The organism is Staphylococcus sp. AS1337, assembly GCF_051408735.1.
Classification (GTDB): Bacteria; Bacillota; Bacilli; order Staphylococcales; family Staphylococcaceae; genus Staphylococcus; species Staphylococcus xylosus_B.
The window spans coordinates 115,344-169,196 of record NZ_JBOIHZ010000006.1 but is presented as its reverse complement, the minus strand read 5'-3'; the positions used below and the strand labels follow the sequence as shown (position 1 = coordinate 169,196).

49 protein-coding genes and 1 pseudogene (1 of these 50 cut by a window edge) are annotated in these 53,853 nt (G+C 33.2%); 4 read left to right on the top strand and 46 right to left on the bottom strand.

All coding sequences use genetic code 11. The features are described from left to right. Window positions 1-161: 161 nt before the first annotated feature. The 12 genes from pknB to gmk form a co-directional block, all read right to left on the bottom strand. Window positions 162-2,210, bottom strand: coding sequence for a Stk1 family PASTA domain-containing Ser/Thr kinase (gene pknB, locus ACSUE0_RS10905; protein WP_436957354.1), 2,049 nt, complete (start codon window positions 2,208-2,210; stop codon window positions 162-164). Beyond that, window positions 2,207-2,950 carry a Stp1/IreP family PP2C-type Ser/Thr phosphatase gene (locus ACSUE0_RS10900; protein WP_107531383.1) on the bottom strand — a complete coding sequence of 248 codons (744 nt, stop codon included), beginning with the start codon at window positions 2,948-2,950 and terminating at the stop codon, window positions 2,207-2,209. The genes pknB and ACSUE0_RS10900 overlap by 4 nt, the downstream gene beginning before the upstream one ends. 4 nt (window positions 2,951-2,954) lie before the next feature. After that, window positions 2,955-4,049, bottom strand: coding sequence for a 23S rRNA (adenine(2503)-C(2))-methyltransferase RlmN (rlmN, locus tag ACSUE0_RS10895; protein ID WP_119613618.1), 1,095 nt, complete (start codon window positions 4,047-4,049; stop codon window positions 2,955-2,957). Window positions 4,050-4,052: 3 nt separating this feature from the next. Next, the gene (gene rsmB, locus ACSUE0_RS10890) at window positions 4,053-5,360 is read right to left on the bottom strand and encodes a 16S rRNA (cytosine(967)-C(5))-methyltransferase RsmB (protein ID WP_436957363.1); all 1,308 of its coding nucleotides are present in this window, start codon (window positions 5,358-5,360) and stop codon (window positions 4,053-4,055) included. 2 nt (window positions 5,361-5,362) lie between these two features. Continuing rightward, window positions 5,363-6,295: a methionyl-tRNA formyltransferase gene (fmt, locus tag ACSUE0_RS10885; protein ID WP_119613616.1), complete on the bottom strand. Its 933-nt coding sequence runs from the start codon at window positions 6,293-6,295 to the stop codon at window positions 5,363-5,365. Continuing rightward, window positions 6,288-6,776, bottom strand: coding sequence for a peptide deformylase (locus tag ACSUE0_RS10880; RefSeq protein ID WP_119613615.1), 489 nt, complete (start codon window positions 6,774-6,776; stop codon window positions 6,288-6,290). Before ACSUE0_RS10880 ends, fmt begins: the two co-directional genes overlap by 8 nt. Window positions 6,777-7,032: 256 nt before the next feature. Further along, the gene (locus tag ACSUE0_RS10875; RefSeq protein ID WP_119613614.1) at window positions 7,033-7,722 is read right to left on the bottom strand and encodes a GNAT family N-acetyltransferase; all 690 of its coding nucleotides are present in this window, start codon (window positions 7,720-7,722) and stop codon (window positions 7,033-7,035) included. An 82-nt stretch (window positions 7,723-7,804) separates the two neighbouring features. Continuing rightward, complete coding sequence (locus tag ACSUE0_RS10870; RefSeq protein ID WP_119613613.1) at window positions 7,805-7,999, bottom strand: hypothetical protein; 195 nt, start codon at window positions 7,997-7,999, stop codon at window positions 7,805-7,807. Window positions 8,000-8,316: 317 nt separating this feature from the next. Continuing rightward, window positions 8,317-10,725 carry a primosomal protein N' gene (priA, locus tag ACSUE0_RS10865; protein WP_119613612.1) on the bottom strand — a complete coding sequence of 803 codons (2,409 nt, stop codon included), beginning with the start codon at window positions 10,723-10,725 and terminating at the stop codon, window positions 8,317-8,319. Window position 10,726: 1 nt separating this feature from the next. Beyond that, window positions 10,727-11,935 (bottom strand): bifunctional phosphopantothenoylcysteine decarboxylase/phosphopantothenate--cysteine ligase CoaBC, encoded by a 1,209-nt coding sequence (gene coaBC / locus ACSUE0_RS10860; RefSeq protein WP_119613611.1) that lies wholly within the window; start codon window positions 11,933-11,935, stop codon window positions 10,727-10,729. A gap of 453 nt (window positions 11,936-12,388) precedes the next feature. Further along, entirely contained in the window at window positions 12,389-12,601 is a 213-nt protein-coding gene (gene rpoZ / locus ACSUE0_RS10855) for a DNA-directed RNA polymerase subunit omega (protein WP_029377521.1), read from the bottom strand. After that, entirely contained in the window at window positions 12,601-13,224 is a 624-nt protein-coding gene (gene gmk, locus ACSUE0_RS10850; protein WP_017724241.1) for a guanylate kinase, read from the bottom strand. The genes rpoZ and gmk overlap by 1 nt, the downstream gene beginning before the upstream one ends. 159 nt (window positions 13,225-13,383) lie before the next feature. Here gmk and ACSUE0_RS10845 point away from each other — a divergent pair, with 159 nt between their 5' ends. Then, window positions 13,384-15,081 carry an Rqc2 family fibronectin-binding protein gene (locus ACSUE0_RS10845; protein WP_436957349.1) on the top strand — a complete coding sequence of 566 codons (1,698 nt, stop codon included), beginning with the start codon at window positions 13,384-13,386 and terminating at the stop codon, window positions 15,079-15,081. Window positions 15,082-15,352: 271 nt separating this feature from the next. Next, a pseudogene (locus ACSUE0_RS10840) lies at window positions 15,353-15,763 on the top strand (transposase); the annotation flags it as partial. 27 nt (window positions 15,764-15,790) lie between these two features. On the opposite strand, the gene ACSUE0_RS10835 reads toward ACSUE0_RS10840, so the two are convergent. After that, on the bottom strand, window positions 15,791-16,198 hold the full coding sequence (locus ACSUE0_RS10835) for a VOC family protein (protein ID WP_436957347.1): 408 nt from the start codon (window positions 16,196-16,198) through the stop codon (window positions 15,791-15,793). 150 nt (window positions 16,199-16,348) lie between these two features. Next, window positions 16,349-17,203 carry a YitT family protein gene (locus ACSUE0_RS10830; RefSeq protein WP_119613608.1) on the bottom strand — a complete coding sequence of 285 codons (855 nt, stop codon included), beginning with the start codon at window positions 17,201-17,203 and terminating at the stop codon, window positions 16,349-16,351. An 835-nt stretch (window positions 17,204-18,038) separates the two neighbouring features. On the opposite strand from ACSUE0_RS10830, the gene ACSUE0_RS10825 reads away from it, so the two are divergent. Then, window positions 18,039-18,947: an Mph(C) family macrolide 2'-phosphotransferase gene (locus ACSUE0_RS10825; RefSeq protein WP_119613789.1), complete on the top strand. Its 909-nt coding sequence runs from the start codon at window positions 18,039-18,041 to the stop codon at window positions 18,945-18,947. 397 nt (window positions 18,948-19,344) lie between these two features. On the opposite strand, the gene ACSUE0_RS10820 is transcribed toward ACSUE0_RS10825, so the two are convergent. The 29 genes from ACSUE0_RS10820 to bshC form a co-directional block, all read right to left on the bottom strand. Beyond that, window positions 19,345-19,527, bottom strand: a complete 183-nt coding sequence (locus tag ACSUE0_RS10820; RefSeq protein ID WP_119613790.1) for a hypothetical protein — start codon at window positions 19,525-19,527, stop codon at window positions 19,345-19,347. Between the two features lie 22 nt (window positions 19,528-19,549). Then, window positions 19,550-20,161, bottom strand: a complete 612-nt coding sequence (gene pyrE, locus ACSUE0_RS10815) for an orotate phosphoribosyltransferase (RefSeq protein ID WP_119613791.1) — start codon at window positions 20,159-20,161, stop codon at window positions 19,550-19,552. 1 nt (window position 20,162) lies between these two features. Next, on the bottom strand, window positions 20,163-20,855 hold the full coding sequence (gene pyrF, locus ACSUE0_RS10810; protein WP_436957344.1) for an orotidine-5'-phosphate decarboxylase: 693 nt from the start codon (window positions 20,853-20,855) through the stop codon (window positions 20,163-20,165). Window positions 20,856-20,959: 104 nt separating this feature from the next. Continuing rightward, the gene (carB, locus tag ACSUE0_RS10805) at window positions 20,960-24,133 is read right to left on the bottom strand and encodes a carbamoyl-phosphate synthase large subunit (RefSeq protein WP_436957342.1); all 3,174 of its coding nucleotides are present in this window, start codon (window positions 24,131-24,133) and stop codon (window positions 20,960-20,962) included. Next, window positions 24,126-25,226, bottom strand: coding sequence for a carbamoyl phosphate synthase small subunit (locus ACSUE0_RS10800; RefSeq protein ID WP_436957340.1), 1,101 nt, complete (start codon window positions 25,224-25,226; stop codon window positions 24,126-24,128). Before ACSUE0_RS10800 ends, carB begins: the two co-directional genes overlap by 8 nt. Further along, window positions 25,226-26,500: a dihydroorotase gene (locus tag ACSUE0_RS10795; RefSeq protein WP_436957338.1), complete on the bottom strand. Its 1,275-nt coding sequence runs from the start codon at window positions 26,498-26,500 to the stop codon at window positions 25,226-25,228. The genes ACSUE0_RS10800 and ACSUE0_RS10795 overlap by 1 nt, the downstream gene beginning before the upstream one ends. After that, window positions 26,497-27,399, bottom strand: a complete 903-nt coding sequence (locus ACSUE0_RS10790) for an aspartate carbamoyltransferase catalytic subunit (RefSeq protein WP_119613796.1) — start codon at window positions 27,397-27,399, stop codon at window positions 26,497-26,499. The genes ACSUE0_RS10795 and ACSUE0_RS10790 overlap by 4 nt, the downstream gene beginning before the upstream one ends. A 31-nt stretch (window positions 27,400-27,430) precedes the next feature. After that, entirely contained in the window at window positions 27,431-28,735 is a 1,305-nt protein-coding gene (locus tag ACSUE0_RS10785; RefSeq protein ID WP_017724228.1) for a uracil-xanthine permease family protein, read from the bottom strand. A 277-nt stretch (window positions 28,736-29,012) separates the two neighbouring features. Further along, the gene (pyrR, locus tag ACSUE0_RS10780) at window positions 29,013-29,540 is read right to left on the bottom strand and encodes a bifunctional pyr operon transcriptional regulator/uracil phosphoribosyltransferase PyrR (protein WP_119613797.1); all 528 of its coding nucleotides are present in this window, start codon (window positions 29,538-29,540) and stop codon (window positions 29,013-29,015) included. A gap of 590 nt (window positions 29,541-30,130) precedes the next feature. Beyond that, the gene (locus tag ACSUE0_RS10775) at window positions 30,131-31,048 is read right to left on the bottom strand and encodes an RluA family pseudouridine synthase (RefSeq protein WP_017724226.1); all 918 of its coding nucleotides are present in this window, start codon (window positions 31,046-31,048) and stop codon (window positions 30,131-30,133) included. A gap of 12 nt (window positions 31,049-31,060) precedes the next feature. Next, window positions 31,061-31,537, bottom strand: coding sequence for a signal peptidase II (gene lspA, locus ACSUE0_RS10770; protein ID WP_017724225.1), 477 nt, complete (start codon window positions 31,535-31,537; stop codon window positions 31,061-31,063). 212 nt (window positions 31,538-31,749) lie between these two features. Then, complete coding sequence (locus tag ACSUE0_RS10765) at window positions 31,750-32,544, bottom strand: VOC family protein (protein ID WP_119613798.1); 795 nt, start codon at window positions 32,542-32,544, stop codon at window positions 31,750-31,752. Window positions 32,545-32,791: 247 nt separating this feature from the next. After that, on the bottom strand, window positions 32,792-35,542 hold the full coding sequence (gene ileS, locus ACSUE0_RS10760) for an isoleucine--tRNA ligase (protein ID WP_436957334.1): 2,751 nt from the start codon (window positions 35,540-35,542) through the stop codon (window positions 32,792-32,794). A 250-nt stretch (window positions 35,543-35,792) separates the two neighbouring features. Continuing rightward, on the bottom strand, window positions 35,793-36,410 hold the full coding sequence (locus tag ACSUE0_RS10755) for a DivIVA domain-containing protein (protein WP_119613800.1): 618 nt from the start codon (window positions 36,408-36,410) through the stop codon (window positions 35,793-35,795). 153 nt (window positions 36,411-36,563) lie between these two features. Next, window positions 36,564-37,343: an RNA-binding protein gene (locus ACSUE0_RS10750; RefSeq protein WP_436957360.1), complete on the bottom strand. Its 780-nt coding sequence runs from the start codon at window positions 37,341-37,343 to the stop codon at window positions 36,564-36,566. Window positions 37,344-37,432: 89 nt separating this feature from the next. Next, window positions 37,433-37,723 carry a YggT family protein gene (locus tag ACSUE0_RS10745; RefSeq protein WP_119613802.1) on the bottom strand — a complete coding sequence of 97 codons (291 nt, stop codon included), beginning with the start codon at window positions 37,721-37,723 and terminating at the stop codon, window positions 37,433-37,435. 12 nt (window positions 37,724-37,735) lie between these two features. Continuing rightward, a complete protein-coding gene (locus ACSUE0_RS10740; RefSeq protein WP_017724219.1) occupies window positions 37,736-38,335 on the bottom strand; it encodes a cell division protein SepF in 600 nt (199 codons plus the stop codon). 5 nt (window positions 38,336-38,340) lie between these two features. Further along, window positions 38,341-39,015 carry a YggS family pyridoxal phosphate-dependent enzyme gene (locus ACSUE0_RS10735; RefSeq protein ID WP_017724218.1) on the bottom strand — a complete coding sequence of 225 codons (675 nt, stop codon included), beginning with the start codon at window positions 39,013-39,015 and terminating at the stop codon, window positions 38,341-38,343. A 17-nt stretch (window positions 39,016-39,032) separates the two neighbouring features. Continuing rightward, window positions 39,033-39,821 (bottom strand): peptidoglycan editing factor PgeF, encoded by a 789-nt coding sequence (gene pgeF, locus ACSUE0_RS10730; protein ID WP_436957331.1) that lies wholly within the window; start codon window positions 39,819-39,821, stop codon window positions 39,033-39,035. A gap of 125 nt (window positions 39,822-39,946) precedes the next feature. Beyond that, window positions 39,947-41,122: a cell division protein FtsZ gene (ftsZ, locus tag ACSUE0_RS10725; protein ID WP_119613804.1), complete on the bottom strand. Its 1,176-nt coding sequence runs from the start codon at window positions 41,120-41,122 to the stop codon at window positions 39,947-39,949. A gap of 29 nt (window positions 41,123-41,151) precedes the next feature. Next, window positions 41,152-42,579, bottom strand: coding sequence for a cell division protein FtsA (gene ftsA / locus ACSUE0_RS10720; RefSeq protein WP_017724215.1), 1,428 nt, complete (start codon window positions 42,577-42,579; stop codon window positions 41,152-41,154). 105 nt (window positions 42,580-42,684) lie between these two features. Then, window positions 42,685-43,572 (bottom strand): cell division protein FtsQ/DivIB, encoded by an 888-nt coding sequence (locus ACSUE0_RS10715; RefSeq protein WP_119613805.1) that lies wholly within the window; start codon window positions 43,570-43,572, stop codon window positions 42,685-42,687. A 15-nt stretch (window positions 43,573-43,587) separates the two neighbouring features. Continuing rightward, window positions 43,588-44,937 carry a UDP-N-acetylmuramoyl-L-alanine--D-glutamate ligase gene (gene murD / locus ACSUE0_RS10710; protein ID WP_119613806.1) on the bottom strand — a complete coding sequence of 450 codons (1,350 nt, stop codon included), beginning with the start codon at window positions 44,935-44,937 and terminating at the stop codon, window positions 43,588-43,590. Between the two features lies 1 nt (window position 44,938). Next, the gene (gene mraY, locus ACSUE0_RS10705; protein WP_119613807.1) at window positions 44,939-45,904 is read right to left on the bottom strand and encodes a phospho-N-acetylmuramoyl-pentapeptide-transferase; all 966 of its coding nucleotides are present in this window, start codon (window positions 45,902-45,904) and stop codon (window positions 44,939-44,941) included. Between the two features lie 218 nt (window positions 45,905-46,122). Next, window positions 46,123-48,438 carry a penicillin-binding protein gene (locus ACSUE0_RS10700; RefSeq protein ID WP_436957327.1) on the bottom strand — a complete coding sequence of 772 codons (2,316 nt, stop codon included), beginning with the start codon at window positions 48,436-48,438 and terminating at the stop codon, window positions 46,123-46,125. Further along, window positions 48,419-48,811 (bottom strand): cell division protein FtsL, encoded by a 393-nt coding sequence (ftsL, locus tag ACSUE0_RS10695; RefSeq protein WP_017724210.1) that lies wholly within the window; start codon window positions 48,809-48,811, stop codon window positions 48,419-48,421. The genes ACSUE0_RS10700 and ftsL overlap by 20 nt, the downstream gene beginning before the upstream one ends. 14 nt (window positions 48,812-48,825) lie before the next feature. Further along, window positions 48,826-49,761, bottom strand: coding sequence for a 16S rRNA (cytosine(1402)-N(4))-methyltransferase RsmH (gene rsmH / locus ACSUE0_RS10690; RefSeq protein WP_107531865.1), 936 nt, complete (start codon window positions 49,759-49,761; stop codon window positions 48,826-48,828). Window positions 49,762-49,776: 15 nt separating this feature from the next. Continuing rightward, window positions 49,777-50,208: a division/cell wall cluster transcriptional repressor MraZ gene (gene mraZ, locus ACSUE0_RS10685; protein WP_017724208.1), complete on the bottom strand. Its 432-nt coding sequence runs from the start codon at window positions 50,206-50,208 to the stop codon at window positions 49,777-49,779. Window positions 50,209-50,356: 148 nt separating this feature from the next. Further along, a complete protein-coding gene (gene bshC, locus ACSUE0_RS10680) occupies window positions 50,357-51,970 on the bottom strand; it encodes a bacillithiol biosynthesis cysteine-adding enzyme BshC (protein WP_119613809.1) in 1,614 nt (537 codons plus the stop codon). Between the two features lie 270 nt (window positions 51,971-52,240). Between bshC and ACSUE0_RS10675 the strand changes: the two genes are divergently transcribed. Then, window positions 52,241-52,687: an N-acetyltransferase gene (locus ACSUE0_RS10675; protein WP_436957325.1), complete on the top strand. Its 447-nt coding sequence runs from the start codon at window positions 52,241-52,243 to the stop codon at window positions 52,685-52,687. Window positions 52,688-52,820: 133 nt separating this feature from the next. Here ACSUE0_RS10675 and ACSUE0_RS10670 read toward each other — a convergent pair whose 3' ends face one another. The 3 genes from ACSUE0_RS10670 to ACSUE0_RS10660 all read right to left on the bottom strand — a co-directional run. Beyond that, window positions 52,821-53,507: a YjjG family noncanonical pyrimidine nucleotidase gene (locus tag ACSUE0_RS10670; protein ID WP_436957323.1), complete on the bottom strand. Its 687-nt coding sequence runs from the start codon at window positions 53,505-53,507 to the stop codon at window positions 52,821-52,823. Window positions 53,508-53,623: 116 nt separating this feature from the next. Further along, window positions 53,624-53,758: a beta-class phenol-soluble modulin gene (locus ACSUE0_RS10665; RefSeq protein WP_119613812.1), complete on the bottom strand. Its 135-nt coding sequence runs from the start codon at window positions 53,756-53,758 to the stop codon at window positions 53,624-53,626. 44 nt (window positions 53,759-53,802) lie between these two features. Continuing rightward, window positions 53,803-53,853, bottom strand: the 3' end of a protein-coding gene (locus ACSUE0_RS10660; RefSeq protein ID WP_017724203.1) for a beta-class phenol-soluble modulin. The gene runs 84 nt beyond the window's last position; 51 of the gene's 135 nt are visible here — the last part of the coding sequence; the start codon falls outside the window, past its right edge — the gene reads right to left on this strand; it ends in the stop codon at window positions 53,803-53,805.

Genomic DNA, 53,853 nt, shown 5'->3' with positions numbered 1-53,853 from the left:
TCTTGCATAAGCGACACTATACTCGTTTACTCATCACGTTTAGTTCGCAAGACCTTTGCTCTTGCATAAGCGACACTATACTCGTTTACTCATCACGTTTAGTTCGCAAGACCTTTGCTCTTGCATAAGCGACACTATACTCGTTTACTCGTTAAGTGTCGCTAAAAGTCATAAGGTATGTCTTTATCAGCAACAACCTTATCATCAACACGAACAGTAAAACCAGCCGTCTTACCTTTTTCAATTGTCATTGGTATCTTAATAGTCTTGTTTTCTTTAATCTTATATGTCTGTGCTGCTGATGACCCTTGGTCATCTTTATCTCTAATATATACTTTCACTTCTTGACTTTCATCATCATCACCAGTATATTGCACTTGGTGTGTTTCAGTATACTCTTTCGTTGCAGCTTCACCATCTTTAGAATCGTCTTTATCTTTGTCATCTTTGTCCTTAGCGTCATCCTTAGATTCGTCTTTAGACTCTTCCTTACCTTTAGACACGACAAATGATATCGTAGAACCTTCATCTACTTCCTCACCTTTTGGTGACTGGCTAATAACATCATCTTTTTTAACTTTATCATCATTTTTTTCTTCTGAAACTTCTACCTTAAAGCCTTTAGATTCTAGCTCTTCTTTAGCAGTTTTAAAAGATTTATTTTCATAATCATCAACATAAACTTGTTTGATGCCTAGTGACTCAATTAGTTCAATATTGCTATTATTCACTTTTACTTTATCACCAGGTGAAATGTTTTGTGATTCAATTAAACCTTTAGCTACATTTTGTTTGCTATAAGACTGTTTAACTTTGGTACCTTTTATACCTAAATCTTCTAGTTTGTTGATTGCTTCAGATTTTGACATACCATATAAACTTGGCATTTCAGCTAATTGTGGTCCTTTAGACATCACAATATCAACTTTACTGTTTTGTTCTAGTCGTTCACCTTTTTCAGGCTTCGTTTTTATTATTTTATTTTCAGGATATTTATCACTATACTCTCGAGTAGTTTTACCCATTTGTAATTTATTTTCTTTTAAAATATGTTCAGCTTCTTTTTCAGTTTTTCCAGTTAAGTCTGGTGCTTCTAAATATTTATTACCAAACATCCCCATAGCCATAAAGCCAAATAGACCAAATAATAATAAAACAATAATTAAAGTATATAAAAATTTCTTTTTCTTAGAACGTTTCTTTCTAGGAACTGCATAGATATGTTCTTCGCTGGATTGAAATTGTTGTTGATTGACAATAGGAATTTGCATTGTCTCACTAATACTTTTACCTTTGTCTTCCTCGCGTGTCTGGTTTGCAATTTCTGATTTATTTATCGGTACTGTTTTAGTATTAGTGATAGAAGATTGATATCGGTCTTCTGATGCACGTTCATCTGACATAACAGTTTCTAAATCATTTTGCATTTCTCTTACTGATTGGTAACGCTCCATCTTGTCTTTTTCAGTTGCTTTTAGTACAACATTGCTCAAAGCTTGACGTATATCTGAACGTTCATCAGTTACATTTGGCATAGGATCTTGAATATGCTTTATTGCAATACTGACAGCTGTTTCTCCAGAAAATGGCGGTTTACCAATAAGCATTTCATATAATACAACACCCATTGAATAGATATCTGTGCCATTATCTGTAATATCTCCACGTGCTTGTTCTGGAGACAGATATTGGACAGTACCCAATACATGATTTGTTTCTGTCATTGTTGTTTCACTTAATGCTTTAGCTATACCAAAATCCAATATTTTTAATGTTTGATTTTTATCCACCAAAATATTTTGTGGTTTAATATCTCTATGCACAATTTTTGTATCATGAGCGTGTTTAATACCGTTGATGATTTGATTTATAAAATTTAATATTGTATCCACAACTAGCGGATGATTCTTTTGAATGTATTCAGATAATGTTAAACCTTCAATATATTCCATAACTAAATAGAAATTTTCATCATCTTCTGTAACATCAAAAACGTTAACAATATTATCATGGGATAATTGCGTTAAATTATGTACTTCTCGCTCAAATCTTTTGATTGCTTCTTCTTTTTCGCCTGCTGGAATTCTAATAGCTTTAATTGCAACACTTCGTTTGAGAATCGAGTCTTCAGCAAGATAGACTCTACTCATTCCACCGCCACCAAGCTTTTTAGTAACTTTGTAACGTTCATTAATTATTTTGCCTATCATACCTTATCACCTTCAACCTCAGCCAACACTAAACTTACATTATCATTCGTACCTTCTGTTAATGCAAGTTCAATCAAATATTGACCTTGTGTTTCTAATTCGTTGTCTTGGAGCAATGCTTCTTGAATTTTATGATTACGCACAAAATCTGTTAAACCATCAGAGTTCAACATGAGATAGTCATAAAACTTTGTCTTTTTTACAAAAATATCTGGTGTCACCAATCTATCTGTACCCATTACTTTTGTAATGATATTACGTTGTGGATGCGTATAAGCTTCTTCAGCGCTGATTTGTCCAATCATAACAAGGTGATTCACGAAAGAATGATCATTTGTAATTTGCTCGATCTCCCTACTATTTACTAAATAGGCACGTGAATCCCCAATATTGGCAACGACCACATAGTTATCAAATACTAAAGCACAAACACAAGTTGTACCCATACCTTGATATTCTGGGTTTTCTACTGATTTGTCATAAAGTTCACGGTTAATAGCTTTTAAGGTTGTCTTCAACCAAGCTTCAGCTTGATCTGCCTCGATTAAATTTTCTTCTTCAAATCTTTGTTGTAACTCTTTTGTTACGAACTGGCTAGCTACTTCACCTGCTAAATGACCACCCATGCCATCACAAAGCACTAATAATTGTTGTTCTGTACGATTGTAAAAAACGCCACCAGCATCTTCGTTTTTATCCCGATATTGTCCTGTGTCAGTAAAAAATTGTGCATTTAGCATGTCTCTACCTCGTTTCTACTTTTCGTTCCTTAGCTCTTAGTTGTCCACATGCAGCATCGATATCTGCACCTTGTTCACGTCTAATTGTTGCATTGATACCTAATCGTTTTAACTCTTTTTCAAACTTAAAGATATCTTCTTTTGGAGTCTTAACATAATTTCTTTCCGGTACGTGGTTTACTGGAATTAGGTTAACATGGCAATTTAATTTCTGTATTAAATGCGCAAGTTCTCTAGCATGTTCTACTTGGTCATTTACACCACCAAATAAACCATACTCAAAAGTAATACGTCTATTCGTTTTTTCTTGATAATAATTAATTGCTTCCATTAATTTTTCAACATTATATGCTCTATTAATTGGCATCAATCGTGAACGAACTTCATCGTTTGCACCATGCAAACTAACTGCAAAGTTAATTTGAATATCTTCATCAGCAAAATCATAAATTCGTGGAATAATACCTGATGTAGAAACTGTAATATGACGTGCACCAATATTTAAACCATTATCGTCATTAACAATTTTCAAGAAATCCATCATTTCATCATAATTTTCAAATGGTTCACCGATACCCATAATTACAATTTGAGATACACGTTCTTCTGTTTCGTCTAATGCCTTTTGTACTGTCAAAACTTGTGAAACGATTTCACCCGCTTCTAAGTTACGCTTTAAGCCACCTAATGTAGAGGCACAGAACGTACAACCAATACGACACCCAACTTGCGTCGTTACGCATACTGAATTACCATATTCATGTCTCATCAATACCGTTTCAATCGTGTAACCATCTTGTAGTTCGAAAAGGAATTTGATCGTACCATCTTTACTTTCTTGTTTAACTACTGTAGTCATTGTAGTCATAGTAAAACTGTTCTTTAAAACTTCACGTAATTCTTTTGATAAATTTGACATTTCATCAATACTATTTACACGTTTTTCGTATAACCATTCAAAAATTTGTTTTGCTCTGAATTTTTGTTGGCCATTACTAACTAACCATTCTTGCATCTCATCGTATCTCAGTGAATAAATTGATTGCTTTTCAAAATCGGGAAGAAACTTATTCTTTTTTTTCTTTTCTGTAGTTATCATTTATTACGTTTCCTTTCTTTTTATCCTAGTAATGAAAAAGCCATCAGAGTTGAAATCTTGAGGTAAAACTTGCATTGTCTTCACTTTTTCTCCAGTTATTGGGTGTTCAAAAGCATCGAATTCAAAATCATTATTTGCTTTTAAGAACGTATATATTACGTTTTCATTCTCCATTTGTTCAATCGTACATGTTGAATAAATAATCGTGCCACCTGGTTTCACACTATCTTTCACATTATTCAAAATTTCTAATTGAATTTCAACTAATGATTGAATGGAATGTTGTGATTGCTCGTATTTAATTTCAGGTTTATGTCTTAACACACCTAATCCGCTACATGGTGCATCGACTAAAATCTTATCATACACTTTATCATATTTTTCAGTTGCATCGTGTTCAAAAGCAGAAATGTTAGATAATCGTAATTTTTTGATATTGAAATCAATTAAATCAATTTTATGTTCATGGATATCTGTCGCATCAACTTGACCTGTACCATTTAATATTTCAGCCATATGACAAGCTTTACCACCTGGCGCACTACATGCGTCAAGCACTTTATCGCCCTCTTTTAATGACATAACCTCACCAACGAACATCGAACTTTTATCCTGAATTGACACGAGTCCATCTTTAAATAATCTTGATTCAATAATTGGCTTACCACTAATATGTAGGCAAGTATCAATTTCTTTATCTAGTTCTACTATATAATCATCATCTGTTAATCTTCTAATTGCTTCATCAACAGTAATTCTTGTTAGATTTACACGCACAGTTGTTGACACTTTATCTAAGAAAGATTGCGCAATCTCTTCTGTCTTTTCTAAGCCAAAATGTGTAACCCAATGATCCACTAACCATTTAGGTAAGCTATATTCAATAGCAATTCTCTTTTTATTATCTGTAATTTCCGTGAAGTCTGGTAACTCACTGCGCATCATATTTCTTAAAATACCATTAACTACGTTTCCATTATGTGGTCCGCCTTTGTATTTAGCGATTTCCACCGCTTCGTGGATGATAGCATGTTCAGGTATTTTATCTAAGTACGCATATTGGTAAATACTCATCCAAAGTAATTGTCTTACCCAGCCTTTAAGTTTTGTCTGTACAAATGGTTTTAACAAATAATCTAATGTATATTTTCTTTTCAACGTGCCATATACAAGTTCTGTAAACAAACTTTTATCTGCTCTGTTTAATTCATTATTTGATAATACTTCGTTAATAATAATATTACTGTAAGCTTTATCATTTATAATATCTTGGATTGTTTCAAAGGCTAATAACCTTACATTTGTATCTATTGTCATGATAGTACCTTCCCAACAAGCGCAGTTTGTACTCCGCTTAAATAGTTTGCAGTTAACATACGTTTTTTACCTGCAACTTGTATATCTGTTAATGCGATAGCATCGCCAGAACCTGTAGCAACAATAATTGCTTTTTTTGTTGTTTCTATAATTGTTCCAGGTTCACCTGTCTTTCCTTGTTCAATACGACTAGCATATACTTTTAAGTTACCATCATCCATTTTTGTATATGCGACTGGCCAAGGTGAAAGACCTCTTATATGGTTGTATATTGCTTCTGCTGACTGAGACCAATCTATTTTTTCTTGATCACGGCTAATGTTTGATGCGAATGTTGCCTCGTCTTCATTTTGTTCTATACGCTGATTCGTACCATTTATAATTGAAGGTAATGTCTCTTTTAATAAATCTGCACCTAAGAAACTTAATTTATCATGCATTGACCCAACATCATCTTGGTCTTCTATTGCAATTGCACGTTGAGAGATAATATCTCCTGCATCTAATTTTTTAACCATATACATAATAGAAATGCCCGTTTCTTTTTGACCATCTATAATAGCTTGATGTATCGGTGCTCCACCTCTGTATTTTGGTAATAATGACGCATGTACATTGATTGCACCTAACTTAGGAGCATTTAATAATGATTCTGGTAAAATTTGTCCGAAAGCTGCTGTGACAATTAAATCTGCATCTAAAGCAATAAGTTTCTCTAAATCTTCAGATTGAGCTAATTTTTCTGGTTGATATACTGGTAATCCATGTTTTACTGCCACTTCTTTAACTGGCGGTGGTGTTAATGTTCTCTTTCTACCTACTGGTCTGTCTGGTTGTGTTACTACAGCAATCACATTATGTTCAGCAATTAACATTTCTAATACTTTTGTTGAAAAATCAGGTGTTCCCATAAAGATAATTTTACTCATTGTCAAAATACGCCTCCATCTCAGCTTCGTCTAAAATACGCTCTGCACGCTCTGTAAATAATATGCCATCAAAATGATCAATCATATGTAAAATCATTCTAGCAATATCATCGTGTGCTGTCATTTCTACTTCATTACCATGCTTGTCGTTACTTTTAACCACAATCATTTTACTTCTAGTTACTTCAGCAAATACATTAGGCATACTAATAGAACCTTCTAAATCTGTCACTTTTTCTTCAGATTCACTTACTAATTGAGGATTAATCAGTTGTAACAAACCATCTATTTCCATATCTATAATAGCTACTTTTTGTTCAATACCTATTTGAGGTGCACAAATGGCAGATGCTTCAACATCATACATCGTGTCTTCTAAATCTAACAACAATTGCTCTAATCGTTTATCAAATTGAGTCACGCTTGATATCGTCTTTTTAAGTATTGGGTGTTTGCTTGTTACAAGCTGCTTAATTGTCATAGTTATATCTCCTCATAAAAATTCATCACATCATTATAACTTATTTTAATTGAAATTGCATCATACATTCAAATTTAGGATTTTAATATACCGCATACATTTGTATTGTTGTATCCCTTTTCAATGCGAGCATTAAGTTATTTTGTTACTATTATTTTCAATATAAAAAAAGAATGATTTTATCACAATTTGATAAAATCATCCCTTAAAAATTGATTCATTTTCATATTATCTATTTATATATTAAAGATTAATATTAGATAGACAAACGATAAATTTGATTACCAAATTCATCAAAATTCTTTTCATCTAACCATTTTTCATATTGTTGTTTAAACTTTGGCCATTCGCTATCAATGATGGACAACCAACAAGTGTCCCGATTGCGTCCTTTATAAACTTTATGATTTCGAAAGATACCTTCATATTTAAAACCTAAACGTTTTGCAGCTTTGATAGAAGGTTCGTTATGTACATCACATTTCCATTCATATCTTCTATAGCCTAACGTTTCGAAGATATAATTAGCCAATAAAAATTGAACCTCAGTCGCAATACGTGTTCGTTTTAAAATATTGGCATAATGAATATGCCCAACTTCAATAGAACCATTTGACTGATCAATTCTAAGCAAAGCAACAATACCCACTGCTTGCCCTGTTTGTCTATCAACAATCGCAAAAAAATATGGATCTTTGGTTTCAAATTTTTTATTTAAGTATACTTTAAACGCTTCTATATCTTGAGGTTGCTCATCAGGCAAATAAGTCCAATTAGGTAAATCCTCAACCGTTCCAAAATGGGTATATAAGCCTTCACTATGTTTTGGTTTCAACTTTTCTAAGCGACAATATCGACCTTCTATCGATAAGGCATTCGGCACAATAGGTACTTGAAAATCATCTAGTTGCTCGCCAATAGGTTGATTGAATTCATTATATTTCACAAGCTTTCCCCCCCTTGATTCTACATATCCTCTAATAGTTATGTATACTATATCCTATTTAGAACTATCTCATATTGTTTATCTAAAATACATCTTCTGAAGTTGTATTAAAAAATTCTGCTAATATTTGCGCATCTTGATGATTTAATTTCTCTTTTTTCTCCTCTATCAATTCAATCATTTCAGGACTAAGTGACGTATTATATAATGATGTAATACGATTTGATAACTCCACTACGCTTAAGCCAACCGCTTCTCTATTTCTAAGCAAACTCATATGCACAACTCCTTAAACATCCATTTTAAAAACCAACTTCAACACCGAATAGTAAACTTTACTTCTTTTTACTAAAAGCTTATTTCAACTTGTTAGCAATTTAAGTAGGACTCCTCACTCTTTAATATAACTTCATTTATCATTAAATGCAAAGTTAAAATTGATTATTTTTTGTAAATATTATTAAATTATATATTTCTTATGATTTTTATAAAAATTTTAATGTTAAGGAGCGAATTATTCAAAAAAACAAGTAGCATATGGATATTTTTACCCAAATTAGCTACTTGTCTAATTGATTATTCGATTCAAAAAAATCACATCATCATCTGCGGGTTTATATCTATCTTTAAGGATAATTTCTCTTTTAAGTATTGATCATGATAATAATCGTCTAAATATTTTAGCGCCTCATGTAATGCGGGTTCACTTTTATATTTTACTAAAATTTGAAAACGGTATTCATTGTTGATACGAGATAAAGCTGCCGGCGATGGACCAAGTACCAATGCTTTATCCGTTAAATGTTGTAACAAAATTTTATGAATATGTCTCGATGCTTCCATAACTTTTTTCATCTCTTTATGCGCAATCGTAAAGTTGATTAAAAAGAAATAAGGAGGATATTTACCCATTTTACGATAATTCATTTCCTTATTAAAAAAAGCCATATAATCGTTAGCTTGAACATCTTTAATAGCATAATGTTCTGGATTATATGTCTGGATGATAACTTCCCCTTCTTTTTCATGTCTACCAGCTCGACCAGAAACTTGAGTTAATAACTGATACGTTCTTTCACTAGCTCTAAAATCCGGAAGATTTAACATAGTATCAGCATTTAAAACGCCTACTAATGTAATATTGGGGAAATCTAAGCCCTTAGCAATCATTTGTGTACCAAGCAAGATATCTCCTTTACCTGCTCCAAAATCATCTAAAAGTTTTTCATGTGCGCCTTTTTTTGAAGTTGTATCCACATCCATACGTATAATACGTGCTTCCTGGAACGCTTCTTGTAATAACTCTTCAACTCGTTGTGTGCCTGTACCTACTTGTCTAATGTGCTCACTTTCACAGTTCGGGCATTTATTGGGAGGCACTTCTTGATGTCCACAATAATGACATTTGAGTTGATCTGTTGATTTATGATAAGTAAGTGATATATCACAGTTTGGACATTGTGGCACGTGACCACAATCCCTGCATAACATAAATGAAGCATATCCCCTTCGATTTAAGAATAACACGATTTGTTCGTTTTTATCTAATCTTTGTTGTATAGATTTGCGTAATTGCTCAGAAAACATCGAACGGTTACCTGAGCTAAGTTCAGTCCTCATATCGACAATTTCAATTTCTGGCAATGCTTGTTGATTGACCCTATTGGGTAATGATAACAATTCATAAACACCTTTTTCTGCTCTTGCATATGTTTCAAGACTTGGTGTTGCACTCCCTAAAATTAATGGACATTTATGGTACTGACTTCGCCATTGTGCTATGTCCCTAGCCTGGTACCTAGGATAATCTTCTTGTTTGTATGAAGACTCATGTTCTTCATCAATTATAATCATCCCTAAGTTTTTAAAGGGAGCGAAAACACTTGACCTTGCACCTACACTTACGCTCGCTTTACCGTCTCTAATTTTTTGCCATTCATCATAACGTTCACCCTTGGACAAACCAGAATGTAATACTGCTACTTCGTCACCGAATCTTCGTTTAAATCTTAAGACCATTTGAGGTGTCAGCGCAATTTCTGGTACTAACATCATCGCTTGTCTTCCTAATTTCAATACTTCTTCAATCGTTTGTAAATAAACTTCTGTCTTTCCAGATCCAGTAACACCATGAAGTAAATAAGTACGTTGCTGGTGCTCCTGAATACTTTCAAGTATAGATTTATAAGCCTCTTGTTGATCATCTGTGAGTTGTTGTTTTTGATCTTGTTCAAAAACACGTGTTTCAAAGGGATCACGTTCAACAATGGCATCATATTTTTCTACAAAACCTTTACGCATTAAAGTATCAATACTCGATTTAGAAAAACCCATATCTTCTAAATCTTTTAATAATACCGTATGATGACGCTCATCTAACAAATAAGTATAGAGCTCGTACTGTTTTTTAGATTTTTCCAATGAATCTAAGACACTATCATAGTCGAAACCCTCAATAATGCTAACGGCACGTTGTTTCTTTTTGCTAACATTTTGAGATAAAAGTGTCATTTCAGATACTATACCTTGCTTGAGTAATGGTACTATTTGGCCTAAATCATCATTATATTGAGCTTCTTTATAAGGATATTGGCCATCCTTATCAAACTTAACTTTAAGTAATCCAGGAACAGCGTCAGCATCTACAATTGAAAAAACTTTTGTATATTTTGCTTTTATAGCGCTTGGCAACATTACTTCTAACATTGAAATTCGTTTAGTAACGAAGTAATTATTATACCATTCAGTTAATTGGATTAGTTCTTCTGTTAATTCTGGTTTGATATCTTGTATTTCTTTAATTTCCTTTAATTTTGCGATATCTATATTGCCATCAGGTTTATCAGTGACTTGCATAACATAACCTTGAATGGTTCTTGGCCCAAATGGAACAATAACTCGCATACCTACCTGAACCATTGACTGTAATCTCGTAGGAATTATATAGTCGAATGTAAAGTCAACGCTCTTGGAAGGTATATCAACAATTACCTTAGCTATCATATTATTGCCACCTTGTTTCTAAACTATTCAGTATGTGCTCCGCTAATTCGACTTTTTTATGTTTTCCTAATGTTGCGGTATCACCTGTTTTATAGTACATTGTATAATCATTATCATCTGAACTAAAACCAATGGTTCTATCGCCTACATTGTTTGCAATTACTACATCAGCATTTTTATTTTTTAGTTTCTTTTGAGCATATTCAGCTATATTTTGTGTTTCTGCTGCAAATCCCACTAAAAATTGATGTGTTTTATGCTCACCTAAATACTTTAAAATATCAGGAGTACGTTTAAATGAAACTGACAGTGTACCTTCTTGTTTTTTCAATTTATGTTCAAGTGTATCTACAGGTGCATAGTCTGATACTGCTGCTGCTTTAAACACAATGTCTTGATATTCGAAACGTGTTTTTACTGCATGGAACATGTCTTCTGCACTTTGAACTTGGACTACTTCTACATTTGCTGGCGGTGTTAAATGAGTTGGTCCTGTAACGAGTGTAACTATAGCACCGCGTTTTGTAAGTGATTCTGCTAACGCATAACCGATTTTACCTGAAGCGCGGTTAGATAAATAACGTACAGGATCTAATTCTTCGACTGTAGGGCCAGCAGTAACTAGTGCACGTTTGCCTTCAAAACGGCTATTTTTATAAATCGGATTTTGAGTCGATTCATTAAAATATTGATTTAACCGCTCTACGATTTGTAATGGTTCTTCCATTCTACCTTTTGCAACATAACCACATGCTAAAAAGCCTTCACCTGGCTCGAGGAAATAGTATCCATCTGAACTCAAAGTCGCTAAATTTTGTTGAGTTCTACGATTTTCATACATATGCACATTCATAGCAGGTGCAATAAACTTTGGTGTCTCAGTAGCTAATAATGTAGAGGTCACCATGTCATCAGCAATGCCATTAGCTAATTTTGCAATTGTATTTGCAGTAGCTGGAGCAACAATAATGGCATCGGCCCAATCACCTAGCGCAACATGTTGTATTTCCTCTGGATTCTGTTCTTTAAAAGTACTTGTATAAACTGGATTTCTACCAATTGCTTGAAACGCTAGTGGTGTAACAAACTCTTGCGCATGATCAGTAAGCATTACTCTCACATCATAATTAGCTTGTGTTAATTTACTAGTTAAATCGATAGCTTTATATGCCGCAATACCACCTGTAACAGCGAGTAATATTCGTTTCATATTATTGTCATTCTCCTTCAAATAAATTAAATATGACTTTTTAAGTCAACATTTTATGTGAAAGCCTAAATTAAATTTAATGATTTAAGCTTTTAAGAATACTTTGATTACTCATCATTATACACAAATTAATAACTAAATTAAAAAGAGTGAGACAGAAATCTTATTTTTCTAAAATGATTTCGTTGCCTCACCGGAAAAGGTGAATCATAGTTAAAAAGTTTTAATTGGAAATAGCATTTTAAACTAATATTCAAGTATAAGTACCACTAGCTCGATAAATAGATAGATGATAAGCACTAAATCTCTTACACAAGAAAGTTATCAGGGCTTTATTTAAAGTGTGGCCTTATCATTAAAAAGCCTGAGACATTTGTTAATGTCTCAGGCTCACTTTAAAACTCCACTTTCAAAACGCATATGTTCTATACTCGTATCTCAAGTTTGTTATTTTTAGAAAGATTTTAGGAATAGTTCGTCAGGAAAAACTTCACCGTCAGCAATTTCTTCTAAAGCTTTACCTACAGGTTTTTTTGAAATATATTTATTTAATAATGCAGTTTCAGGTTTTTCATCTAATTCACGTGCACGTTTTGCAGCAGTAGTTGCTACTAAGTATTTTGAGTTTATTTTATCTGTTAATTGGTTTAATGGTGGTTGTAACATTATTTTTTTGCCTCCAATATCATTTTTCTATATTTTGCTTCAATACGTTCCCTCTTCAAGTGCTCAGCTTCTACTATTGATTGAATACGTTGTTTCGCTAAGTCTACTTCATCATTTACAACAACATAGTCATACAAGTTCATCATTTCAACTTCTCGACGCGCTTCATGCACTCGGCTTTGAATCTTCTCACTGGATTCTGTTCCACGACCCACAAGTCGTTCACGCAAATGATCCAAACTTGGTGGCGCAAGAAAAATAAATAGAGCATCTGGGAATTTTTTGCGCACTTGTTTAGCACCTTCTACTTCAATTTCTAAAAACACATCATTACCTTGATCCATTGTGTCTTTAACGTATTGCACAGGTGTCCCATAATAATTCCCCACAAATTCAGCATATTCTATAAATTGATCTTGCTTAATCAATTCTTCAAATTCTGATTTTGCTTTGAAGAAATAATCAACACCATCGACTTCACCTTCACGCTTGTCACGTGTTGTCATCGAAATAGAATACTTATAAGATGTGGACGGATCATCAAATATTTTTTTTCTAACTGTACCTTTTCCAACGCCAGAAGGTCCAGATAGTACAATCAACAAACCTTTCTCATTTTCCATGACTTACTACCTCTCTAAACTGTTCTACTATTATTAGACAATGATACCACAATCTCTAATTAGTTGTATAGCATAGCAATGGACAAACTTTGACCATGAAGATTTCTTATTGCCATGTTACAATGTGATGAATGACTAAAAATAAGGTGGCTGATAGTAATGGCATATGATGGTTTATTCACTAGAAAAATAGTGGAATCTCTTCAATTTCTAGTAGATGGAAGAATTCATAAAATAAATCAACCCGAAAACGATACGATGTTAGTCGTTATTCGACAAAATCGTAAAAATCATCAGCTTCTACTTTCTATCCATCCTAGTTTTACTAGAATGCATTTAACAAATAAAAAATATGATAATCCATTTGACCCACCAATGTTTGCCCGTGTTTTTCGTAAACACATCGAAGGTGGTATTGTTAAAGCAGTAAGACAAATTGGTAATGATAGACGTGTAGAAATAGATGTTCAAAGTAAAAACGAAATCGGCGATACGATTTACCGTACAATTATTTTAGAAATTATGGGCAAACACAGTAATTTAATATTGGTAGATGACAATCGAAAAATTATTGAAGGGTTTAAGCATTTAACACCAAATACTAATCAATATCGTACAGTTATGCCTGGCTTTCAATATGAAGCACCTCCAACTCAAAATAAAATTAATCCTTTTGATATTTCTGGAGTTGAAGCGTTAAAATATATAGATTTTAATAGTGGAAAAATTGCGAGACAATTGCTCAATCATTTCGAAGGTTTTAGCCCGCTGATAACAAATGAGATTGCAAACCGTAGACAATTTATGACAACACAAACTTTACCGGAAGCTTTTGATGAAGTACTCGAGGAAATTCAAGGTGAGCCCACGCCTGTTTTCCATAAAAATCATGAATCTGGAAAAGAAGATTTCTATTTCATGAAATTAGACCAGTTCTATGATGACGTAGTACTTTACGACTCACTTCATGATTTATTAGATCGTTATTATGATGCGCGTGGTGAAAGAGAACGTGTTAAACAACGTGCCAACGACTTAGTAAAATTTGTTCAACAACAACTTCACAAGTCTCAAAACAAATTAAGTAAGTTAATAGATGAACGTGAAGGTACCAAAGAAAAAGAGCAACAACAATTATTTGGTGAACTTATAACTGCAAATATCTATCGTATTAAGCAGGGGGATGAATTACTTACTGCGCTTAATTATTATAACGGCGAAGAAGTGACAATACCACTTAATCCTACAAAATCACCTGCTGTTAACGCACAAAATTATTATAAAAAATATAATAAATTAAAAACGCGTGAACACGAATTGCAACATCAAATTAAATTAACCAAAGAAAATATTAACTACTTTGAAAGTATCGAGCAACAACTTACACATATTTCTGTTGATGAAATTGACGATATTCGTGACGAGTTAGCTGATCAAGGATTTATGAAGCAGCGTAAACAAAGCAAGAAGAAAAAGAAACAGACGATGCAAATCCAAGCATACACTTCTACAGATGGCGATACAATCTTGGTTGGTAAAAACAATAAACAAAACGATTATTTAACTAATAAACAAGCTAAAAAACATCATCTTTGGTTCCACACTAAAGATATCCCTGGTTCACACGTTGTCATTCTAAGTGATGAGCCAAGTGAAGAGACGATTAAAGAAGCTGCAATGTTATCAGCATATTTTTCAAAAGCTGGTAGTTCTGCACAAGTACCAGTTGATTATACTGAAATCAAACATGTTCATAAACCTTCAGGTGCTAAACCTGGTTTTGTAACATATGATAATCAAAAAACACTTTACGCTACCCCAGATTATGATCACATTCAAAAATTAAAAGTTAAATAGCATAATGAGGCTGGGACATAAATCCCAGAAAAATAGCACTCAGATGATTTAATTCAATTCATCTGAGTGCTTCTTTTTTGTTCAATACTTCGTATTATTGACTCGCGCTTTCTTAGAGGACAGCTTCAGCTTGTAGTCTTCTGCTTATCCTGTTGCCTCAAGAGTCTCGCAAAATATGTCGCATGCATATGTAATTTTACATTAAAACATTGAAAGGATAGGGTCCTTACGAATAATTTAATAAATACTAATAAACTAAACGAGGTGTCTTTTGTATAAAGATTATAATATGACTCAACTTACACTACCAATGGAAACTTCAGTTCTTATACCCACAAATGATATGTCACGACATGTTACTGAAACCGTTGAAATAACCCCTGAAAATGAATTCGATGAATTCAAACATTATCGTAGTGCTACATCATATCAACCTAAAATGATGTTAAAACTCATTCTATATGCCTACGCACACTCCGTATCGCCTTGTCGTAAAACAGAAAAATTGCTTAGTGGTAATATTCGAATGATGTGGCTATCACAAAATCAAAAAACTTCTTATAAAACAATTAATCGTTTTAAAGTAAATCCTGTAGTAGATGTCCTATTAAAATCATTATTCATTCAATTTCGCGATCAATGTCTGAAACAAAATCTTATAGATGATAAGACTATTTTCATAAAATAAATTATTGATCTATATTTATAATTATTTGCTTTCTGGCAGTGCCAATTGGAAATTCACACCAAATTTGTCTTGTATCCATGCAAATTCTCTAAATGGCGGCATTTCTGTTTTAGGCATTAATATTGCACCGCTACTTTTCAATTTATTAAATAATCTTTCCATTTCAATTGGGTTATCAACAGTTACATATAAAGACATAGCTGGGTTCATTTCAATATCTACACCATTCATGTTGTCAATTGCCATAAATACTTGGTCTTTCAACCTAAAAATTGCATGTTGCACGGCCCCAGTGGGTTCATTGTCACTTTCACTATAATGGACCAATGCTAATATTTCAGCATCTTCAAAAGTATTTACATATAAATTTATCGCTTCTTCTGCGTTACCGTTAAACATTAAAAATGTCGTGATTTTTGGTATTGCCATTATTTTACCCCCTAAATTTTTCTTATCATTAGCATAAAGGATATTTCATAAAAAATCGACAAAGCAGAACAAAAATCAAAAGATTAAATGTGCTTTTATACTTATATCAATAAAATAATTCAATAGCATATCTCAAAAGAATATTATCATTTAAGATAAGTTGATAAAGCCATTTCCTAGCACATCTCGTACATCGTGAATAACTAAAAAGGCATTTTCATCTTCTTCATTCACCAATTTTTTCACTCTTGTTACTTGTGATTGAGGGACAACGACATATAACATACTCGTTTCATGTTTACCGTAACCACCTTTACCATTTAATAAAGTAGACCCTCTACCCGTAAAACTATTAATTCTGTCACTAATGACTTCATTTTTACTAGAAATAACTGTAACTGCTTTTTTAGGGTTAAATCCTTCAATTATGAATGAGGTTGCTCTTTCTGTAACAAATAGCATTATTATAGTAAATAATACATTTATAAGTGGTAACACAAAAAGAAAAGATAGTACGACTAAACCATCTAATATGAAGATAGCTTGAGCTGTTTTTATATCTAAATATTTATTTAACATTTTTGCAATTACAGATGTTCCACCAATGACACCACCTGCAGCAATAACTAAACCAATACCAACACCGACTAAAACACCACCAAATGTTGCATTTATAACAAAATTATCTATTCCCGTATTAAAGGTTTTAGTTAAATCTAAAAAAATCGAGATGGCTGTATTCGCTATAAATGTATAAACTGCAGTACGTGTACTTAAAAATTTCCAACCAACAATGATAACAATTGTGTTAATAATCAATGATGTTAGCGCAGGTGACCATCCAAACGCATATTTTAATGCTAACGATATACCGACTGTTCCACCATCACCTAAATTAGAGCCTAATATAAAGCAATTGACCGCTAGAGCACTTACAAACGCTCCTAATATGCAAATGATGATATTTTTTGTGTGATCTTTAAATAACTGTTCCAACATTTTCATATAAGCCCACCTCTTTTTTAAAATAACTTTTCATAAATAATAAAGTATTTTATAAATTAATTTAAAATTATTGCGCATCAATTTTCAAAAATTATCATTTATATTGTAAGGTCAAATGTACCACAACCAATAAAGCCATACTACCTTTAATAGCACACAATTTTTATAATATAATTTAAACCGTTACATCTTAATGACTATTATTGTTATACTTTATTTATGACCATGACGCTTTTACTTTTTACGTTTCACAGTTAAAATATAAATAAAATTGCTGGAGGTATTTCATGTCTTATTATATTATTCCATTACTTATAGCTGCCTTAGTAATATTGGTGGGCTATATTATTATTAAAATAATGATACGCTAGTTTTAAAATTAAAATATGAGCTTTAAATTGCTCATCTATTTTAACAACATAAATAAACACCTCCGTTTAAACTGACGGAGAGTTCAGAACACAGGTAAACTCTATGCATTAATTTGTATAGGGTTTATTTATGATATAATTTAAAAACTATACCTTAGTATATTTTGAATAACTTTTTTAAGTATTATAATAAAGTAAATAGCAATTTATCATGTTTTTATAGAATACGTTACGATAAGATTCTTCATCAAAAGTATATTCAATGAATTTAATGTCTTCGGTAGAAAAACAATGTCTATATAATGTTCAGAAAGTACAATCATTTATAATATTAGAACATAAATCACTTCATATTTTATATCCCGAAGTCGTGTAGTCAGTTATCGTTTGCAAATTAGGTTAATTTATATCAAGATAAAAATACGTTTATAAGAAAAATAAAGTAAAAATAAGGAGCCAATAAAATGACTCAACATAATGAAATTATTAAATGTGCTGAAAAACATCAATTACACATCCAATCTCGAACAATTTCATTGAATGAATCTGGCCTTGATTTCCAAGTTGCATTTGGAAAAGATGAACATGGCATAGAATGGGTTTTAAGACTACCAAGAAGACCTGACGTTTATAAACGAACAAAATCCGAAAAACAAGTGGTAGACTTTTTACAGAATAATGTTTCATTTGAAATACCGAAGTGGAAAGTACATGCAAAAGATCTTATTGCTTACCCAAAACTTACTGGCAATCCTGCAGCCACAATAGACCCAGAAATACAAGATTATGTCTGGGAAATTGAACACAAACCAGTACCAGAAAACTTTGTTAATACATTAGCCGAAGCGCTCGTAGACTTACACAATATACCAGAAGAAAACATTACCGCGCAGCATATAAAAATTAAAACTATACAAGAAATAAAAAATGACTTTCAAAGAAGAATGAATAAAGTTAAAGAAACTTATGGCGTAGCATATGAATTATGGAACAGATGGAAACAATGGTTAGAAAACGACGAACTATGGCCTCGACATGCGACCATGATACATGGTGACTTACATCCAGGACATATAATGGTTGATAACCAAGCAAACGTCACAGGTCTTATAGACTGGACTGAAGCAACTCACTCCGATCCATCAATGGACTTTATGGGACACCATCGTGTATTTGGGGAAGAAGGATTAGATCAACTTATAACTGCATACGGTAAAGCTGGTGGTGAAATATGGCCTCGAATGAAAGAGCATATAATAGAACTTAATGCAGTATTTCCAATGTTCATTGCTGAGTTTGCTATGAAATCAGGAGAATCAGCGTTTGAGAAAATGGCATTGAAAGAGTTAGGTATGGAAGAAAAGGAGTTTTAAAATAAAACATATAATTTTATTAAAGTTTCAATAATTGATTACATAAGCCGAATCAAATTTCAAAAGTAATGTAATCGACGATTATCAGAAGCTCCATTCACATAAAAACACTGACCAAAGACTAGAGGCTAAGGCATTGGCCCGAAGAAAACGTGTACAAAAAACTGTCGATAGTTTGAATCCTCCATCAAGTTAAAATGGAGGATTTTTCCCATGTAATATTTAGTTATTACTATCTAAGGTAAAACTATTATTATGGCTTGTCGTGTATAAACAAGAATGAGACAGAAATTTAATTATTAAAAATTAAATTTCTGTCTCATTCTTTTTATTCTAAATTCTCAAATATGATGTTAAACAACATTAAAGCTATATAGAAGTCACATTGAGTTCGTTATTATATGTGCCCTTTTTGTTTAATAGTTGATTTAGATTTTTTATAAATATTGTCTTCAACTGTCTGCATTGAACCGACTTTGTCATATCCTGCATTATCTTGATGTCTATAATCTTGCTCTTTTTTTAAAAATTTGTTTAAGTGTGCGAAATGATTATAAGCTTCTTTCGGGTCATTTGTCATAACATCCCCTCCGCTTAGTATATTATGATAAGTTGTCTCTCCAATCAACTAATCTACTAATATCATTGTCAGAAATTTCTCCATTTTCTTTCGCGACTTCTATAAGTTCATTATAATCGCTTAAAGTGTAAAATGGTACCCCAATGTTTTGAAATTCTTCATCAGCTTTTTTCAAACCATAAGTAAATATAGCAACCACACCGAGAACCTCTGCGCCTGCTTCTCTAAGCGCATTAACAGCTGTAATTGATGAACCACCAGTAGAAATTAAATCTTCTATAACTACAACTTTTTTACCTTGACTTAATGCACCCTCAATTTGGTTTTGCTTACCATGACTTTTACTTTTTGAACGTACATAATTCATCGGTAAATTAAGTACTTCAGATACATAGGCTGCATGAGGAATGCCTGCAGTTGCAGTACCAGAAAGAATTTCAACATCTTCAAAATTTATTTTAATCAATTCGCTTAAACCATTCCTAATGTCGCGTCGTACATCTGGATAACCAAGGGTTACTCGATTATCACAATAAATAGGAGATTTAATTCCTGAACTCCACGTAAATGGATCGTTTGGAGATAATGAAACTGCTTTAATATCTAATAATGATTTTGCAATTGCTTTTGCCATTTTATCTTAACCAACTTTCTTTAATTTTATGGTAACTTTCTACTGGATTACTACTTTTAGTAATTGGACGACCTACGACAATATGAGTCGCTCCCATTTCTTTAGCATCTTCAGGTGTTGTTACTCTTTGTTGATCATCTTTCGTCGAATCTAATGGTCTAATACCTGGCGTTACTTTTAAAAACGCTTCTCCTAGTTCACTATTAAGCAGTTGAGCTTCAAGTGGTGAACATACTACACCATCCAATCCAGATAATTGTGCCAACTGAGCATAATTAAGTACAGCGTCTTCAATCGAGCTTTGAATATTTTGTTCATCTCTCAATATTCTTTCTGTTGTAGATGTCAGCTGTGTTACTGCTATCAGTTTAATGTTAGGGTTATGCTTTTTAAGTCCTACTAAAGCACTTTTCATCATTTCAGTTCCACCGGCAGCATGCACATTTACTAAATCAACGTTCAATTTACTTAATCCTTCCATCGCTTTTCCAACAGTGTTTGGAATATCATGCAATTTTAAATCTAGAAAAATATCATGACCGCGATCTTTAATCGATGATATCAATTGTGGGCCAGTTTGATAAAAAAGTTCCATTCCAACTTTTACAAATAATGGTTCTTCAAATCGGTCTAAGAATGTATCTACCGCTTCCACAGAATCAAAGTCTAATGCAATAATAGGTAAGTTTCTCATTTTATTTACACCCCAACACTTTAAATTTCTTTATTTACTTAATTAAAAGGTAAAATAGTAATTTATTCAAACACTATTTTACCTTAGATTATTTTGTTGCCGTATTACATGTTTTTCATTGTGAAAGTCATACTTTCAAGGACACTTGTTAGTGCGTCTACTGTATCTAACGATGTTAGACAAGGTACACCATTTTCAACAGATGCACGCCTGATTTGGAAGCCATCACGTTCAACTTCTTTTCCTTTTGTCATCGTATTAACGACGATTTGAACTTCACCATTTTGAATGCGAGTTAATAAATCATCTTCACCACCGATTTTGCCAACGACTTCTGAAGGAATTTGATTTTCAGCTAATTTCTGGGCAGTACCTTCTGTCGCTAAAATTTTATAGCCTACTTCGTTTAAACGATGTGCAATAGATATAATTTCATCTTTATCTTTATCACTTACTGTCATCAAGACTGTCCCGTGGTCACTGACTTCCATACCACTTGCAGTTAACCCTTTGTAAAGCGCCTTTTCCATTGTAGAATCTTTCCCCATAACTTCACCTGTTGATTTCATTTCAGGTCCAAGCGTAATATCTACATTTTTCAATTTATTAAAACTGAAGACCGGTGCTTTGACAAACACACCATTTGCGTACGGTTGGATTCCAGCTTCATAACCTAAATCGACAAGTTTTTCGCCCATAATGGAACGCATTGCCAATTGTGCCATTTGAATATCAGTAATCTTACTTAAGAATGGCACCGTACGACTGGCACGTGGATTCACTTCTAAAACATATACGCCGTCGTGTGCGATAACAAATTGAATATTAATTAGTCCGACTATATTTAACCCTTTTGCCAATTTAATAGTGAAATCTTCTAGCGTATCCATTTCTACTTGAGTTAATGTTTGTGGTGGATAAACTGCAATAGAATCACCTGAGTGAACACCCGCTCTTTCGATATGCTCCATGATACCCGGAATAATTACAGTCTCTCCATCACATATAGCATCAACTTCAATTTCTTTACCTGTTAAGTATCTGTCTACTAATACAGGATGATCTGGGCTAGCTTTAACAGCTTGATTCATGTAGTCTTCTAATTCTGCGTCACTATTAACAATCTCCATCGCGCGTCCGCCTAATACGTAAGATGGTCTTACAACGACTGGATAACCAATGTTCCTTGCATTTTGTAGTGCTTCTTGAGGTGATGTAGCCGTCTTACCATTTGGTTGTGGCACACCAATTTTATGCAATAACGCTTCAAATTCTTTACGGTCTTCTGCTCTATTTAAATCTTCTAATGATGTTCCTAGAATTTGAACGTCGTGTTTTGCTAGTTTATCAGCTAAGTTAATTGCTGTTTGGCCACCAAATTGAACGACTACCCCTTTAGGTTGTTCTAAATCAATAATATTCATGACATCTTCTTCAGTTAGTGGTTCAAAGTATAATTTATCTGATATTGAAAAATCAGTTGATACAGTTTCTGGATTATTGTTTACAATAATTGCTTCATAACCAGCTTGTTGAATTGCCCATACAGCGTGCACCGTTGCATAGTCAAATTCAACACCTTGACCAATACGTATTGGACCTGACCCTAGCACTAGAATTTTCTCTTTATCCGTAACGATAGATTCATTTTCGTATTCGTATGTTCCATAATAATAAGGTGTTGCTGACTCAAATTCTGCAGCGCATGTATCTACCATTTTATACACTGGTGTAATACCATTTACTACTCTTAAATCGTGAACTTCAGTTTCTGTCATGTCGAAACGATGAGCAATGACACGGTCGCTAAAGCCATAATTTTTAGCAAATTTCAAGTAATTAATATCCCCTTTATTAGCCTTTAAATCATGCTCTATATTAATAATATGTTGGAATTTATTTAAGAAGAAATAATCTATTTTTGTCATTTCATGAATTTCTTCTAATGTCGTACCTCTGCGGATTGCTTCTCCTATAAAGAATAGACGTTCATCATCTTGGTCTTTGATACGCGATTTAATATAATCTAAATCGAACGTTTCACCATTTGGTAAGCCTAAATGATGTACACCATATTCTAAAGAACGAATCGCTTTAAGTAGGGACTCTTCATATGTTCTTCCGATTGCCATTACTTCGCCTGTCGCCTTCATTTGTGTACCTAGAACACGTTCACCTTTTTCAAATTTATCAAATGGGAAGCGTGGAATCTTAGAAATCACGTAATCTAATGTGGGCTCAAAGGCAGCATATGATGTTTCAGTAATCGGATTCAACATTTCATCCAACGTCAATCCTACTGCAATTTTGGCAGCTAATTTGGCAATTGGATAACCTGTTGCTTTTGACGCCAATGCAGATGAACGAGATACACGAGGATTCACCTCGATGATATAGTAATCCATAGAATGTGGATCCAGCGCAAGCTGTACATTACAACCGCCTTCAATGCCTAATGCACGTATCACTTTTAATGATACATCACGTAACATTTGATATTCTACATCTGACAACGTTTGACTAGGTGCTACTACGATTGAGTCACCTGTATGTATACCCACAGGGTCAATATTTTCCATATTACAGACAACAATAGCATTGTCATTTTTATCACGCATAACTTCATATTCAATTTCTTTATAGCCAGCAATTGATTTTTCAATTAAACACTGTGTAGCCGGACTATAATGTAAACCGTTACCTACGATTTCTTTAAATTCTTCATCGTTATAACAAATGCCGCCGCCAGTACCGCCCATTGTAAATGCCGGTCTTACGATTAACGGATAACCAACTTCCTCTTTAAATGCAAATGCTTGCTCAACTGTATTGACGATATCACTTTCAGGAACCGGTACATTTAGTTCGTTCATCAATGTTCTAAATAATTCTCTATCTTCAGCTTGTTGAATCGACTGCAATTCTGTTCCTAATAGCTGTACATTATTAGCTTCTAATTCTCCACTATCATGTAATTGAATTGCCATATTTAATCCTGTTTGACCTCCTAATGTAGGTAGGAGTGCATCTGGTTGCTCTTTACGAATAATACGTGCAATAAAATCATGCGTTAATGGTTCAATATACACTTTATCGGCAATTTCAGTATCCGTCATTATTGTAGCTGGGTTTGAGTTAACTAATATTACACGGTAGCCCTCTTCTTTTAATGCCAAACATGCTTGAGTACCTGCATAATCGAACTCTGCAGCTTGACCGATGATAATTGGTCCTGATCCTATAACTAAAATCGTTTCTATATCTTGACGTTTAGGCATTGATTGTACACTCCTTTGTTTTATATTCGTTCATCATGTCGATAAATTCATCAAATAAATAATTAGAATCTGACGGTCCCGGACATGCTTCAGGGTGATATTGTACTGAAAAAGCTGGTGATGATTTATGTTTCAAACCTTCAACTGTGCCATCATTAATAGCAATATGTGTAATTTCTAAATCTGTATTTATTAAAGAATCTTTATCAATTGCATAACCGTGATTTTGACTCGTTAATGCAATTTTTCCAGTTTTTAAGTCTTTGACTGGATGATTAGCGCCTCTATGACCAAACTTCATTTTGAAAGAAGTCGCTCCTTGAGCTAGTGCAAATAATTGGTGACCTAGACAAATACCGAAAAATGGAACCTGTCCTAAGATGCCTTGAATCATTTCTAATGCTGTTTCAACCGCTTCAGGGTCACCAGGTCCATTAGACAACATCACACCATCAGGTGACATTCTAATAATTTCTTCTGCAGTCGTGTCGTATGGTACTACCGTTACATTACAACCACGTGCATTAAGTTCTCTTACAATATTTTGTTTTTTACCAAAATCAACCAAGACAACACTTAATCCATAGCCAGTAGATACATAAGGAGATTTTGTAGATACAGTTGTCACTTCATTACGTGGTAATATTTTTGTTTTTAATTGTGTAACTATTTGCTCAATCTCGGCTTTATTATCTGTAAACGCAGCTTTTAGCACGCCGTATTTTCGAATTTTCCTTGTAATACTTCGTGTATCGACACCTGAAATGCCTGGTATATCATACTCTACAAGTACTTCGTCAAATGTTTTTTGTTTTCTAAAATTACTTGGTTGGCTGCTGGTTTCTTTTACTACAACACCGTTTAAAGTAGGAACAAGTGATTCAAAATCATCTCTATTTATACCGTAATTCCCTATTAAAGGGTAAGTAAATGTAATAATTTGACCGGTATATGAAGGATCTGAAATCGTTTCTTGATAACCTGTCATTGCCGTATTAAAGACAATTTCACCTAGTGTTAAATTATCGGAGCCTATTGGGTAACCTTCATAGTATGAACCATCTTCTAAAACAAGATAACGTTGCTTTAACATTATTTTTCCTCCTTAAATTTAACTTCACCTTCAACCATTGTTAATACTGGTGTTCCATAAACGTTATACCCTATAAATGGTGTGTTACGTCCTTTAGACGCAAAGTCATCTGCGTTGATTTCAGTTTCTTTGTCTAAATTGATAACTGCTAAATCAGCTAATCCACCTTCTTCTAATCTTCCATATGGTAAATCAAATGTCTGGGCTGGTTTAATTGTTAAATAATCAACTAATTGTTGTAACGTCCACTCACCATTTTTAACAAAGCGCGTATAAAGCAATGGGAATGCTGTTTCACTACCTACGATACCAAATGGTGCTTTAGTCATTGGTTGATCCTTTTCTTCAGCTTCGTGTGGAGCATGATCTGTTGCGATACAATCAATAGTTCCATCTAGCAATCCTTCAAGCAATGCCTCTCTATCCTCTTTACTTCTTAAAGGAGGATTCATTTTATAAATCGCATCATCTCCAGGAACATCGTCTTCAGTCAATAATAAGTGATGTGGGGTAACTTCAGCAGTTACATGTATGCCTGCTTTTTTAGCATCGCGTATCGCTCTAACACTTTCTTTAGTTGATACATGGCAAACGTGATAATGAGCGCCTGCTGCTTCTGCTAATAACACATCTCTGGCTATTTGTACTGCTTCGCAAATATTTGGAATACCTGGTATTCCTAAAGCTTTGCTACGTTCTCCTTCGTGCATGGCACCACCATAAATCAAGCTGTTATCTTCACAATGTGCTACGACAGCTTTATTAACTTTTGCAGCTTCTTGCATAGCTTCGTACATCATATTCGCTTGCTGTACCCCTACGCCATCATCGGTAAAAGCAAATGCACCATTTTTTGCAAGCGTAGAGAAATCAACATGTTCCTTACCTGCTTGTCTCACTGTTATAGCAGCGTATGGCAAGACTCTAACCTGCGCATTTTCTGCTATCAATTGATTTAAATGATTAAGATTTTCTTCAGAATCTGGTACTGGACGAGTATTTGGCATAGGACAAACTGTAGTGAAACCACCTCGAGCTGCCGCTTTTGTTCCTGTCTCAATTGTTTCTTTATGTTCTCCACCTGGTTCACGTAAATGAACATGAACATCGACTAACCCTGGTGAAACAAATTGTCCTTTGAGGTCGATTTCTTCTGTGCCTGCATCAACATCTATTTGAGGTGCGATTTTCTTAATATATTTCCCATCTATTAAGATTGATACCTTTGTTAGTTCACCGTCTTGTAATATTTGCGCATTTGTTAATAATTTCATTTTGCTGTTGCCCCTTCCATTTGTAAGATATAGTCAATAATTGCCATGCGGATATACATACCATTTTCCATTTGTTTAAAAATACGAGACTTAGGTGCTTCTACAAGCGTATCTTCTATTTCTACGCCTCGATTGACCGGAGCTGGATGCATAATAATCGCTCGATCATTTAGCTTGTTATATCGTTGTTGTGTAAGTCCAAACTGTTCATGGTATTGCGTTGTTTCAAAACTAGCTATTTCACTATCGCCATGTCTCTCGTGTTGTACCCTAAGTAGCATCACGATGTCTATTGAATCAATCACTTCATCTATTTCTACATACGGTGCTTCTAATGTTTCATCTTTCCATGACTCTGGACTTGAAAACATCACATTTGCACCTAAAGCACTTAAACTTTGAAAGTTACTTTTGGCTACACGTGAATTTTTAATATCTCCACAAATTAAAATATTTAAGTTCTCAAATGTTTTGTATTCTTCATAGATTGTCATAATATCTAATAAACTTTGAGTGGGATGTTGTCCACTTCCGTCACCAGCGTTGATAATTGGGATGTTTAACTTTTCTAACTCATCATAATAATTTGTTTGAGGATGTCGAATTACTAACACATCTGCACCTACTTGTTCTAATGTCTTACAAGTATCATATAGCGATTCACCTTTTTGAACAGAAGATGTATCTGTTTCAAAATCAATTAATTTTAATCCTAATTTTTGTTCGGCTACTAAAAAACTACTTTTTGTGCGTGTGGAATTTTCAAAGAATAAATTTGCTACGAATTTATCATCAAAACAACATGGTTTCACGTCACCATTTTTAAAAGCGCTCGCGCGTTGTATCAATTCATAAATTTCAGTCGTATTTAAGTGTTCCATTGTTAGTAAATTATCCATATTTTTCAGCTCCTTATTATGACAATTTTTATTAATCTGCTGGTGTTTCTTTCGGTAAAATCAAATTCAGTGTTATACCTGCTAAAGCAGCTAATGCCATGCCTTCAATTTCTAAATTAATACCTAAGCCGTTTAAATTAAATACAAGGTTCCCTATTCCTATGACTAAAATGACAGAAGCAATGACCAAATTTCTGTTACTTGCAAAATCCACTTCACTTTCGACTAGCATCCTCAATCCACTAGCAGCGATAATACCGAAGAGTAAAATGGATACCCCACCCATTACTGGTGTTGGTATAGATGAAACCAATGCGGTGAATTTCCCAACAAATCCTAGAATAATTGCAATTGTTGCAGCGCCACCAATAACATATACACTATATATTTTAGTTATTGCTAGCACACCAATATTTTCTCCATAAGTTGTACTTGGGGGCCCACCAATGATACTCGCAAACATCGTTGATACACCATCACCAATGATAGACTTATCTAAACCTGGATCTTTAAAGAAGTTACGCCCTACTATTTTGTTAATTACCATTTGATGTCCAATATGTTCACTAACAGTCACAAACACAATGGGTATTAATACTAATACTAACCCCAAGTGAAATGAAGGTGTGTAATCTTTAAATGGTATATATACTTCTGGAAATTGTAACCATTTGGCCTCAGCGATGGGCGCAAAGTTTACTAACCCCATAGCAATTGAAACAATATAGCCAGTTACTATGCCGATGAGTACTGGAATTAAAGATAAGAAACCTTTAAAGTAACCTTGTACTATAATCGTTACAAGTAATGTAATCATTGCTACTGCTAAATAACTTAAGTTATAGCCTTTCATATCTCCCGAGTTCTCAAACATTGCCATATTTACAGCGGTTGGTGCTAAACTCAAGCCGATAACCATAATAACCGGACCAACAACTACTGGTGGTAATAGGTTCATTAACCAATTTGTTCCACTAATTTTAATTGCTATACCAATCAGAACATACATGACACCACTCATAAAAAGCGCCACAAGCATGTCGCCTAAGCTATGTGAGTTTAACCCTGTAATGATCGGTGTTATAAAGGCGAAGCTTGATCCAAGATAAGCAGGTATTTTTGCTTTAGTAATTAAGATATATAACAATGTCCCGATTCCTGATGCTAAAAGTGCCGATGATATTGGTAATCCTGTTAAAAACGGCACAAGTACTGTGGAGCCAAACATTGCAAATAAATGTTGCGTACTCAAGAATGCCCATTGTCCAATTTTAGGTCTATCATCTACATCTAATACTGGTTTAACTGTTCGTTCAAACATTGTTTCATTTTCCATGTTTATGCTTCCTCTCATAAAAAAATCTCTTTACATTGAATTCATGTAAAGAGACTAAAAAGTATATATTATCTGTTTTGATTATAGAAAACTAAGCGTTATTCGTAAGTTAAAACGATAGCTCAATATAATTTAATCAAGATAATATGAAGAGGTGTTTGTTTTAAGCAAGTAGCTTATCTTTCTAAAAGTCTATAAAAATCCTGTTCAAACAGTAATTTTTATAGTAGCTTTTACCTCTTCCCTTTTTCAGTCTCTCGTACTGAATTAAAAGGTGTTATTCAATTACAACTGCATTTCTATCATCTATTTCTTGAAGAAATACTGATACATCTTCTTCTTTTGCTGTAGGAATATTTTTTCCTACGAAGTCTGCGCGAATCGGTAATTCTCTATGACCTCTGTCTACTAAAGTAGCTAAGCCAATTTTTTTGGGCCTCGCGTACTGTAGAACAGCGTCTAATGAAGCTCGCACTGTTCTTCCTGTGTATAAAACATCATCGATAATAACAACAACTTGATTTGTAATATTTACATCTATTTCATACGCTTTATCATCAACTTGATTTATTGTTTGCTCTAAATCATCCCTGAATTGTGTAATATCTATTGTTCCAGTTGGTACAGCTACCTCTTCTATTTGTTCGATCTTTTGTTGTATACGTCTCGCTAAAAATGCACCACGTGTCTTAATGCCTAATAAGATTAAATTATTAGTACCTTTGTTATATTCTAAAATTTCATGTGCAATACGTGTAACTGTTCTTTGTATTGCTGCCTCATCCATAATAACGCGTTCTGACATTTTAAACACCTGCCTTTAATTAAGTGATGATATAAAGAAGACCCCATGTCTTTATTAGACATGAGGTTTAGTTAAAAAAGTCTACAAACTTCAAGAGACATCACTCAATAACATGAGATGCTTTCTCTTCCATAGTTAAAAAATTATACTATGGCTCCTATTGCGTTAAGAAACTATAACTACAATAGCGTTTCTTCATTCTTATGAACAAACAGTAAGTTTATAATCTTTTTTATTAAATACATGTCTTCGGAGCCTCTCTGGACTCACAATTAAAGACTTTCGCTCTTTATTAAACTGTCATAATAATACCATGAATCATATTACCTTGCAAGTCGATAAACATGAAAATAACAAGCACATTATAGTAATCGTTAATTCAATTCATGATAAAAGAACAATAAGGCGCTTGAGACATAAACTTAATATTCAACATAAAGGACTAACATTTATTATGACATGCTCACTTCAAAATGGACACTTAAACATGTAAACTTCAATAAATAAAGAAAACGTCAATTTCTATATAATCTAAATAGAAATTAACGTTTATTCTTTAATTAGAGATATTTATATCCAAACTCTTATAATTATTTTTCGCTTCTACGTAACTCAGTTAATAATTGCTCAAAATCATCTGGTAATGCGGCTGATTTTTCAATATTTTCATGTGTAATTGGATGTTCAAACCCTATTAAACCAGCATGTAATGCTTGGCCACCTATATCCATCGTTTTTTTCGGTCCATATTTTGGATCACCAACTAATGGGAAACCAATATATTTCATATGCACACGAATTTGGTGTGTACGACCAGTTTCTAGTATACACTCAATTAATGTATATTTATCAAAATGCTCTAATACATTAAAATGCGTAATTGCATCTTTGCCATCATCTACAACATCCATAGACTGACGATCATTCTTGTTTCTGCCAATTGGTGCATCAATTGTGCCATAATCATGTGGAATATTACCATGAACCAATGCGACATATTTACGAGTAACTGTCTTATTAACTAATTGGTCTACTAAACTACGATGTGCTATATCATTTTTAGCGACCATTAATAATCCAGATGTATCTTTATCGATACGGTGTACAATACCTGGACGAATTTCACCATTAATTCCTGATAAATTCTTCATTTGATACATAAGACCATTAACTAAAGTACCTGTGTAATGACCAGCTGATGGGTGAACTACCATTCCTTTAGGTTTATATACTATAGCTACATCATCATCTTCATAAAAAATATCTAAATTTAAATTTTCTGGTTGAATATCCGCTTCTACAATTTCTTTTTCAGTCACAACTATATAGTCATTCAATTTTGTCTTGTAGTTAGACTTAATGATTTTATCATTAACTTTTACAAGATTCTCTTTTATCCAATCTTGGATTTGAGTGCGTGACCAATCTGAATTATATTCAGGTAATAACTTATCAATACGTTGACCTGTATCGTTCTGGTCTTCTATCTTAAACTCATGTATTTCCATACGATATCTCTCCTATTCTTCTTTCTTCATATCTGTTAACAAAGCGATTACTATTAACAATACGCCTATGGTCAAACTAGAATCTGCTACATTAAATATCGGGAAATTATAACCGAAAATATTTGTATCAACAAAATCTACAACTTCTCCATGTAACACACGATCAATAAAATTACCTAATGCTCCTGCAAATAATAAACTAATAGCTACTTGCATTAATAAATGCTGTTTCGCTTCTTTAATGTAAAATATAATTAATACAACCAGAATTATAATTGTAATAATATAGAAAAAGCTCATTTTCCCACTCAATATACCCCATGCTGCACCATTATTTCGGTGAGAAGTTATATTTAAAAAATTAGGAATTACGTTAAAAGAATCTCCAACTCTCATAGAACTGGCAACAATAAATTTTGTGATTTGATCTAATAATAATATAACGATTGTTATGAATAAAGAAATACTAATGTAGTACTGACGTTTCATGCCTGTACCTCCTATTCTGCGCTCAGTCGCTTTTACAACATCTTTCATTATATCCTAATCAAACTTATAAAAAAAGTTACAGTTTGATTATATATATAAAACTTAATAATTCATAATCAACCATTGGTATAATACTATATTCTTTCATAATACTCATTTAATAAAATTTCCTAGTATCATAATAAAATAATTTTGTCTTTGCTTCACATTAGCTACATTACTTTATAAAAATTAAAACGAAACAGTATTCCATCTGGTCCTGTAATATTCTTGTGAGTAGTCTCAGGATAGTGATAATCTACACACGCCAACCCATATGTTTTTTGGTTTTCAATGCGCTTAATTCGCGAAAACCAATTATTAACTACTATATGTTGGTGATAACCATTAGAAGATAAATACAATGCTGTGTTTGTTTCTAAGGAGGAGGCTTCTAGACCAAAGAAATTTTTATAATATGAAGTTACGCGCTTTAATTCTATTGTTTTAAGATTAACATATCCAATTAAAGTTTCATCAGGTATACCTTGCCATTTTTCATTTGAAACATAGGTTAATAAATTAGGAACATTGATTGGTTGTGTTTCTAAAACAACCTTGTCATCTTCAAATACCCAATCTTCAATAGGATGATCCACATAAAATTCTAAGCCATTGCCTTCCGGGTCCTCTAAAAATAATGATGTTGTAATATCATGCTCTCCACCATTAATAGGCAATCCATACTCACTCAATTGTACGAGCAAATCCGCTAAATCTGTTTTCGATGGTAATCTAATTGCTAAATGAAATAACCCTGCTTCCGAAGTTAATGGTTCTCTACCATAGTTGATTTGCTTTAAGGTTAGAAAATGATTTGAATTGCCAATTTCATAATGGACAATCGAATATGATTCATTCACTACATTAAGCCCTAAGATATATTCATAAAATTGTTTCATAGCTTCTTTATCTCTTACATTTAATGTTATGCCGTTTACAAAATGTGCACTTTGGTTATGAAACATAAAAAACACCCTTCTAAAATCAAGTTTTACTTAAGCTCTTCTAAATTACTTTATCTTTGTTTTATTATCGATGTACACCATCGAAAATAAATAAAAGGAATCGGAAATATTGAGTGATAATGACTTTATATTTTATAACATAAGTTTTATTATCATTCCACTCCAGCAAAGATGAGGCTAAGACACTTAATTATGTCCCAGCCTCATCCAAATCAATATATTCAATTAATAACAACTAGTGTCTCAATTATACTAGCGTTTTGACAACTTCTTGACAACGCGGGCACAAGTTATTTAGTTCACCTACAGAACCTAATGATTCACTGTAATTCCAGCAACGCTCACATTTTTCACCATGTGCATGCTCAATACGAATATCTCCATATTGATATGGAATTCCATCTTCTACATGATCTACTACTTCTGCTTGAGAAGTAATAAATAATTGTTGTAAATCAGCAAATTGTTGTAAGAATGATGTCGCGTCAAAGTTATCATTGCTTCCAATCACAACTTTAGCTTCTAATGATTTACCGATTACTTTTTCGTTACGTGCAACTTCTAATGCACGGTTGACATCATCACGTAATTTCATAAATGTATTCCATCTATCTACAAATTCACGGTCTACTTCAACACGCTCTGGCATGTTCGTTAAGTGTACACTTTCTTCCTCTACATGAGGAATATGCGACCAAACCTCTTCAGATGTATGCACTAAGATAGGAGCTAATAATTTCGTCATATCAACTACGATTTGGTATAAAACTGTTTGCATACTACGACGTTTATGAGAATCACGCTCTTCAATATAAAGAATATCTTTACCATAGTCTAAGTAGAAGTTACTTAGTTCTACATTAATAAAGTTTTGAACTTCTTGGAAGATATCTAAATAGTCATAGTTATCATAGTGGTCTAAAGTATTCGCAGTAAACTCACGTAATCTGTTCAATAAATATTTATCCACTTCTAATAAATTATCTTCAGCTATTGCATCTGTCGCAGGGTTATAATCATTTACGTTACCTAACATAAATCTTAAAGTATTTCTAATTTTTCTGTAAACGTCAGAAGTTTGTTTTAATATTTCATCTGAAATACGTACGTCTGCTAGGTAATCAACACTACTCACCCATAGACGTGCAATGTCTGCACCTTTTTGTTTCACAATTTGATCCGGCACAATCACATTGCCTAATGATTTACTCATTTTCTTACCTTCTCCATCCATAACAAAACCATGTGATAATAACATTTTATATGGAGATTGGCCTCTTGTAGCCACTGAAGTTGTAATTGATGAGTTGAACCAGCCACGGTATTGGTCACTACCTTCAAGGTATAAATCAGCTGGGTATGATAATTCCGAACGTGCCTCTAACACACCACGGTGTGATGAACCTGAGTCAAACCAAACATCCATGATATCAGTTTCTTTTGTAAATTCACCGTTAGGGCTACCTGGATGCGTAAAGCCTTCAGGTAGTAAATCTTTCGCATCACGTTCAAACCAGATGTTTGATCCATTTGTTTCAAATAAATCAGCAATATGGTTAACTGTTTCTGATGTCATGATAATGTCGCCGTTTTCAGCATAAAATACTGGTAATGGCACTCCCCATACGCGTTGACGTGAAATTACCCATTCGCCACGGTCACGAATCATGTTATAGATACGTGTTTTACCCCAATCCACTTTGAATTGTGTCTCATCGATAGCATCTAAAATATCTTGACGTACTTTATCTATAGATGCAAACCATTGTGGTGTTGCTCTAAAGATAACTGGTTTTTTCGTACGCCAGTCATGAGGGTAACTATGTGTAATAAATTCTAAATGTAGTAATGCATCTTTTTCTTTTAGTAAGTCTGTGATTTCTTTATTCGCTTTATCATAAAACATGCCTTCAAATTGACCAGCTTCATCAGTGAATACACCTTTATCATCTACTGGGCTAATCACAGGTAAATTATATTTTTGACCGACAATATAGTCATCTTCACCATGTCCAGGTGCAGTGTGTACACATCCAGTACCTGCATCAGTAGTGACATGTAAACCATTAATTACTAATGACTCACGCTCAAAGAATGGATGTTGTGCTTCAACATATTCTAAATCTTTACCTTTAAATTCATTTTCTAATACTAAAGTATCTTCGTCCCATCCTAACGCTTCTACAACATCACTCGCTAAATCTTTTCCAATGATATATTTTTGACCATTTACATTGTATTGACCGTAAGTTAAATCAGGATGCACCGTAATCGCCACATTTGACGGCAACGTCCATGGTGTTGTAGTCCAGATAATAAATTTTGCATCTGGATCGACAATGCCTTTACCATCTTTAACATCAAATGCTACATAAATAGATGGTGATCGTTTATCTTGATATTCAATTTCCGCTTCTGCTAATGAAGATTCACTTGATGGTGACCAATATACTGGTTTTTTACCTTTATAGATTAAACCTTTTTCTGCCATTTCTCCAAATAAACGAATTTGAGCTGCTTCATATTCTGGTTTTAAAGTAATATAAGGGTCGTTAAAATCACCTTTAACACCTAAGCGCTTGAAATCTTTTTTCTGATTTTCAATTTGCTCTAATGCAAATGCTTCACATTTTTTTCTGAATTCTGCTACTGACAATTCTTTGCGTTTAACACCTTTTTTAGTTAATGCTTGTTCGATTGGCAGACCATGTGTATCCCAACCTGGCACGTACGGTGCATAATAACCACGCATTGATTTATAACGTGTGATAATATCTTTTAAAATTTTGTTTAACGCATGACCCATGTGTAAGTTTCCATTCGCATATGGTGGGCCATCATGTAGAATATATGAAGGATTCCCTTCATTTTTATCTAATACTTTTTGATAGATGTTTTTTTCATCCCATTCTTCTTGTATCTTAGGCTCTTTATTTGGCAAACCGCCACGCATTGGGAAATCTGTTTTTGGCATTAATAATGTATCTTTATAGTCCATTTCTATACACTCCTCGTTCCGATTTTCATACTTTATTCATTTTAAATAATAAAAAGAACTCTAAGTTCAATTAACAGGGACGATGTATACCGCGTTACCACCCTGATTAACTCAACTTAGAGTTCTCTCATTATCTTTATTACTTTGTGATGACATAACAGTGATATAAGAAACTAACATATGAAAGGCTCCCACTATCCCTAACTCGCTGCGATATGTTTAATGTTTCAAACGCGTCTGTTATCTAATATTATTTATTTTCTGAATCAGTAGCTGATGTTTGGTCGCTAGCAGTGGCATTATTATCTGCTTCTGCTCTAGCTTTCATAGCTTTTTCTTCTTCAGTCAATTCATTATCGTTTAAATGATTAATGTTTTCTTCAGTGACTTGTTCAGAATCAAGATCATAATTTAATAAATAATCCCAATCTTCATTTTTAAGTAAATCTAATTGTGCTTCAACCAACATACGGAAACGTGATCTGAAAATTTTGGATTGACGTTTCATATCTTCAGTTTGGAAAGAAAGTCTACGTGCTTTTTCAACTGCATCGTTAACAATTCTATCTGCTTCTGCTTTCGCTTTAGAAACTGTTGCTTCAGCATCTTTTGTCGCAGCTGCTTTAGTTTCTTCCCCTGCTTGTTTAGCTTGTATTAACGCGTCACTAACAGATTGATGTACCTCTTTATATGATTGAATATTACTTTCTTTGTCTTCAATCACTTTTTCTAATTGTACTTTATCTTCTTTCAAACGTTCTATTTCATTACTAAGTTGTTCTAAATAACTTTCAACTTCAGTAGGTTCAAAACCATTTCTTGCATTTGTAAAAGTTTTATTCTTAATTTCATTTGGTGTAAAAGGCATAAATATCCTCCTTCTATAATACACTATTTTCTCCATTGGTTAAATAACGGAAATAGTGTTTTATCTACAATATGTTTTTATAATATATCATTTACTAAATTGTACAAAGCGTTAAAGACGTAGTCTCAAATTATATGATAGCTTATTATACCACTATTTGAATAACGTTTTGTAAGAAATTCTAATTTTATCTTTTTTAGTTTTACCGCCTATGTCAGTAATCATAGCTCTGCCAAATCCTTGTATTGACAATAAGTCACCACTATCAAGTTGAAAGTCTGCGGCATCAATCACTGTATGATTTACTTTAACACGTTTTTTGTCTATTAATTGTTTTGAAATAGTTCGAGATTTACGTATCATGTCTTTTAATACAACATCTAACCTTAAGCCACTTACTGTTGTATCAAATGATTGCCAATTCTCTTTTGATTGTATCATATCTTTTATAGGAATAGAATTAAGTTTAACTGTTGCACCTTTGATTCTATTTAATTCTAATATAAGATAAGATTCAAGTTGCTTTGTCAAAGTAAATTGAATCTTATCTGATACAACAATGTCGCCTAACTGCTCTCTTTCAATTCCGAGCGACATAATTGTACCTAAAATGTGTTGATGTTGTAGTGTTACAAATTTTTGTGGGTAATCAACTTCAATCAATACAATTTCGAATTCTTCTTTAGTTGGTTCAAAGTAACTTGGCGCAATAAAAGCCCTTTTTCTTTCTGAGTATGGCCCACCATAAAATGTAACGTTCAAATCATCAAAGCTGCCTACAACAACCTCCATTATATACTGACCACGTGGGTCAAGAAATGTTGTCAATACAGGAGCGTATTGGTCATTTGCACGATTACATTTATCAATAAGTTGATCTATTAAATCATGTTCTTCTTTTCTGAAATGTTGATAAATATCGATGTGTATCACTCCAAATACAATACAAAGCACCTCTCGTTATTCAACGTTAGGTGCTTATCATTTATTTTATGTTAGTTCGTTAAGTTTTATACAATACCTTAAATTAGATTCCTTAAAATCAAGTCAAATATATTTGCTAAACCTCTTTGGAATAGTACAAGTACTACTATTGCAACGATTGATGAAATATCAATCATTCCAATTGGTGGTATAACTTTACGGAATTGTTCTAAAAACGGCTCATATAACTTCGCTAAAAATTGACCGAATTTATTTTCACGTGCATTGGGAATCCATGACATAACAAAGTATACAATCATCCCGTAATAATAAATCTGAACCAAGAATAAAATAAAATTAAATATGTTTGCTAATAAACCAATATCCATCTATTTTTACCTCTATTCACCTTGGTATTCCATATTTTCTATTTGATCAGTGATACTCCCAGCAACTTCAACATTGTCAGGTGTGCATAAGAATATATCTGATCCAACTCGTTGAATATCTCCACCAATTGCATAAACAGTACCACTTAAAAAGTCGATAATGCGTTTAGCAGAAACTTTATCAATGCGTTGTAAATTAACTAATGTAGCACGACGATTCTTAAGTTCGTCTGCAATATCTTGTGTATCTGAAAAAACACGGGGTTCAAATAAACACATCTTAGAACTTTCTTGTGCAAAATCAAATTGATCTTGTTCTTGATTATTCATATTCACAACGTTCCTTGTATTATTTTTAGATGAACTGTTATTCATTTGATACTTCCTTTCTCCCGATGATTGCTGTAATCTTGTTGACTGTTTCTTGGGAACGGACTGTATTGATCTTGGTTTTTCTGTATAACCATTGTTTGATTGTTCATTAAAGTTGCTTTGAGACTGTGCTTGTTGTTTGTTTTGGTTTCTATTTTGTTCTTCTTCGTGCGGCGCTTCTAATTCGTCATCTTCCTCTTCTACAACGAAAAATCCATTAAATAAATCTTTTAAAGCCACGGGGCTCACTCCTCTTTTCCTACAAGTTTAGTCCCAATTCTCACAAACGATGCACCTGCTTCAACGGCTAAATGATAATCATTACTCATTCCCATAGATAGCTCAGTACAAGGTGCATAATTTAAATTGAGCGCTTTAATTTCATCTCTTTTTGTTTTTAATAATTGAAACAAGCTTTTTATATATGGCTCATCTTCAGTCAAAGGAGCCATCGTCATAAGACCAACGATTTCTATATTTTCATATTGCTTTAACTCTTCAATAAAAGTGTTAACCTCTGATAATGAAACACCTTGTTTAGATGATTCACCAGATACATTCACTTGTACAAAACATTTAATTTTATGTTCAGCTCTTTTATCAATTTCTTTTGCTAATTTCAAACGATCTAATGCGTGGAAATAATCAACTTCATTGATAACTTCTTTAACTTTTCTAGTTTGTAAAGAACCTATAAAATGCATTACGGCGTCCTTGGGTAAGGCTGCTTTCTTTTGTTGAAACCCTTCCAAACGATTTTCACCGAAATGTCTAATTCCTGCATTATATGCATCATTAGCTCGGTCTATTGTAACATACTTTGTCACTGCAATCACGTTTGGCATTGTTGAAATATTACCCTTTTCACAATGTGTTTGTATTTGTTCACTTATACACTTTAAATTATATTGTACGTCCAATTCTATACACCTCTTCGTTATTGACCAATAAATGCTAACATTCGACCCGTATTTCCTTTTTCTACTCTGTAAGAAAAGAATAATGATAAATCTTCAGATGTCGCATAGTCTGTTATATAAATATTATCTTTAGGAATGCCTGCATTTTCCAGCAATAATGCATTCGCAAGTTTTAAATCAATACCATGTCTGTCTGCACCTCTAGTTTTTATATATTGATTAATATCTATCGGTAATTCCTCAAATTTAGACTTTATATCATCGTTAATTTCATAAGAATTGGAAGTGGCTGGTCCAATGACAACACTTAGATCACATAACTCAAAATCTATATGTGAAATCATTTCGATGACGATTTGACCAACAGTTCCTCTCCAACCAGCATGTGCAAGACCTATAAAATGATGCTTTTCACTATAAAAGTAAATAGGTACGCAGTCAGCATAACACATTGTAAGCAGAATATTTTCATCATATGTGTATAAACCATCTACACCATGCAAGCGGTCTGTCAGTGAATCAATATTAGTACCTCTATCTTGTTCAGTTACTTCTACAACTTTATTTTCATGAGTTTGAATTGGAAAAACCCATTGCTCTCTAGGAAAGTCAATTGTAGTAGCAAGCATTTCTTGATGTTGAGTGATACTCTGTTGATTATCATCAATATATCTTGCCATATTAAAAGCGTTACGAGGGAAAGGACTAAAACCGTCTTCTCTTGTTGTTATACCCAATTTTACTTTTTTTAAATAATCGTGCTCATAATCTAATATATGATGCTTTTTAATAAATTTTTCTTGCATGACCACAAACCTCCATAGGATATATAAAAGCAACATTTTATTATTACTTAAATTTAAAAAAGTCATCAGATCTACTGACCTGATGACACTTTATTATTTAATTTAGTCTACAAAAATTGTTGCGACTAACGTCTAGTTCTTCTTGAACGTCTTTCTTCTCTATTTCTGATGAAACTTGGAATATCATCTTCGTTAGTTGTGTGGGCTCTACTTTCACTAGCACTATCTGACGATGCTTGTGAAGCACTTACTGAACTTGAAGAAATTGTGTCTTCTTTAGTAGTACTTCCGCTTGTTGCACTATTACCAAAACCAGTGTTCGAAGCTTTACGACCTTGTGATGAAGGTTTATCTTCAAAACCAGTTGCAATAACTGTTACAACGATTTCATCTTGTAATTCTGGGTTAATTACTGTACCAAAAATCATATTTACATCTTCGTCTGCTGCATCTTGCACAATATCTGCTGCTTCTTGCGCTTCGAAAAGTGATAATGATTCTCCACCTGTAATATTCATAAGTACACCTTGTGCACCTACAATAGAAGTTTCTAATAAAGGTGAAGAAATTGCTTTTTTAGCTGCTTCTACTGCACGATTTTCACCTGAAGAAACACCAATACCCATTAAAGCTGAACCTTGGTTAGACATAATTGTTTTAACGTCTGCAAAGTCTAGGTTAACTTCACCAGATACAGCGATTAAGTCAGAGATACCTTGAACACCTTGACGTAACACGTTATCTGCTTCTTTGAACGCTTCCATCATTGGAGTTGATTTATCAACGATGTCTAATAAACGATCATTAGGAATAACGATTAATGTATCAACAGCAGCTTTCATAGCTTCAACACCAGCTGCAGCTTGTGTTTGACGTTTACGGCCTTCAAAACCAAACGGACGTGTTACAACGCCTACTGTTAATGCGCCCATTTCTTTAGCAATTTTTGCTACAACTGGAGCAGCACCTGTACCAGTACCGCCACCCATACCAGCAGTTACGAATACCATATCGGCACCTTGGATAGCATCTTCAATTTGTTCACGTGACTCTTCAGCAGCTTTTTTACCAATTTCAGGGTTGGCACCAGCACCTAAACCACGTGTTAATTTTTCACCAATTTGGATTTTAGACTCAGCTTTTGATAAATTTAAAGCTTGTCCATCCGTATTAATTGAAATAAATTCAACATTATTCATACCATGGTCAATCATACGGTTTACAGCGTTATTACCGCCGCCCCCTACACCGATGACTTTTAACGTCGCTAAATGATTAAATCCTTGTTCAAATTCTAACATTTATATTTCCTCCTAGTTTTAATGGCCAATCAATCGAATAGAGATTTCATAAGTTTTTTGAATTTACCTTCTTCTTTGTCTTGAGGTTTACGTTCTTCATCATGATCGATGTTTACTTCGTTATCGTACACCTCTGGCTCTTCTTCTGTTTCAACAGCATTAGTTGCTTCTCTTGACTCAGTTGATGACGTTTGAGGCTCTTCATGTTTGTTCGATTTTTTCTTAAACCAATCAAATCCACTTGATTTTGTACTATGTTCTCTTTCATCAGATTCGATGACTTCTTCCTCGAATTCTTCACTGTCATGATTACTAATTGTAACATAATCTAGTAATTCGTCGAAAGTAATGCTACTAGAAATTGTTGAAATTGCTGATGAGAACTCAGGTTTTCTAATACCCATTTGTGATGGTGTGTGAATTCTCACTTTCTCACTCACCATATCTTGAAGCAATTCCTTAACTCCTAATAAGTTTGCAGAACCACCTGTGATAACAAAACCACCATTTACTTTTGTAAGTCCTAATTCTTGTAACACTTCAAACACATTAAAGAAAATATCTTCGACGCGTGCTTCAATTATGTCTGCTAAATCTTTTTGGGTGAATTCCGCTTCTTCGTCACTATTGACTTGTTCAACGGTAAACACATCATGATCAGAAGCAGAGTCAAAGAAAGCGTGTCCATATTGATGTTTAATTTTTTCAGCAGTCTCATATGAAGTATTTAAGCCTGTAGCTATATCTTCAGTAATATCTCGACCTGCCATTTCTAATGCATCTGCATCAACTAATTCACCACGCTCGTAAAATGCAAGTTGCGTGATATCTTCACCAATGTCGATTACACATGCGCCTAATTCTTTTTCAGTAACTGAAAGTACTGAGCCATAGTTATATGCGTCTGAATATACATCAAGTACATCCACACCACATGATTCAACACATTTAATCATATTAATTAATATTGATTTTTGTATTGCAATAACACCAGCTTCAACTTTCAGACTATGTCTAGCAATCAGTTCTTTTGGATCAGAAACTTCATTCTCGCCATCAACAATAAATTTAATTGGGAATGCGTTAATGATTTCAGTTTCTGGTACATCATTTTTATCGCGAATACTTTCAAGTACACTTTCAATATGTGTACCATCTAATTCAGTATCTTCATAAAATTCTATTTCATTAGATTCATCAAATACCTCTGTTCCGATAATAGGCAGTTTTAAAAATACTTCCTTAATATCTACTCCTGAAGCAATAGAGGCTTTCTTGATTGTATCTTTAATTGCTTGTTTAGCAATATCGAAATCATCAATAAGACCATTTTTAATCCCACTTGTGTAGGTCTGTCCTGTACCTATCACATTTATACCGTTGTGAAATTTCTCGCCTACTATCGTTTTAACGCTCGATGAACCGATATCTATACTTACGTAATAATGCTCTTCCATAGATAGGCACCTCCTGACAATAACTTATTCAAATTCACACTATTAATAGTTTACAATAGGTTTTGACGCTTGTGAACTATAAAGATAAGTATTTGTCGAAATTTTTTAATTATTTTTGTCCGTTTTCTTATTAATCTTATTTAATGCACTTTGAAGCTCATCTTTTGCCTTATCTTCTTCTGTTGTACCCTTATCCACATTTTGATCACTTGAAGATTTTGCAGTGCTACCACCACTATATGGAATAAACGATGCACCTACTGATAAATCAATATACCCTGCTTTTTTTAATTCTCCAGATTCATCACGTTCTAATGATTGTGACATTTGTGGATAGTATTTCATTTTTTTGCCAATTGTATTTAAATTACCAAGAATTTGAATATCATCTGTTGTGAATAATTTGATTTGATTTTGTGCATTTTCTTGAGGATCAAATTTAATTTCTGCTATCATCCCTCTAACCTTTGCAGGCATTTCAGAAAGCGCTTGTATAATCTTTTCTTTTTTATCTTTTTCAAATCCTTCAAGAATTGGTCCATTATCAGTAGCGTTACCATCATAGTCTTCTAACTCTGTACCGTCTTCTAAAACAGGTACATATTTATCTTTCTTTTTAGTTAGAGCCACAATTTTCTTTTCTGACATTTTCACAGTTAACTTATTCGGAAAATGTTTTTTTACTTCTGCACTTTTAATAAGTGTACTTTCTTCAAGTTTGTTTTGAGCATTAGTCGTGCTATAAGTGTACATTCTCGAATTGTCTTTTACGTTTATAGCTCTATTAATTGCATTCTTAGATGTATTATCATTCCCGCTAATCTCTACACTACTAATCTTACTCAAAGGTGTAAACATATAAATCAATATTAAAATAATTATAAATAATAAAACACCAAATACTGAATATTGAATTTGCTTTTGTCTTTTCCGTCTTTTTGCTCGTTTCTCTTTTAAGTAATCAGAGTCAAATTCACTAACTTTGTCAGACATTTAATATCACACCCTTTAAAAAGAAGGTAAATTAGCTTGGAAACTCTTAATAAATTTATTCCCACGCTCTTCAAAAGTATTGTACTGATCCCAACTTGCACATGCTGGCGATAATAATACCACGTCATTTGGTTCTATGACAGACTGTATCTTATCTACGGCATCTTGAACATCGGAAGCTGTAATGACGTACTTACCTTGACTTTCACCTAACTTCACGAATTTTTCTTTTGTCTCACCAAAAGTTACCATAACTCTTACATTTTTCATATGTGGAATAAGTTCATCAAAGTCATTGCCACGATCTAACCCACCACATAACCAAATGATTGGTTGTTTAAATGAATTTAATGCAAATTGTGTAGCCAATGTATTCGTAGCTTTTGAATCATTGTAGTACTTATTTGTTTTATTCGTTCCAATATATTGTAAGCGGTGTTCAATACCTGAGAATGATGTCAAACTATCAATAATTGCTTTAACAGAAACTCCAGAAAGTAATGCTGCTAACACTGCAGCAAGAATATTTTCCAAGTTATGTTCACCAGGAAGCACAAGATCATCTATATGAATTATTCTAAATCCTTTGAATACAATGTAGCCACTCTCAACATAAATTCCGTCTACTTCTTGATGTGTTGAAAAATAATACGTTTTTGCTTTCAGTGACTCAGATTCGATTAAGTGACGTTGATGATAATTACAAATTAAATAATCATTTTCAGTTTGATTAATATATATTTTTTTCTTAGCATTTTGATAATTTTCTAGTGATTCATGATAATCAAGATGTGCTGAATATATATTCGTAATTATAGCTATATGCGGTTTATACTTATCGATACCAAGTAATTGGAAAGACGATAACTCCGTAATCAAATAGTCATTAGCTGTGACTTCTTGTGCTATTTTTGAAGCCACATAGCCAATATTACCTGATAGCTTACCTGTTACTCTGCTTTTTTGAAACATATCTCCAATTAATGAAGTAACTGTAGTTTTACCATTTGTACCAGTCACACCGATAATTGGTGCTTCTGATATTAAATAACTGAGTTCTACTTCAGTTAATATTTTTAATCCTTTTTCAGTTGCTGCTTCTATCAGTGGAACATTATATGGAATGCCCGGATTTTTAAAAATAATAGGATTACTATCTAACAAGGAAAGTGGGTGTTCTCCACCAATTACAGTAATTCCCATATTTTCTAAATCTATTGCATGTGCATCTTGACTCAAATCTTTACCGTCATTGACGATTACATTTGCACCAAGTTTTTTTAATAATTTCGCAGCTTCATAACCACTTTTCGCTAATCCAATAACTAATACATTTTTATTTTCTAATTCTGTATATTTCAGCAATTTAGTTCACTCCAATCCATAAACCGATGAGTCCTGTAATCAAGCCTACTGTCCAGAATACTGTCGTTACTTTCTTCTCATTCCAACCAATTAATTCGAAATGATGATGTAGTGGTGACATTTTGAAAATACGTTTTCCAGTCAATTTGAATGAAGTTACCTGTATCATAACTGATAAGGTTTCTGCCACAAATACAAAACCAATGAAAATCAGTGACAATTCTTGGTTTAGCATAATAGAAATAGTAGCAAATATCCCACCTAATGCTAGACTGCCCGTGTCTCCCATAAAGACTCTAGCCGGATTTAAATTGAATGGTAAGAAACCAATCAATGCAAAAATCATAATCACACAGAACAATCCGATAGATGTTGCACCTTGTATGTAAGCCATAATTGCATACATTACAAAGCCAATGATAGATAATCCTGTCGCTAGTCCATCTAATCCATCTGTTAAATTAACTGCATTTGAAAACCCTACTTGCCAAAAGACTATGAAAATTACATACGCAATTGAAAGTGGTACTTCAATATTTGTAAAAGGCAAATGAATTCCAGTAGAAAAATCAGTTAAGTTAAATACTTGGCTTAAAATAAAAAAGATAACTGCGATACCTATTTGAGCTAAGAATTTTTGTTTACTTGTTAAACCTTCATTGTTTTTCTTTACAACGATGATGTAATCATCAATAAATCCAATCAAACCAAAACCTACTGTTACAAATAATAACAAGATAACAGGATTAGAATTATCCATAAAAATGATTGCTAAAATTGAAGTTACAATAATACTAATGAGAAAAGTTAATCCACCCATAGTAGGTGTACCTGTTTTCTTCATGTGGCTCTGTGGGCCTTCTTCTCTAATACTTTGTCCAAATTTCATTCGTTTCAATGTTGGTATTAGCACTGGAACTAATATAAACGTGATTAACAGTGCGATAATTGCGAGTAAATAAACCATATTGTGCTCCTTTATTTATTTAATTGGATTAAGTCGTTATGCTCTTCAGTTAGCCATATATATGTATTGAGATTAGTAGCTAATCAATTGAAACTGTTGCTACTTTATTACAACGTTCAATGATTAGTCTACTTCTATTTCCACCTCAAAATTGATTACATAATAAGTTTTAAATTCTAATGAAATGTTCACATTAAGAATAATCAACTTAGCTCAGGTTATGATTCATTGTCTTTTGAATCTTTATTGTCACCTGAGTCTTTGTTTTCTTCTTTATCTTTTGAATCCTTGTTGTCTTTTGAATCTTTATTGTCATCTGAGTCTTTTTTCGAATCAGATTCAGCTTTTGAAGTTTGACCGTTTACATCTTCCGATGATAACGTTACTTCAATTTTATCTTTGCTACTTATTTTTTGTCCTTTAGTTACTGATTGGTTCGATACAAATCCGCTACCTTTTGTTGTTACTTTAGTCTTAGTAAGTAACTCAAATGCGACAACCTCTTCTTTCGACCAACCTGTCATATCAGGCATTGTAACATCACTATCTGTCAGTAATAATACTTTAGTGTTAGGCAACACTTCTTTATTAGCGCTCACAGATTGCTTAGTAACTTTTTCTCCATTACCAATAACTATTGGTTTTAGAGACTTACCGTTTAGTTTATCTTGCGCTTTTTGAATTTCTTGTCCTTCAACGTTAGGAACTTCACTATATTTCACATCTGACTTGTCTTTAGAATTTTTATCTCCAACATTTAGGTATTTGAGTGTATTTTCCATAATAGGTTTAAATGCTTTACTTACACCCATTTCATAGGCTTCTTGATCATTTTTTTGGGCTAAACTCATGCCAGCATAAACGATTACCTCAGGATCATCTTTTGGTGCATCACCTATAAAGCTAACAAAATATGGGTTTTCACCTTCTGCATAACCACCATTGTCCGGGTCCGCAACTTGTGCTGTACCTGTTTTACCTGCAACATCATAACCATCAATTTTATAGTTCTTAGCATGGCTATCTTCACTATTTATAACTTTATCTAGCTCAGTACGCACTTTTTTAGCAGTATCTTTCGTTATAGGTTTACCATCATATTCTTTCTTGCCTTTATAAAAAGTATCTTTGCTAACAGGGTTCGTTATGTTATCAACGTACCAAGGTTTAATCATATTACCACCGTTAAAGAAGGCAGATTGTGCTTTAAGCATTTGCACAGGTGTTACCGTGGTAGATTGCCCGAATGAAGAAGTTTTCTGTTGCGCTTCATTATCCCAAGCGATACCGCCAGTTGCTTCACCATCAAACATACCATTTGTAGATTGGCCGAAACCGAATTTCTCATACCAGTCTTTCATTTTATCTGCACCAACTAAATCTTGCAGATGCATCATTAGTGTATTAGATGAATACGTGAATCCTAGTGACATTGGAATTTCTCCCCAACCCACTTTGTTCCAGTCAGAAATTTTTGATCCCATGACTTCTCTAGGTTCAGCTGTATATTTTTTATCTGGGTCAAATTTCCCTTCTTGAATAGCAGCTGCTAAGCCGTAAGACTTAAAGGTTGAACCAGGCTCATACGTGTTTTGATATAAATCATTCGCCCATTTCTTACCAAAGTCTTTTCCTGTTTCTGGATTAAAAGTAGGTCGCTGACTAAACGCTAGTATTTCACCAGTATGTGCATCCATTACCACAGCGAATAAATCTTTCGGTTTATAATGTTCGACCATGCCATCTAAAGCCTCTTCAACAAATACTTGAATATTAGAATCTAGAGTTAAATGTACATCATCACCACGTTGAGGTGTTTTTTCTTTTTTAGTATTAGGTGCAATATAGCCCCAAATATCATGGATATAAGATAATGCACCTTTTTGTCCAGATAAATAACTATCAAAAATTTTCTCAACGCCCATAGCACCTTTTAAATCACCGCTATCCGGATCTTTCTGAGCCATTCCAATTAAATGTGATGCAAAATTTCCATTAGGGTAAAAACGTTCAGTCTCTGGATAAAGCGTTACGCCAGGTAACTTCATTTTTTCAATTTTTTCTTTTTCTTGATATGTTAAATCAGTTCCTTTTTGTCCAAATTCAACTTGGAACGCTTTTTTATTATCTAATTTGTCTTCAATCTCTTTAGCTGACATATCAATGACCGTTGCTAATTTCTTAGCAGTTTCCTTCTTATCTGTAACGTGTTTCGGCTTATCGCTACCTTCACTTGCTTTTTTATCAATGATAGCAACGACTTTATACCGTTCTACATCTTCTGCCAAAATTTTTCCATTTCGGTCATAGATTTTTCCACGTTCAGGTTGTTGCTGGCTATTAACTAAATACTTTTCGTTTGCCTTCATAATTAAATCTTCGCCTGAAGAATGTCCAGTTAACATTATATATGAGTATCTTAAAACCAACGTAAAAAAGAGCAGTCCGAATCCAAGAATGAGTAGGACTGCCCCTATTTTACTTTGTTTAATAAGAAACTTTGGTTTTTTTAATCTAATTTTTCGCTTCGCCATTATTACGCACTACCTTTACATTGTCGTTCTTAAGGCTCATTCCTTCGTTTTTGGCCTTATCGTAAATGCGTTCATATGAAGAGTTCTTTTTAATTTCAGATTCTATTGCGCTATTTTCACTTGATTGTTTTTCGATTTTTGTATCTAAATCTGCAATTTTTCCTCGAGTATCATACGCATCCATTTTTAAAGATAGCATATAAATACTTATTAATGCAATTACTGTTATAAGTCCTATGTATAACATTTTCTCAAATTTTGTAAGTTTAACTACGACTTTGCGTTTTACGGTTTTGGGCTGGGTCGACGGTTGCGACTCAGGAATTTGTGTTTCTGGTTCATTATAAGGTTGATATATCTTTTCTACTGCCACTCAACATTCACTCCTTATTTTAATATTTCTGCAACACGTAACTTCGCACTACGCGCTCTATTATTATTTTCTAAATCTTCATCAGTAGCGGTAATAGGTTTACGGTTAACGCGTTTCAATTTAGGTGTGTATGCTTCGGGTATGACTGGCAATCCCCTTGGTACATCTGGCCCCTTTTCGTACTCTTGAAACATTTGCTTGCATAAACGATCTTCCAATGAATGGAAGGTTATGACTGAAATTCTACCATCTACTTTTACTAAATCTATCGCTTGTTCTAATGAGTCTTCAAATGATGATAATTCATCATTTACCGCTATTCTAATTGCTTGGAAAATTCTTTTTGCTGGATGCCCACCTTTTCGCCTTGCTTTGGCAGGTATACCTTCTTTTATGACATCAACAAGTTCTAATGTCGTTTCGATTGGCTGTTGTTCCCTGTTTTGTTCAATGCGTCGGGCAATTTGTTTAGCAAATTTCTCTTCGCCATAGCGATGGAAAATTTTCACTAATTTTTCAAACTCCCAATCATTAACGACTTCATAGGCTGATAGTGATTGGGATTGATCCATACGCATATCCAACTTCGCATCGTGATGATAACTAAAACCGCGCTCAGGTACGTCTAGCTGTGGGCTAGAGACACCTAAGTCGTAATAAATACCATCAACTTTTTCAATATTCAAATCATTTAAAATTTCAGTTAATTTTCTAAAGTTGTTATGGACAAAGGTTACTTTATGCAAATGATCTTTTAAAACTTCTTTTGCATTTTCAATAGCTGTAGTATCTTGATCTATTGCTATCAGTCTTCCTTTGTCACCTAGTTGATTTATTAAATATAGTGCATGACCTGCTCCACCTAATGTACAGTCGACATACACGCCATCTTCTTTTATATTCAAATAATCAATGGTCTCTTTGAGCATTACGCTGACATGATGAAACAAAATAACGCCTCCATATTAAAAATCAAAGTCAATTAAGTCTTCAGCAATATCTTCAAAACTATCTTCAGATTCATCATAGAAGCTGTTCCAAGTTTCTCTATCCCAAATTTCTATTCTATTTGAGACACCTATTACTGTACATTCCTTACTTAAGTTTGCATATTGGCGTAAGTTCTGCGGAATGTTAATACGCCCTTGTTTATCAAGTTCCACTTCAACAGCACCAGAAAAGAACATACGCATAAATTTACGTGCATCTTTTTTAGTCATTGGTAAGGTTTTCATTTTTTCTTCAATAACTTGCCATTCTTCCAAAGTATAACCAAATAAACATTTATCAAGGCCTCGAGTGATTATAAAACGTTCATTTAAGTCATAACGAAATTTTGATGGAACAATCATGCGTCCTTTTGTATCCAACTGATGTTCGTATTCTCCCATGAACATTTATAATCACCTCACCTTCTCATATATATAATTTACCACATCTCACCACTATCCTCCACTAATTATACAATATTCGCCAAAATTTATCGTTTTACATAAAAAAATGCCCGATTCATCTTTTTGATGAATCGAGCTAAAGCTTGTGGCTCTAAGGTTTAATGATGATATGGTCAAAAGTGTAAGAAAGTGGTGGATAGGTGGAGGGACTGAACACATCCATCCCAAAATCATTCATAATTTGTAGCGGATTCCAGATTCTTTCTTGTAATCCTCCCATTGGATGGAGAACTTCACTTAATTCTTTAAAATGTTTAATGCTAATTTTATTTTCTCGTTCTATATTTAATAAATATCTGTTAATTAAATAATCATATTGTTTCTGGTGTATTTCATTATTTTTATCCAATAATTGTTTATTATCATTGCTATTAGCTACTTCAGCTTGCAATGTTTGATATAACTGATATTGTTGTTCTTTCAACTGCTCTATTTGATTTATAAACTCTTGTGAAGCTTGAGCACGCACGAACTGCGCTTTATCATCTTCAATACCTTTTTCGATAATTGAATTTCTATCTAATTGATATTGTTGAATTAGTTTTTCAGTTCTCTCATATAAATAGCTAATACGCAAACGTGGCAATACAATCGGCATTGTTACATCTAACGTTTTAAATACATCACTTAATTCAGTCCAATATTTAATTTCACTTGGTCCACCCACAAAAGCAACTGTATTAAACAACCATTCTTCCATAACTGGTCTAGTAACAACATTATTTGAAAAGAGCTGCGGATCAGAATCTACTATTTTTAATAATTCCTCTTTCGAAAAATATTTATCTGATTTATTCAAATAAAATTTATCATCTTTAAAAGTTAATAATTGCCTCATATTGCCATCATTCATAAATATATGGACATTCGTATCTGTTTGAATCATTTGTTCTAATCCACTTGCTAAGGTTTGCTTTTGTGTATTTCTAAACGCTTCATCTACTTCACTATGATGTTCAATAATATGCTTTATAAATGGTTGTTCCAAACTTCTTAAATTAGCATCATTTGCATCTATAATTAGCAAGCCATAAAACTTAAATACTTCGTGTAACAAAGCTTTAAACATATCTGTCCAGCTATCATTCTCTTCAATAATGTCATTACACATTTTTAATAATGGTTTAGAGTGTGCTGTTTCGGTCATTTGTTTAAAAAACTGTTGTAAAGTTTCTTTTAATTGTTCTTTATCAGGATAATACCTAGAAACACTAGTTTCAGGAGGTGTCATTGTATGATATTTTATTTTTTGCAATTTAGCATATTGTGTATTATAAGCATAAGTATGATTAACTTCATCAAAATCATGGTCTTCCCCAGCAATCCAAAATACAGGGACCACGTTTTTATCATGTTCTTTCGATAATTTCTCACTTAACGTAATAATAGAAAAGATTTTATGGAAAGTATATAATGGCCCACCGAACAAGCCGGCTTGTTGCCCTCCAATAATCACCTTCGCACCGTCACTTAATAATGCAATGTTTCTTTCTTGTTGTTCTGTTAAAGATAAATCACTCATATATTCTTTTATGATATTAGCTAATTCAACTTCTCTGCCATTATTAGAAGCTGTTAAGCGTTCATAATAACTCTTTCCATCCATGGCATCTAAGTTGTAAAACTGTCCTAGCGTTGAATCACTTTTTTTTAGTTTTGATATAAATTGATCTTTTTCATTGAGTTTTGTCGTCATACAATCCATGCGTAATTCTCCTTATGTTACTCTATTCCTAATCAGTATAAAGTTTATATCCAATATTGACAATTATACGGCTTACAAATATCAAATTTTCAAATAGAAGCCATACAATACGCTTAAACATTAATGTTGCAACTGTTCAATTTTTTTATGTTTAGATAGTTTTAAAAAAGATAATAAATTAACAAAATAGAGTTTCAAGCAGTCATTTTTGTGAAAAAAGTCATAAAATAAGGTATAATAATCTTTAATAATACAAAGGGGGAAGATGCAATGACTAGCGTAAAGCGTCTTTATATTAATTACAGAACTGACGAATTATTCGAAGATTTTAGGAACTTTGGAAATGGAGATTTATATTTAGTCGATGAGCTTCGCGGTGAGATGATTGATGCAAGTTCAGATTCACCATTTTATGGCATTTATGTCGGCGATCGATTAGGTGCAAGGATGGCACTATATCGTAAAGGTGATGTAGAAGAGAAACACTTCCCTAATTTCGACGATTATAATGTATTGTGGAAATTAGAGGTTTTACGTGATTTCCAAAATCGAGGTTACGGTAAAGCGTTGTTAGATTTCGCTAAGGATCAGGGATTACCAATTAAAGTAATTGCACGTAATCAATCAAAACAATTTTTCATCAAACATGGTTTCACTGATTTAGAAGAAGCCAACAAAGAAGGCCATGATGTTTTAGTATGGTCACCAGATCAATAATTTAAATTTATTATAATAAGCATTTACTCTATTATCAATTGTGAACTCATTATAATTCTTTAAGAACACAGAGCAATATAAAAGCGGGTCTTTGAAATCAATTTTTAAACTTATGATTTCTGTCCCGCCTTTTTTATTGAATATGAACCACTATTTCATCTAATGAAGAAATTGTATAATCAGGTCTTATTGTTGTCTCATTCACATTTTTTCTAGGGTTAAACCAACAAGTTGCTATTTCAGCATTTTTGCCTCCTAATATATCAGAAGTCACTGAATCACCAATAATCATTGATTCTTTACGTTTCTCTTCGCCAATTTTATCAAATACATAATCAAAAAACTCTGGCATTGGCTTTTGATATCCTGTTTGTTCTGATACAAACACACCTTTAAACCAATGACCGATGTTAGTTTTCTCAATTCTACGTTCTTGTGTTTCTAAAACACCATTAGTTACTATATACAAATCATAATTATCTTTTAAAATATCTAGTGTTTCAACCGTATTTGTAAAATGTTTAATAGGTGCATTGGCTAACTCATCTCTAAATATAAAATCTGCTTCCACACCATCTATTACTAAATCATGTAATTTAAAGTACGCTTCAAACCTTTTACTTAACACTTCATCTTTAGTAAGCTCATTTTTTTGAAATGCATCCCAATGCGCTTGGTTAACTTTCATAAAGACGTCTAAGTCTTCTTTATTTGTTTTTAAGTTATAATTTTTTGTCAATTTATCAAATGCGAAAGTTTCAGCATCATGAAAATCTACTAATGTATCATCAAAATCTATAAGTAAGTTTTTGATTGTCATTTAAACCTTCCTCCGTTCATCACTAATAATCTTTAACCATTTCAGTATACACATTTTTTACACATAAAAAAATGGCCAAGGTTATCACCCTGACCATTGGATATATTATTGAAAAACTAGAATCCTAATAATTTTGATACTAAACCTACACCATTTTCCACGATGCTTACGATACTTGTTCCTAATTTAGCGCCGTCTCCTGCGATACCTGCTTGTACTGTTTCTTTGATTGCTTCAAATAATCCTGCCATAATTAATTACCCCTTTAATTTGTATTTTTTTATTTATAAAAGACTTATAGTCCGAATAGTTTTCCTACTAAGCTTGCACCACTTGATACGATATC

What these genes read in the sequence shown, in the direction of transcription:
- pknB (WP_436957354.1), bottom strand. Translation starts at nt 2,210, where the DNA reads ATGATAGGCAAAATAATTAATGAACGTTACAAAGTTACTAAAAAGCTT.
- ACSUE0_RS10900 (WP_107531383.1), bottom strand. Translation starts at nt 2,950, where the DNA reads ATGCTAAATGCACAATTTTTTACTGACACAGGACAATATCGGGATAAA.
- rlmN (WP_119613618.1), bottom strand. Translation starts at nt 4,049, where the DNA reads ATGATAACTACAGAAAAGAAAAAAAAGAATAAGTTTCTTCCCGATTTT.
- fmt (WP_119613616.1), bottom strand. Translation starts at nt 6,295, where the DNA reads ATGAGTAAAATTATCTTTATGGGAACACCTGATTTTTCAACAAAAGTA.
- ACSUE0_RS10880 (WP_119613615.1), bottom strand. Translation starts at nt 6,776, where the DNA reads ATGACAATTAAGCAGCTTGTAACAAGCAAACACCCAATACTTAAAAAG.
- ACSUE0_RS10870 (WP_119613613.1), bottom strand. Translation starts at nt 7,999, where the DNA reads ATGAGTTTGCTTAGAAATAGAGAAGCGGTTGGCTTAAGCGTAGTGGAG.
- priA (WP_119613612.1), bottom strand. Translation starts at nt 10,725, where the DNA reads ATGATAGCTAAGGTAATTGTTGATATACCTTCCAAGAGCGTTGACTTT.
- coaBC (WP_119613611.1), bottom strand. Translation starts at nt 11,935, where the DNA reads ATGAAACGAATATTACTCGCTGTTACAGGTGGTATTGCGGCATATAAA.
- rpoZ (WP_029377521.1), bottom strand. Translation starts at nt 12,601, where the DNA reads ATGTTACAACCACCATTAAACCAATTAACAGATAAAATAAACTCAAAA.
- gmk (WP_017724241.1), bottom strand. Translation starts at nt 13,224, where the DNA reads ATGGAAAATGAGAAAGGTTTGTTGATTGTACTATCTGGACCTTCTGGC.
- ACSUE0_RS10845 (WP_436957349.1), top strand. Translation starts at nt 13,384, where the DNA reads ATGGCATATGATGGTTTATTCACTAGAAAAATAGTGGAATCTCTTCAA.
- ACSUE0_RS10835 (WP_436957347.1), bottom strand. Translation starts at nt 16,198, where the DNA reads ATGGCAATACCAAAAATCACGACATTTTTAATGTTTAACGGTAACGCA.
- ACSUE0_RS10830 (WP_119613608.1), bottom strand. Translation starts at nt 17,203, where the DNA reads ATGAAAATGTTGGAACAGTTATTTAAAGATCACACAAAAAATATCATC.
- ACSUE0_RS10825 (WP_119613789.1), top strand. Translation starts at nt 18,039, where the DNA reads ATGACTCAACATAATGAAATTATTAAATGTGCTGAAAAACATCAATTA.
- ACSUE0_RS10820 (WP_119613790.1), bottom strand. Translation starts at nt 19,527, where the DNA reads ATGACAAATGACCCGAAAGAAGCTTATAATCATTTCGCACACTTAAAC.
- pyrE (WP_119613791.1), bottom strand. Translation starts at nt 20,161, where the DNA reads ATGGCAAAAGCAATTGCAAAATCATTATTAGATATTAAAGCAGTTTCA.
- pyrF (WP_436957344.1), bottom strand. Translation starts at nt 20,855, where the DNA reads ATGAGAAACTTACCTATTATTGCATTAGACTTTGATTCTGTGGAAGCG.
- carB (WP_436957342.1), bottom strand. Translation starts at nt 24,133, where the DNA reads ATGCCTAAACGTCAAGATATAGAAACGATTTTAGTTATAGGATCAGGA.
- ACSUE0_RS10800 (WP_436957340.1), bottom strand. Translation starts at nt 25,226, where the DNA reads ATGTTAAAGCAACGTTATCTTGTTTTAGAAGATGGTTCATACTATGAA.
- ACSUE0_RS10795 (WP_436957338.1), bottom strand. Translation starts at nt 26,500, where the DNA reads ATGAAATTATTAACAAATGCGCAAATATTACAAGACGGTGAACTAACA.
- ACSUE0_RS10790 (WP_119613796.1), bottom strand. Translation starts at nt 27,399, where the DNA reads ATGGATAATTTACTAACAATGGAACACTTAAATACGACTGAAATTTAT.
- ACSUE0_RS10785 (WP_017724228.1), bottom strand. Translation starts at nt 28,735, where the DNA reads ATGGAAAATGAAACAATGTTTGAACGAACAGTTAAACCAGTATTAGAT.
- pyrR (WP_119613797.1), bottom strand. Translation starts at nt 29,540, where the DNA reads ATGTCAGAACGCGTTATTATGGATGAGGCAGCAATACAAAGAACAGTT.
- ACSUE0_RS10775 (WP_017724226.1), bottom strand. Translation starts at nt 31,048, where the DNA reads ATGGAAATACATGAGTTTAAGATAGAAGACCAGAACGATACAGGTCAA.
- lspA (WP_017724225.1), bottom strand. Translation starts at nt 31,537, where the DNA reads ATGAAACGTCAGTACTACATTAGTATTTCTTTATTCATAACAATCGTT.
- ACSUE0_RS10765 (WP_119613798.1), bottom strand. Translation starts at nt 32,544, where the DNA reads ATGTTTCATAACCAAAGTGCACATTTTGTAAACGGCATAACATTAAAT.
- ileS (WP_436957334.1), bottom strand. Translation starts at nt 35,542, where the DNA reads ATGGACTATAAAGATACATTATTAATGCCAAAAACAGATTTCCCAATG.
- ACSUE0_RS10755 (WP_119613800.1), bottom strand. Translation starts at nt 36,410, where the DNA reads ATGCCTTTTACACCAAATGAAATTAAGAATAAAACTTTTACAAATGCA.
- ACSUE0_RS10745 (WP_119613802.1), bottom strand. Translation starts at nt 37,723, where the DNA reads ATGGATATTGGTTTATTAGCAAACATATTTAATTTTATTTTATTCTTG.
- pgeF (WP_436957331.1), bottom strand. Translation starts at nt 39,821, where the DNA reads ATGCAAGAAAAATTTATTAAAAAGCATCATATATTAGATTATGAGCAC.
- ftsZ (WP_119613804.1), bottom strand. Translation starts at nt 41,122, where the DNA reads ATGTTAGAATTTGAACAAGGATTTAATCATTTAGCGACGTTAAAAGTC.
- ftsA (WP_017724215.1), bottom strand. Translation starts at nt 42,579, where the DNA reads ATGGAAGAGCATTATTACGTAAGTATAGATATCGGTTCATCGAGCGTT.
- ACSUE0_RS10715 (WP_119613805.1), bottom strand. Translation starts at nt 43,572, where the DNA reads ATGTCTGACAAAGTTAGTGAATTTGACTCTGATTACTTAAAAGAGAAA.
- mraY (WP_119613807.1), bottom strand. Translation starts at nt 45,904, where the DNA reads ATGGTTTATTTACTCGCAATTATCGCACTGTTAATCACGTTTATATTA.
- ACSUE0_RS10700 (WP_436957327.1), bottom strand. Translation starts at nt 48,438, where the DNA reads ATGGCGAAGCGAAAAATTAGATTAAAAAAACCAAAGTTTCTTATTAAA.
- mraZ (WP_017724208.1), bottom strand. Translation starts at nt 50,208, where the DNA reads ATGTTCATGGGAGAATACGAACATCAGTTGGATACAAAAGGACGCATG.
- bshC (WP_119613809.1), bottom strand. Translation starts at nt 51,970, where the DNA reads ATGGATTGTATGACGACAAAACTCAATGAAAAAGATCAATTTATATCA.
- ACSUE0_RS10675 (WP_436957325.1), top strand. Translation starts at nt 52,241, where the DNA reads ATGACTAGCGTAAAGCGTCTTTATATTAATTACAGAACTGACGAATTA.
- ACSUE0_RS10670 (WP_436957323.1), bottom strand. Translation starts at nt 53,507, where the DNA reads ATGACAATCAAAAACTTACTTATAGATTTTGATGATACATTAGTAGAT.
- ACSUE0_RS10665 (WP_119613812.1), bottom strand. Translation starts at nt 53,758, where the DNA reads ATGGCAGGATTATTTGAAGCAATCAAAGAAACAGTACAAGCAGGTATC.